Source organism: Agrobacterium sp. 22-221-1 (assembly GCF_053522445.1).
In genome coordinates, this window is the sequence record NZ_JBNWCL010000005.1 from 170,689 (window position 1) to 218,662 (window position 47,974).

A 47,974-nucleotide genomic window follows, 5' to 3' on the forward strand; every position below is an offset into this window, starting at 1 on the left:
CGGCGCCGGTTTCTGGCGGCGGCTGAAGGATATCATCCTGCCGCTGGTCGGACCTGCGGCGGGGGCATCGGTCATCCTTGTTTTCCTGATCGCCTGCAACGAGCTGACGGTTTCGGCGCTGCTGTGGTCCGCCGGCACCCAGACGCTCGGTGTGCTCATTTACAATCTCGATGACAGCGGCAGCTTCGATCTTGCCTCGGCACTTTCGGTGCTTGTCGTCATCATGGTGATTTTCCTCATGGCTCTGCTGGAAATTCTGGGGCGCTATCTGCCGAAAGGAGTGGTCCCTTGGCGAAACTGATCCTCAACCGCCTGTCGAAAAGTTTCGGTGCCGATTCGAAACCAGCCGTCGACGATGTTTCGCTCACCGTGCGTGACGGCGGTTTTCTCGCTCTGCTCGGGCCTTCCGGCTGCGGCAAGACGACGGTTCTGCGCATGATCGCCGGTTTCGAACAGCCGACCGACGGTTCCATCCTGCTCGGCGAGCGGGTGCTGGCCGATGCCGGCAGCATGGTGCCGCCGGAGCGGCGCAATATGGCGATGGTGTTCCAGTCCTATGCACTGTGGCCGCATATGTCGGTTGCCGACAATGCCGGTTATCCCTTGAAGGTGCGCGGCATTTCGGGTGAGAAATATCGCGACAAGGTGCGCCAGGCGCTGGCCGCCGTCCGCCTCGAGAGCTTCGCCGATCGCCGTCCCGCTGAATTGTCCGGTGGCCAGCGGCAGCGCGTGGCGCTCGCCCGCTGCCTCGTTACCGAGCCTGACGTGGTGCTGCTCGACGAGCCGCTCGCCAATCTCGACCGGCATTTGCGGCAGGAGATGGAGGAGACGTTCCGCGAGTTCCACATCCGCTCGGGCGCGACGATGATCTATGTCACCCACGATCAGGCGGAAGCCATGGCGCTGGCAACCGATGTCGCCGTGATGTCGCAGGGCAAGCTGTTGCAGGTCGCGCCACCGGCGGCGCTTTATGCGCGGCCCGAAGGCAGGCTGGTCGGCTCGCTGGTGGGGCAGGGGGCGATCCTGACCTTGCCGGTGCCGGAAGGGATTTCGCGGGAGCTCGACTGGACGGGGCTTCGGGCAGGGATGGAGAGCGGCAGGCGATTGCCGCAGGCGGATGTTCTCGTGCGGCCGCAGGATGTGGTGCGGGATGCGGAGGGCATCGCCTGCACCGTCACCTCGGTTCTTTATGAGGGCGAGCGTTATGCCCTGCGTCTCGACCTGCCGGATGGGCAGGCGCTGAGGGCCTATTCGCGCGAAGCGGTGGCAGTCGGAGACCGTCTGCCGGTGGCCATTCGCGCGGCGTGGCGGCTTTAGTGCGATAAGTGTACTTCCCTCATCCCTGTGCTTGTCACAGGGATCCAGCCGACGCGCGTCTGCGCGGCGAAAAGAGTCCTTTTAGCCCAAGGACTTGGGCTGACTGGATTCCTGTGACAAGCACAGGAATGAGGGAGGATGAAGGACGTGGCCCTAGCTACTGGCGAGGCGGCGCGACACCAGCTAAGCTTTCCCCGCAGCAATAGGATTGATTCATGTCGCTTCGGCTTGCCACCTTCAATATCGAAAATCTCCTCACCCGTTTCGATTTCACCGGCTTTCGCAACCAGACGCGGCGCGACAGGGCGATCCAGCTTTTCGATATCAGGGACGAGGCGACCTATCAGGCGCTGGAAAGCGCGCGGATGGTGTCTTCCACCGACGATACGCGCCAGCTTTCGGCGCTGGCCATCGCCGATGCGGATGCCGATATTCTCTGCCTGCAGGAAGTGGACAACATGGCCGCGCTGCAGGCCTTCGAATATGGCTATCTCTATCGCATGGTCGGCAATGGCTACCTGCAGAAATATCTGGTCGAGGGCAATGACAGTCGCGGCATCGATGTCGCCGTCGTCATGCGCGAGGAGACGCGGGACGGCGACAGGATCGAGGTGGTCGATATCAAGAGCCATGCGGCGCTGACCTATCGCAATCTCGATCTCTTCAATCCCGCGCTTGCCGCCACAAACCAGATCGACGACAAGATTTTCAAACGCGATTGCCTGGAAATCGATTTGAGGATCGGCGGCAAGCCGCTGACGCTTTACGTCACGCATTTCAAATCCATGACCAATGCCCGCGATGCGGTCGACGCCCGCATCGCCACCATGCCGATCCGCGAGGCGGAGGCCATGGCTGTGCGCCGTATCATTGAAAACCGCTGGGGTGTGGGCAATACCCGCAACAAGAATTTCGCGATCTGCGGCGATCTGAATGATTATCAGGAGCGTGTCGCAATTTCCGGCGACAGGCGCAGCGGCTACAGCTTCACGCCCGTCGAAGAGGAGCGCAGCGCGCTCGATATCCTCTCGGCCGATGGTTTCGTGGTCAATCCGATGATGCGCCGTGACGTCATGGATCGCTGGACGCTTTACCACTCACGCGGGCCGCAGGAACAGCATCTGTGCCAGCTCGACTATATCTGGCTGTCCCCGCGTCTGGCGGAGACGAACGCCACGCATGTTCCCGAAATCATTCGCAATGGACAGCCTTTCCGGACGATATTCCCGCCGGGGCAGGAGGTCGAACGTTATCCCCGCACCGGCTGGGATCGTCCGAAGGCTTCCGATCATTGCCCCGTGGTCATGACGCTGGATTTGATCTAGTCGAGGCGAAGTCCGCCGCCGGCGATGTTCTTAGCCGTTCGCGACCTTTGGGAAATAGGTTGCCCAGACCCGGTTGCGGCCCGCACGCTTGGCTTCGTAAAGCCGGTCGTCGGCGATGGCGATCAACTCGTCCCAGCTCTTGATCGCGCGCGCTTCCTGCCAGACCACGCCGAAACTTGCCGTCAGCGACAGGCTGCTTTGCTCGTCGATGGTCTGGGCTTCGATCAGGCGGCGAAGGCGGTCGGCCGTGGCCGTCGCCGTGGCGTGGCTGACATCCTGCAACACAACGACGAATTCCTCCCCGCCATATCGGGCAAGAATGTCGTCCTTGCGCAATGCGCTGCGCAACAGGCCCGCGGTCTTCTGAAGCGCGATGTCACCCATGGCATGGCCGTAACGGTCATTGATCGATTTGAAATGGTCGATATCGACAATCATCACGCCGAGCGACTGACATTGCTCCTCGCCCGTCAATATGGAGCGAACCGCCTTTTCGAGTGCGCGGCGGTTGAAGACGCCCGTCAGCGCATCGGTTTCGGAAAGGGTGCGGAGCTGTTCGGCCAGCGCACGCTGCTGGTTCTCCATTTCGCCCTTCTGGCGAAGCTGTTCGCGCAGGAAATCCAGTTCCTCGAACATCTTCTTCACTTCCGGAGCAACCCTGTCCTCATGATTGCTCTCGGAAAGATCGCCGCCGGCGATGGCGGCGATCTGCGCCTGGACGGATTGCATGGGCCGGAACAGTGCGGTTTTGTAAACGGATGTCAACCGCAACAGAACCAGAACCGCGATGCCGGCGAGAAAGAGCGAGGTTCCGCCATAGATCAGGGCCTCCTGCTTTTTCTTTTCGATCCGCGCGCGCGTTTCGGACAGAATAAGATCGCGCAGGGTGTCGGACGACCGCATGCCGTCGATATAGTTCCTGGAGAATTCAAGCGCGCTTGGCTGGGCGGATGGCACGGCCATTACGATCGTGTTCTGCGCGTAACGCAAAGCCTGGCCAAAATAATAGGTTTCGAGATCGCGCAATGCCTCGTCCAGTTGCGGCGTCGAGAGATAAGCGGCGGTATAATTGATCAGCGATGCCCTTAGTGACAGCAGGCTCTGCATTTCGGTATCGAATTTGGTGCGATAACCGAGCTTTTCCTGCCTGTTCGCCTTGAGACTCATGATCACATAGGAACCGAGGCGGCCGATCCGGTCCCGCATCACGCCCGCCGTGCCCGTCAGTGCGATGTCAATCGCCACGTCAGGCGTCACCTTGATGATGGCGCGTGCGGCCCTGCCGCGCAGCAGATTGACGCTGTCCGCCGCCTTGAACATCGATGAAATCGCGTTGGACATTGCGCCGTGGTTGCGCGCATCGGGAGGGAGCGCGGCAACCTGATCGACCAGCTCTCGCGATTGCTCGAGCTTCTGGCGGGTTTCAGCAAGTGACTTCGCCAGTTCAGGCTGTGTCCTGATATCGTCGGCGAAGGATTTCTCCAGCTCTGACAGCTTGTTGTCCGTTGCCTTGCGCGCGGCGGCAAGCCCTTCGGCCAGCCTGGCATCCGGCACGGATGCGCCCATCAGATTATTGGCGGGGCCTCGTTCGGCCGACACCAGCCATGCGGACTGGAGAGCGGTTTCAAAGCGGGTGAGCTGCGCGGCATTGGTGCGATAACGCAGAAAATTGTAGACGCTGGGCAGCGCGGCAAGGGTTGCCAGCAGGATGGAGCTTACGGCGATGATGATCGTGCCCGTCAGCTGGATTTTCTGTATGCTCGCGCGCATATGATGCGTTGTTCTCACTGGAATGGTTATGTTTCATCGCCATTCTAGTGGTGCTGCGTAAACACTTCGCTTATTTTCCGGGCCTTTTGCTACAATTGCGATCATGCGGACAGCCCGGCCGGCCACGGTGTGGAAAAGCGGTCTGTGGATGCCGCGGCGTTAGTTTTTGCTTTACACCAAGTCAGAATCTGATAGTTGGCAAGGCACTGGCTTGCCCTTGTAGCTCAGTTGGTAGAGCACCTGATTTGTAATCAGGGGGTCGCGGGTTCGAACCCTGCCGGGGGCACCAGTAAAATCAATCGCTTAATCTTGAAATCTATTCGGTTGAATGCACCGGGTGGCGCTTTGCGTCTGCCGCTGCCGATGGTTGAGCCCTGATAAAATTGGAATTCCCTGCTTCGGCCTGCCAGCCCGGGAGACTCTCGCGTCGGGAAGCCGGTTTAGCCGACTAGAAGGCGAGATCGGGAAGGGCGGGGCATCCGTCAGAGTTGTAAAGCCCGAAGGTTTAAGCATATTGTTCGGCGGATAAGTTGAGCAACAGCGGGCGCTTTCAATGGATGCATATGGTCATTTGCGGATATTGGTAAGCCTCATCCTCGGCCTGGCCATTACCAGGGTGTTGTCCGGTCTTTCCAGAAGGCTGCAGGAGCCGCAGAAAACCGACCGCATGCACGCGCAGATCGTCTGGTCGATTGTCCTGCTTCTTGGAGCTGTGCATTTCTGGTGGTGGGAGTTTGCCCTGCGGCTCATCCACAACTGGAATTTCTGGATCTACATTTTCGTTCTGGTCTATACGTCGCTGTTCTTTTTGATGTCGACGCTGCTTTATCCCGATCACATTCAGGAACTGTCCGAACGGGAAAGTTTTTTCGTGCGCAGGCGACATGCGTTCTTTGCCCTGTTTGCGGCCTCGTTCGTCTTCGATCTGGTGGACACCTACATCAAGGGCAGGGAACACTTCGAACAGCTCGGGCCATGGTACCTGGCAAGGATAGTCGGCGGTCTGCTTATCGCGATTGTGGCGATGAGAACCGATAGCAGCCGCAAAATTATGTGGCTCGGTGTTATCTGGCTCTTCTTTAACGCGCTCTGGATAACGGCGATCTACAGCGACCTGTTCTAGCTCCTCAGCGGCAAAATAACCGGATCGCGAGCCGAGGCTGCGAGTGGAACGCGCAAGCGCACAATGCGGGGTGGCGGTTTCGATGAGGCCTACGGCTTTATGTGATAGAGCTTGTGCACGATTGACCAGTTGCCGTCGCGTTCCAGCAGGGAGAGATATTCGTAAAAATCCATACCGTCGAAACGGGTCGTCAGCTTCACCGAGGCGCTGTCGCCTTCCTTGTCGATGCCCATGATTTCAAAAGCGGGATCGTGATCGGGGAGGCCGCGTTCGCTTTTGCGCATCTGGTCGACAAAGTCCTCCAGGGACAGCCATTCGATCTCGCCTTCGAAGGTTCCGACGATGCTGGCGCGCGGGTCGAAAACGTCACGCATCAGGCTCTCATCCGCATAGGCCATGGCATGGACATAGTCCGTGACGGTCTGGGTAATCGTTTGCGGCATCGGATCATCCTCCCTTCTAATCCAAAGGCCAAGCTTACACCCGTTGACGTCTTTCCACCATAACCCCCTGAAAACGCGCCGGTTACGCTTCTCCCCTTGGTGTTTTCCGGCCGGTTGCGGCAGGCGCGGTGCGGAACCGTGCGACATGTTTTGCCGCCGCTTTCCACAATTTTGTCCCGCCTGTCATTATAGTCGCCTTGGGTCCGACAAATTTCGGCATCAAGGGCTTTTTCGCCCGCTCCGATGCGGCGCGCCGCGAGGCTTTGTGTGGGCTTTGCCGGTTTAACCGCCGGGGCGGGGTGCCGCGCCGGGCGGAATTGGCCTATGATCCGCCCGCGTGCCAGACGGGAGCGGTGTTGGGCATGCGGGTAACAGTTTGCGTTTGAAGGTGTTTTTGTGATTGATCCCTATGTTTTGCTTGGCGTGGAGCGCGATGCCGACGAGGCGGCGATCAAGTCGGCCTACCGTAAGGTGGCCAAGGCCGCGCATCCCGATAGCGGCGGCGATGCCGAGCAATTCGCGCGCCTGCAGACGGCCTATGAGCTGCTGAAGGATCCGGTGCGCCGTAAGGTATTCGACGATACCGGCTACGATCCGCAGCTTGCCGACGCCAAGGACCTCAAGGGCCTGCTGATGCTGGAAACGCTGGTGAATGAATTCATTCTGGACGAGCGCGAACCCGGTAGTTTCGACCCCGTGGCCGCCATGCGCCGCAAGCTGACCGACGATATTCTGAAAAGCCGTTTCCATATTCTCGAGCTGGAACGGCACCGCACCCGGGTTCGCAAACATATGGACCGTCTCGGCCGCAAGCCGGAAACCGATGTGCTGAGTTCCATGCTGCGCGCCCGCAGCCAGTCCATCGCCGAAGCCATCCGTAATGCCGAAGCCCAGATCGAGGCGATCGAACAGGCCTATACGATGCTCGAAGGTTATTCCTACGAGCTCGAAAGCGTGACCTTGGCCGAGCCTTTGCTGAAAGGCGAGGCGGCGGAATAGGCGGCCGTTCAGGGGCCGTTGACGAGGGCGAGGATGAGCTGATGCACCCGCCCGCCGGGGGAAAGCTCGTCCCGGTCGAAATCGCGGCCGCGCTGGCGCTGCTCGTTGGAAAGCTCACCCAGACGCTGTTGCAGAACGGCGCGCACCTTCTGGCATTTGGCATCGTTCTCCGCCCTTAGCCCTATGCTGAAGGCTTCGATCTTTTTCACCATGTCGAGAATATGGTCACCATGGACGCGTTCATGGGTTTCCACGCCGGAAATGAAGGTCCTCCAGCTGGCGGCGACGGCGGACGGCAGATTGGCCGGCGCTTTCGGCCAGGTGTAGATGATGGTTAGATTGGGCCTTGCGGTGGCCAGCACGCAGGCGCCATCCGGCTGCGGACGGTAATCCCGCCGCCATGTCAGCTTGAAGGTGGTGTGGGCAATGGCCTGCACGCCGGCGGTCGGGCCGCGTTCGCCAATCGATTGATAAAGCGCACCGCCCGTATTGCCGCTGATGGCATAGGTTTTTATCTGCTCGGCCGGTTTCCAGTCGGCCGCCTGCGCTGACAGCGGCAGGGCGCCGAGCGCGATGGCGGTGCTGATGGCAAAGGAAAAGAGGCTATTGGCGGGCACACAGCGATCCTTGGTGATTTGCGCGCCGAAGATAGGCGAGAGGCGCGCCGTCAGGCAAGGGCCCTCCGGCGGGGAGCGTCGGGTTTTCCGATAGGTCGCCACATATGAAAACCCCCGCGACAGGGCGCGGGGGGACAAGCTTGCGGACTGCAGGGGTAATCAGTCGTCCAGCTTGTCGTAATCGAGCTTCGGGGCGTTCTGAAGCGCTTCCTTGGTGGTGTCGACATAGGCCTTCCAGGTGCCGTTGTCGTTGTGGACCGCGACGGAAGCCGGGTCGAGCACCACATAGCTCTTGTCGATGCCGAGGAAGCCGCCGACGCTGGCCACAAGGCCGATCACCGACTTGCCGTCGCCGATGACGACATCCTCGATTTCGCCGATGTTTTCGTTCTGCGCGTTATAGATGTCCATGCCATCGAGCTGGGAGGCGGTGAGATCGGTCTTCTGGACATTAACGAACTTCAGCGGGCCGCTGGCCTTGGTGCCCATGGTAATGCCGGGGCCGGACAAAGTGGCGTCCGCGCCGGCAGCAGGAGCAGTAGTGGCCGTCTGGGCAAAAGCCACGGAAGAGGAGAGCGCTGCTGCCGCAGCGAGAGCGATGACCTTGATTTTCATGATGTTTCTTCCCTTTGTATGCTGAACGTTGCGTTCGGGGAGGAAACGACGGGAGGCGGATTTGGTTCCTCATGGGAGGACAGGAAAATTTCGTCTATGCTGAAAAAAGGAACAGGCGTGCGTCGAAATCGGGAGGATGCCATGGCGAAAAACACGGTGGGGAAAGATGCGAAGGAGACCGCACCATCGGACTTCATCGACCGGAAGATCGCGGAGCTCTGCGACTGGCGCGGTGAGACGCTCGCGCATATTCGCGCGGTGATCAGGAAGGCCGATCCGGAGGTGGTTGAAGAGGTGAAATGGCGCGGCGTGCCGGTCTGGTCTCATGCGGGCATCCTCTGCACCGGCGAGACCTACAAAAGCGCGGTGAAGATGACATTTGCGAAGGGCGCCTCGCTGGAGGACCCGGCGGGGCTGTTCAATTCGAGCCTTGAGGGCAATATGCGGCGGGCGATTGATTTTCACGAGGGGGATGTGGTGGATGAAGAGGCGCTGGCGGCGCTGATCCGGGCGGCGGTGGCGTTGAATGTGACGGGAAAGAGCGGGAAAAAGCGGGCCGGAAAATAATAGGATCTATCCGGTGACGAGAAAGAGGCTCCACGCCTCAATCCTTGGCTTTGTCGGCAGCCTTGTCCCATTCCCTATCGATGAACTTCAGCGCGTCGATAATCGAGACCTTCCACACTGACCAGACGTGATCGCCATCGGTCACCCGCAGCTCGGATTTGCACTTGTCGGCTTGCAGCGTCTCATGCAGGGCGATGGCGCCGCGCCAGAGGAAGAAGCCGTCATCGTCGCCGACGGTCAGGTAGGTGGCGGGCAAATCCTGGCTTTCGGCGACATGCTGTGCCACGAGGGTGAAGACGTTCTTTTCGTTGAAGAGCCTCGCATCGAAAGGTGTGGCGAAGGCGCCGGAGAAATGGTCGCCGGTTGAAGGAAGCACGATGCCGCTGGTGACGGTGGTGCGGTCGACCCGGTGGAAAAAGGCGCTGTCCTGAATGAGCTTGAGTTCGGCAGGCGTCTTGTCGAGATCGGAGGCGGGGACATTCTGCCAGATGGCGCCCGACAGGCTAGCGACGGCGCCATAGAGGTCTTCATGGCCATAGGCGAGATGCAGGGCGCCGAAACCACCCATGGAGAGGCCGGCGATGGCGCGGCCTTCCCGATCTTTCCGCACCGGCAGCGTTTTTTCGATCTGGTGGCGCAGATCGCCGGTCAGGGCGGTTTCGTAATCGCCTGGGCCGCCGACAGCGGCGGAATCCACATACCAGCTGTTTTTCACACCGGGCATGACGACAACCAGCGGGCGGATGGCGCCGGCAGCGATGAGCGTATCGAGCGTCTTTTCGATATTGCCGAGATCGCGCCAGCTGTTCTGGTCGCCATCATGGCCGTGCAGGAGGTAAAGCACCGGCCAGCCGTTTTCCGGCGGCGCGCCGTCCGGGCGATAGATGTTGACGGGGAGCGGCGCGTTCAGGGCGGGACTATGGAAGGTCGCATCCTCGATCTGTCCGGCAAAGGCCGGGGTGCAGGTGACGAGAAGGCAGAACGTCGCCAGATTTTTTCGATACATGCGGTCGCTCCCTGCTGCCATTTCCAGAACATATCAACGTGCGCGCGCACTGGGCGTTCCGGAACCCATAATGTTGCGGCAATGTCGCCCGCGCAAGTTTGCGCGCGATGCAACGGCTTCGGAAAACCCGATCCGGCGGCCCTTCCGCATCGCTGCAGTTTTTCAGGTTTTGATCATGATAAAATTGACTTTATCGCATTTCACACGATTGCTTATTTTGCTCCTGCTTCTTTCCGGCTGCATGACAGTGCCGATTTCCAGCATTCCCAAGCTCATGCGGCTCGATTTTCTGACAATGAATTTCGAGCATGTGCGGGTGGGGCTGCAGCTTCCTTCCTATCTTTCGTTGCGCTCCGGCGATGCCGTGATGATCGCCCGGAGCCGGACAGATGGGTTGGAAGGCGAGACCGCCTATACCTATACGCTGGTAGAGGATACGAATGCCGCCGCCCTTGCAGGGTTCCGGCCGGAAAAACGGGCGGGAACAGCCGCGACCGTGTGGCGGATTAAGCCTGAGGATGTTGCCGGGCTCGCGGAACTACAGGAGCGGGTGCGCCGTTCCCGCATTCAGGGACCGCGTATCAGGGGTAGTACGGAGATCAAGATATTGAAGGCCTGCCTCACGGGCGCGTTTCCCGCCGGTCCGATCTATTCCTCGACCTATATCAAGCCCGCGGAAAACGAAGATTATATTCCCGCGTCGATAGATAACGATCTGGTCAAGCTATTCGGACCGACCGAGATCAGGTCGCTAATCAGGCAATGCGAGAACTGACGGCGATTGCCGAGTGTCTGGATGCCTTGTCCCGTTTCAGGTTTCCATACGGCCTCCCGAAACTTCTCATATGGAGCAGCGGGTACATTAACCCGCTGTCCCCGTCAGGTCGACCTCGTGCCTTCGCGCATCACCGCCCCGGCCGGCCCGTCTTGCCCTTGGTTCGGCTCTTGCGTTTCTGCTCGCCGGCATCCTCATAGGAACCCGCGCCGATCTTGCCGCGCACCAGCGGTCGGGGATCGTCCGTCGCGCGCTCCGGCTGGCCTTCCAGCAACGGTGAGAACCGTTTGCCGGGCTCGGTCTCGGGCTTGTCGGGCACCGCGCCGCGCACGGGTTTTTCGGTCCTACCCACCGTCATCTCGTCCAGCGTGTTCCTGCGGAACAGCGGTTTTCCCGCATCCGAGCCGGGGCCCATTTCATCCAGCGAGGGTTTGGCGAAGAGGGATTTGCCGCTTTCGTTCGCTGCGGCGCCCGCCTCCGTCCTGCCGGATGTCTCACCCTCCGGCGGGGAGATCGACAAGTGGCTGCGTCTGTTGTTTTTTCCGCCGCCTTCGATAGCGCGGGCCTCCTCCTTGGCCATCGGGTCGTCCATGGTGGCCAGTTCGGCGGCCTTGAGGCGTTTGATTTCGTCGCGCAGACGGGCGGCCTTTTCGAAGTCGAGATCGGCGGCGGCATCGCGCATGGATTTTTCCAGCGCGTTGAGATGGGCCTGCAGATTGTTGCCGACGAGGTGGCCGCCATCGGCGAAGCCCTTGCCGGAAACGCCAGAAATATCGGCCCTTACGTGATCGCGCTCATAAACAGAATCAAGAATATCGGAAATCTTCGCCTTGACCGATTCCGGCGTGATGCCGTGTTCGGCATTATAGGCCATCTGCTTTTCGCGGCGGCGGGAGGTTTCCTCCATCGCTCGCTTCATCGAGCCGGTGATGTTGTCGGCATAAAGGATGACCTTGCCGTCGACGTTACGGGCGGCGCGGCCGATGGTCTGGATCAGCGAGGTTTCTGAGCGCAGGAAACCTTCCTTGTCGGCATCGAGGATTGCGACGAAACCGCATTCGGGGATATCGAGGCCTTCGCGCAGAAGGTTGATACCGACAAGCACGTCGAAAGCGCCGAGGCGCAGGTCGCGGATGATCTCGATGCGCTCCAGCGTGTCGATATCCGAGTGCATGTAGCGCACGCGGACGCCCTGTTCATGCAGATATTCGGTCAGGTCCTCGGCCATGCGTTTGGTCAGCACGGTGCAGAGCGTGCGATAGCCCTTGGCGGCGGTTTCGCGGATTTCGCCGAGGACATCGTCCACCTGGCTGCGGGCGGAGCGCACTTCGACCGGCGGATCGATGAGGCCGGTCGGGCGGATGACCTGTTCGGCGAAGACGCCGCCGGACTGTTCCATCTCCCATGAGCCGGGGGTTGCCGAAACCGCCACGGTGAGCGGGCGCATCGCGTCCCATTCCTCGAAGCGCAGCGGCCGGTTGTCCATGCAGGAGGGCAGGCGGAAGCCGTATTCGGCCAGCGTCGCCTTGCGCCTGAAGTCGCCGCGATACATGCCGCCGATCTGGCTGACCGAGACGTGGCTTTCGTCGATGAAGAGCAGGGCATTATCAGGGATATATTCGAACAGGGTCGGCGGCGGTTCGCCGGGATTGCGGCCGGTGAGATAACGCGAATAGTTCTCGATGCCGGCACAGGAGCCGGTCGCCTCCAGCATTTCCACATCATAGCGGGTGCGCTGTTCCAACCGCTGGGCTTCCAGCAGGCGTCCGGCCTTTTCCAGCTCGGCGAGGCGGCCCTTCAATTCTTCCTTGATCGACTTGATCGCACCGTTCAGCGTCGGGCGCGGGGTGACATAGTGCGAATTGGCGTAAATCTTGACGGATTGCAGGTCGCCGGTCTTCTGGCCGCTCAACGGGTCGAATTCGGTGATGGAATCGATCTCGTCGCCGAACATCGAGATGCGCCAGGCGGCATCCTCAAGGTGGGCCGGGAAGATTTCGATGGTATCGCCGCGCACGCGGAACGAGCCGCGCTGGAAATCCATGTCGCGGCGTTTGTATTGCTGGGCCACGAGGTCGGCCAGAAGCTGGCGCTGGTCCAGCCGGTCGCCCACCTGCATCTGGAAGGTCATGGCCGTATAGGTCTCGACCGAACCGATACCGTAGATGCAGGAAACCGAGGCGACGATGATGCAGTCGTCGCGTTCCAGCAACGAGCGGGTGGCGGAGTGGCGCATCCGGTCGATCTGTTCGTTGATCGAGGATTCCTTCTCGATGAAGGTGTCGGAGCGCGGCACATAGGCTTCCGGCTGATAATAATCGTAGTAGGAGACGAAATATTCCACCGCATTGTCGGGGAAGAAGTTTTTGAACTCCGAATAGAGCTGCGCGGCCAGCGTCTTGTTAGGGGCGAGGATGACGGCCGGGCGCTGCGTCGCCTCGATCACCTTGGCCATGGTGAAGGTCTTGCCCGAGCCGGTGACGCCGAGCAGCACCTGGCTGCGTTCGCCGGAATTGATGCCTTCCACGAGGTCGTTGATGGCCGTCGGCTGGTCGCCGGCGGGCTGATAGTCCGAGGCCATGCGGATGGCGACGCCGCCTTCCGATTTCGGCGGGCGGGCCGGGCGGTGCGGCGTCCAAAGCTTGCCGTCCTTGAACAGCGGATTGCCGCTCTCGATCAGCTTCGACAGCGCGTCCACCGTGGCGGTGACGGCGCCCGGCGCGAGGTTGGCGGCATCCTCCAGCGATACGTCCATGCCGGCAACCGGATTGAGACCGGCGGCGGCGCGGGTTTTCGGATCGCTCGATGCGCCGATGGAAACGCCGCGTGCGGTCTTGGAGGCCGTGGTGTTCTTGGCCGTCTTCGGGGGGGCTTTCTGGGCCTCCTTGCGCGCCTCGATCTCGATCTTCTTGCGGTGCTTGCCTGCCTTCGAGGCGATTTCGCGCTGGGTTTCCACGGAGGAGGCCTCCGCTTCCGCCTCGAGCTGCTTCACCCAATCGGCGACGCTGCCGCTGAGCGGCGCGCCTTCAAAGGACGATTGCGGAGCTTCCTCGAAGCCCGAGGGCGAGGAGGTGGAGTTTTTCGGTGATCTGGCCATGGGCGAAATATGGAGGGAGTCACGCATAAAGGGAAGGGGATGCGGTGAAAAAATGAGTACAAAAAGGAAACGAAGCGTGCGGAACAAAATTCGGCCGGATGCGTTGCGTAGCGGCTGAAGACAGCTTTGTTCAAATCCGTAGGAAATCGATTCCGGTTTTCGGGCGGATGCGCTAGAGCAAATCCATACGGGTGGAATGAGGGTTCCCTTCTGACTGCCTCCTCCTGCCGCATTTCATGACATCCCTCCCTTTTTTCCAGGACCCATCATGCCGTTCTCAATCAGCCCTGCCCATATCTGGCCTGTCCTGATGCTTGTCGCCTCCAATGTTTTCATGACCTTCGCCTGGTACGGCCACCTCAAGCACAAGGGCAGCGCGCTCTTCCTGGCGATTGTCGCCAGCTGGGGCATCGCCTTCTTCGAATATGTGCTTGCCGTTCCCGCGAACCGCATCGGTTCTGAGGTCTATTCCACCGCGCAGCTCAAGACCATTCAGGAAGTCATCACGCTCGCGGTCTTCGCGCTGTTTTCGATCTTCTGGCTGAAGGAAAGCATTACCATCAATCACGTGATCGGTTTTGCGTTGATCGCTTTCGGTGCTTCCTTCATTTTCAGGTCCTGAAGACAAACGAAAAAGAGACCGGCGCCTTGCCGGCCCGGAGCCAATCGCAACGGATATGAGGTGATGTATCGATGAAAATACGGCCTGCGAAAGTTGACGATGCAACGGGAATGGCGGCGGTTCAGAACGAGATATTCTCGGCCGGCCTCCGAAAAGCGCCGACGGATGTCACGGCGGTGCTGGAGAATTACATCCAGCACGCCGACCGTATCGAATGCTCGGTCGCCGAGGACGACGACGGGCGTATTTTGGGCTTCCAGTCGCTGCGTTATGCGCGGACGGACAATCCCTATGGCGTGGCGGAAGGTTGGGGCATCATCGGCACCCATGTCAGCCCGCAGGCGGCGCGAAGAGGTGTGGGATCCGCCCTCTTCGCGGCAACGCGCAGCGCGGCGGAGGCGCGGGGCATTCAGAATATCGATGCCAGCATCGGTGCGGACAACATCCTCGGGCAAAGCTATTACGATGCCATGGGATTTACGACCTATCGCCAGCCGGAAGGGCTGGTCTGCAAGGTTTACCGGCTGGGTTAGACGCGGCCTGCTTCCGGTCAACCGCGACTGTCGTTTTCGGAATATTGCAGGCGGGCCTTGCAGATGCGAACGTGGTTCTCATCAGCCCATTGCACCAGCAATTGCATCGGCACCAGAAACGAGCGGCCGAGATTGGTCAGCTCATATTCCACGCGCGGCGGTACCTCGGCATAAAGCGTGCGGCGGATGAAGCCATCCTCTTCCAGCCGTTTCAGCGTGCGAGACAACATCTGCTTGGAAATATCGTCGATCCTGCGGTTCAGCTCGTTGAAGCGCAGTACGCCGCCCTGCAGGGCTTCCAGAACCAAAAGGCTCCATTGATCGCCGATGCGGTCCAGCACGTCGCGGATGGGGCAGGGCTGGTCGAAGGCAAAAACCTCTTTCGTCTGCGTATCCGCCATGTCCTTACCCCTTGCCCTTTTACCCTTGCAGGTCATCGCCATGTGACCAGATCAGCCGCCGCTGACTTCTTGCGGCTATGGCTGCGATACCATAGCTCTTCTTCGCGGTCTATAATTTAGACCGGTAACGATAGTGACAAGAGGAAAGAAGCCATGGCTAAAATCGCGCTCATCGGCGCTTCCGGCAATGCCGGGTCCCGTATTCTGAAGGAACTTTCCGACCGGGGACATCAGGTGACGGCAATCGCCCGCAATCCCGAAAAGATCGCCAGCCTGCCGAATGTGGTGGCAAAGAAGGGCGATGTTTTCGATCAGGCAGGACTTTCGGAACTGCTGAAGGGTCACGATGCCGTGATCAGCTCGGTGCATTTCACCGCCAGCGATCCGGCAACGCTGATCGAGGCCGTGCGCGCTTCCGGCGTTCAGCGCTATCTCGTTGTCGGCGGCGCCGGCAGCCTTGAAATCGCGCCGGGCCAGCGTGTGGTCGACCTGCCGGATTTCCCGGCCGCCTACAAGGCCGAAGCGACCAAGGGCGCGGAGTTTCTGGATATTCTGAAGCAGGAAAAGCAGCTCGACTGGACCTTCCTGTCGCCATCCGCCGAATTCGTGCCGGGCGAAAGAACGGGCAAATTCCGCGTCGGCAAGGATAATCTCCTCAGCAACGATGAGGGCAGCCGCATTTCCTTCGAAGATTATGCCATCGCGCTTGTCGATGAAATCGAGAAGCCGCAGCATTCCCGCCAGCGTTTCACCGTCGGTTATTGAGAGGTATCACCCATGAATTTCGTAACACGCCGTCTTGCCATCGCCGCTTTCGCCCTCGTGCCCGCCTTGATGGCGGCACCCGTTCTGGCGCAAACCGCAGCGCGGGACTTCGCTCAGGAAGAAGCGAACCGCAAACTGGTGATCGAGTTCTACGATACGGTCTTCAACAAGCATGATGTGGCGAAGGGCGCCGCCGTCCTTGTCGACAGCTACAAGCAGCACAACCCGATGGTGCCGGACGGCAAGGCGCCGTTCGTTAATTATTTTACCGGCTTCTTCAAGGAGAATCCGCAGTCGAAAGCGCGGATCGTGCGCAGCGCCACGGATGGCGATCTGGTCTATCTGCATATCCATTCGACGGAAAATGAAGGCGATCGCGGTAGGGCCATCGTCGATATCTTCCGTGTCACCGACGGCAAGATCACCGAGCACTGGGACGTGATCCAGGAGGTGCCGGAAAAGGCGGCGAACAATAATACGATGTTCTGAGGGCCGTCGCCGTCGCATTACCGATAGCAGGGAAACAGCCGGGATTTTCGCCCGGCTGTTTTCATTTTCATCTCGCGCGTTGTTTCTGGCGCGACTGTACGATCAGATCCAGCACCAGCATGGCCAGCAGGCTCGCACCCACCAGCGGGAAAATGATGCCGCCGATGGCGAGTATGGCGAGCAGACCGTGCAGGACGCGTTTTTCCTGCGGCAGGGGCGGCACGCCGAGCGACCCTTTCGGACGGCGTTTCCACCACATGATGCCGGCAGACACGGCAAGCAGCACAATGCCGATACAGGCTGCCAGAAGCACGATCTGGTTGGCAAGGCCATATTGCTGGCCCAGATGCACGTTGATGCCCCATTCCAGCGCCTTGCCGAGCGGGCCGTAATCGGCGTAGCTCATATCGATCAGCGGTTTGCCGCTATATTGATCGAGATGGACGACACGTTGCTGCGCCAGATCGTCTGGATAGACGGAGCCGCTATAAACGCCCGTCGGTTTTCCCGGCAGGGCGACAGCGTAACCGGCGGCAAGGCCGAGCGCGTCGAAACGTGTTATCGCCTCGTCGATCCCGATTGGCTGGCCTTCGGCGGAATGGGTGGATTCCGGGATTTTCGCCTGCTCCAGCGACCAGCTCGTCTTCGCCACGTGATCGAGATGTTCGCCCGACATCGGAACATCGGTGCGAATGCCCGCCGGATATCCGAAGTTACTGCCATTCGCCCATTCATTGACCTTCGCACCCCACACGCCCGACCAGGGCATGCCGGTGACCGCAAGGAAAACGATGAAAAAGCCGACGAAAATGCCGGTGACGGCATGGGTATCGCGCCAGAACACCCGCTTTTTCGGTGTGCCGCGCACGGTGACGACACCGCCGGTCTGTTTTCGCGGCCACCAGAGATAGATGCCGGTGGCGACAAGAAGGATGGACCAGCCGGCGGCGATCTCGATCAGATAGCGGGCATAGGTACCGAAATATTTCAGGCTGTGGAGATAGCGGATCGTCCACATGACGGTGCCGCGATCCGGCAGGGAGCCCGCAACCTCAGCAGTGTAGGGATTGACGTAGACGGCCCGCTTTCCATCCGCCGTATTGACGGTGATTTCCGTCGATGCGCCCGGATCGGCGGGGGTGGTATATTTGACGGCTGTGCCGGGAACGGCCACAAGCGCTGCACTCACGATCTCGGAAGGCAGCGCTTTCGGCGCATTTTGCACCACTTCGATCCGCTTCATATCCGAATGGATGAGATTATCGAACTCGTCCCGGAAGAGATAAAGCGCACCGGTGACGGCGAGCGATATCATGAAGGGCAGGACGAGCAGACCGGCGTAGAAATGCCAACGCCATACGGCGCGATAAAGATTTGCGGACGAGGAATGCGCAGGCGCACGCTCGCCCTCGAAAGAGGTCGTAACGGACATGAATGTCTCCGCAAGAGAATTGATTTTCCGGCAGGCCGGACAGTGTTCTAGCGTTGCGGAGCGGAGGGAGGTGCGCGTGGGCGCGATTCCAGATTGGGCGGCGATGGCGGCAACGCCGCGTCGACGTTCGGGAAGGCGACTTCGATCGCGGGGAGAATATTGTCCGCGCGCTCGATGGGAATAACCGGAAGAGCGGCGGCCGTGGCCGAGGCCAGACGGCAGAGCGTGCCGCAACAATCGTCGGCTATCTTGTCGGCCGGGTTCTGCTTGCTGGAGCCGCCTTCCGGCATATGGCTGGAACAGATGATCTCATCCGTCGCCAGCGCGGCCATCGCCATGTTGCCGCTGGTCAGGCCGTTGGCGAGGCCCTGCAAAAGGAAAAGCAGAACCGCCAGCATGGCGATGGGGCCAGCCGAACTTCTGTCCTGCATGATCCTACGAATGAATCCCATGCAATCTGAATGTCATATTTGCGGCGAAATGTCACCGCGACACAATGACGGGAAGGGAGGGGCAACAAGCGCGCGCACCCTGATCCGGCTGCATGTTATATTGTCGAATTACTTTCGATTTTAATTGGACTCACAAGTGAGAATCCGTGTATTTCACTTGTGATCTGTATTTTTTATTTGATAATAAAGAATATTATTATGTAATTTTGTTCGATTAAGAAAGTAAATTTCAGAATTAATTCATATGTGCATTCACTCATGCAGTGATGGTGATCAGGGATTTCTTCAATTCGGTGCGCCTCGCGAGGCAATAAATGGCGGTCGCAGGGTATCTTTCATGAAAATAGCCGTCGTGCAGTTCGATAGCCGTCCACTCGATACGCTTGGGTTTCTTGCGTCATTGATCGTCCGCAATTCGCACTATGCAAGACAGCACGGTTATGAGCACTTTTTCGTCAACCAATTGAGGATGGACATTCCGCCATTTTGGGCGAAGCCCCATGTCGTGATGTTTTATCTGAGATCCGGCTACGATATCGTATTGTGGTTGGATACCGATGCGGTCGTCCACGATCTTGCGATGCCGGTCACCCGGTTTTTCGCTGGCGATGAAGTTTTCATCTACGCATCCGACAATCCTGTCTGGCGCAGTCCCTTCAATGCAGGCGTATTCATGTGCAAGGGGATCATTGCGCTGGACCTTATGGTTGAATGGGCGGCACTGTATCAGCCCGACCAATGGGAAAAGCACGAGAACGGCTGGCGGTGCAGGGATGCGCGGTGGGCGGGAGCAGCCTATGAGCAGGGCAGTTTCGCGATCAACATCCTGCCGAAATACGGCCAGTCTGGTCTCTTCAAGCAACTGCCGTGGCAGGTGCTGCAAAGCCCGTTTCCGCTCGACAATTCATTCACCCTGCATTTTGCGGAGCGGTTCAAAGCCAATATCGGCGTCTATTGCGCCGCGTTCCCACAATCTCGGCTTTTCCGCGAAGAATGATCCGGCAATGCGGGTGGGCTGACGTGGCTTGCCGGATATACCCTAAATGGAGAGCGGCGCTGGAGCCCAGCGCCGCAGCGCGCTTATTCCGCTGCCGGAATGGGCGTGGGTTGTCCGTTTTCGTCCATCGCCACCATGATGAAGGTTCCGGCGGTGACTTTTTCCAGCTTGTCATAACGCGACCGCTGCGCCCAGGCTTCTACCGTCAGCGTGATGGAGGTGCGGCCAACGCGGGCGATATCGGTATAGATGGACAGCGTGTCGCCGATCTTCACCGGCAGTTCGAAGGCCATTTCCTTGACCGCCGCGGTGACCACGCGACAGCGGGAACGCTCCGCTGCACGGATACCGCTCGCCAAGTCCATCTGCGACATGACCCAGCCGCCGAAAATATCGCCGGCCGGATTGGCGTCGGCCGGCATGGCGAGCGTTCTGAGCGTCAGCTCACCGGTCGGTTTGATGGTCTGGTCGGTCATGTTGAGATTTGCTCCGTGCGAATGACAAAGGCGCAGCATGCGTTGCGCTTTGCGATTTCGCAAGGAAGGCGAAGCGTCAGGACGACGCTTTGCCCAGAAATTGCTGCGTTGCATAAAGGGCGATGGCTGCCGCATTCGAAACGTTGAGCGATTTGATCTCGCCGGGCATATCGAGACGGGCGAGCGCCGAGACGGTTTCGCGCGTTTTCTGGCGCAGGCCCTTGCCTTCGGCGCCCAGCACCAGCGCGATTTTATCACCGCTGAACGTCTGCTCGATGGGTGCGGGGCCTTCGGAATCCAGACCGACGGAGAAGAAGCCGAGCTTGTGCAGTTCGCCCAGCGCATCGGCCAGATTGGTGATCTGGATATAGGGAATGAGTTCCAGCGCGCCGGAAGCCGATTTCGCCAGCACGCCCGACTCCGTCGGGCTGTGGCGCATGGTGGTGATGACGGCGCCGGCGTTGAAGGCGACCGCGGAGCGCATGATGGCGCCGACATTGTGCGGATCGGTGACCTGATCGAGCACGAGGATGAGCGGGCTGTCCTTCAGCGCGCCGAGACGCTTGACCGGCAGCGGCCGGGTTTCCAGCATCACGCCCTGATGGATGGCCTCGGGGCCGAGCACACGGTCGATATCCTGCGGCGAAACCATCTCGACCGGGAAGGGCTGGGCATCGGCCTCGCCGATATCGAGACGCGCAAAGGCGTTCTGGGTGACGGAGAGCTTGACGATCTGCCGTTCGGGATTGGCGAGTGCCGCACGCACGGTATGCAGGCCGTAAAGATGCACCTGATCGGGCGCAAGCTGCGGCGGCTTCCAGTCGTCCGCGCCGCGGTTCTTGCGCTTCGGTTGCTGCGGGGTCGGAATTTCGCCGCGCTCGCGCTTGGCGTCGCGCACGGCGCGGCGCAGGTTGGCATAGTGCGTGTCGCGGGTGGATTTGTTCTTGGGATCGTCTTTGCTCATGGCGCCTTATATCTCCGCCGGGAGGCGCGCACCAGCCCCCGCGATAATCCACAGGGCCGTAAAGAGGTTTGAATTTTTTCCCGAAAATTCGTGAAAGGGCGTGTTGACAGAAACGAACGAGGCCGTCATATACGCGCCACAGACGACGCAACGGCGCTTCGCCGCAGCGAAATCTGAAGAGCTTGGTCGCTCGATCCTAGCAGAAAGCTGGAGGGATGCCCGAGTGGTTAAAGGGGACGGACTGTAAATCCGTTGGCTACGCCTACGTTGGTTCAAATCCAACTCCCTCCACCATTCTGCACGGATCGAAATCACCACCGCGGGTATAGCTCAATGGTAGAGCAGCAGCCTTCCAAGCTGAATACGCGGGTTCGATTCCCGCTACCCGCTCCAGTGTCTTTCCCAAAAAGATCATAATTACTGATTTTCAGTGTTTTGCCTCGCGCGCATAAAGCCGTGCAACGGTACGCAGTCATATCCAGCAATCTCTGCGGATAAAATCACAACATTTCGCCAAGGTCGCCGGAAACAACGCCGGTGCCCGGCATTGGAGACGGCTGGACCGGATGGCCGCAGCCGTTTTTATGGTTTCTTTATTTTTTAGACGGCGAAGGCCAATCGAAATCCTATGATGATCGGCACTAGGGTGGAGTATGTTCAGATGAAGCAACTCCGATGCAACACGATTGTCCAGATACCGCCAACCTCCAAAATCGCATCCTAAGTGGTTCGAAAGTTCGTGAAGAGCACATTTGGTGTTTCATGAAGGGCGCGCTGCCTGAGCTTTGTTCGCCGGATCATTCCGTCGGCAAGCGTTTTCGGGCTTTGCTCCAGGCCAACGCAATTTTCGATGCGCTATTGCTGGCGATATCCGCTCAAAACCCGCCTGTAAGTCTCGAGGCACTGCGCCGTACCAATCGAGGCTGGTTTTGTTCCACCTCCGTCATGCTGGGAGGATCGCTCAGAAAGTCGACCGCGCTCCATGAGGATTTGGAAGGCGCTCTGTTCCTGGCACTCCTCACGCTTTCGAAGAGACTGCACAATTCCCGGATCTCACAAAAAAGGAAGGGTCATTGATATGACAATGAAAAGGCTTTTGCCCGGCGGCGTGATGACGCCTCTCGTGACCCCATTCCTCAAAGGACAAGTGGACTACGCCGCCTTCGATCACCTCGTGGAATGGCAGATAGAAGAGGGCGTTGAAGGACTGGTGGTTAACTCGCTTATCGGCGAAGGACCAACCTTGTCGGCCGTGGAACGCCGGAGCCTGATAAGCCGCGCCGTGCACATTTCCAGAGGCCGTATTCCAATCATCGCTGCGACGGGCACTTGCAGCACGGAGACGACACGCCAGAGAACCTTGGAGGCTGAGCAACTTGGCGCGGATGTCGCGCTGATTGTGCAGCCTTACTACAACCGCCCGGGTCAGAAGGGGATCATCCAGCATTTTGGAGAGGTTGCGGCAGCAACGACTATACCGATTGTCATTCATAACGACCCATATCATGCGGGTGTCGAACTCAAGCCGGAGACGCTTCGTCTTCTCCTGCAGGTGCCCTCTGTGATTGGTGTTGTCGGCGAAACCTGGGATTCATCCTTGGAGATCATTGGCAAAGGCAGGAGCCTCGAAAACGCTGCTCGCCACTTCATGGAAGACGACAGCGTGTCCTTCGAAAGAATCGCAGGTTGCGATGGTTCGATATCGGCGGTGGCAAACATATGCCCGTCTGCCGTGGTCTTCATGCACCGCGCGATCAGGCGTGGCGATCTGGAACAGGCACGTCAGATGCATCGGAAGCTGCAATCGCTCATGAAGGCATTTGCGCATGAGAGCCAGTCTGCTGTCCTGAAGTCCGCCCTGTCGTGCCTTCGAGGTATCAACGACGGGGTTCGGCTGCCCTTGACCGGTGTTGCCGGTGAGACAGCCGAAGGCATTCTGCTCGCGCTGAGGTCAATGCGGGGAATTGCGACCAGCGCCAGGCAAACCAGCCTGATCTCCGAAGCAAGGGTTGCCCGTGCCGATGGATGGGCGGCGGACAATTCCAACGACCAGCGTTCCGCCCTTTCCCGCCAATAACTGATTTCCCATCACAACCTGCCAATCGCTTTTTTGGAGTCTTGGAAATGAGCCAGCCCCTTGGTCTTTATTATCGATTACAGTCGGAACTGCGCAGGAGAATGGCGTCAGATAAAGCCCATTCGCAGGTCCGGCCAGCCAGACGTAAAGCTTCCGCCGATGCCTCAATGTTTTTCCGCCTTCTGGCGGTCATAGGCGGACTGCTGCTGGCCGTGTCACTGATCATGCAGTCCGTTCAATAACTGACTGCCAGGTTCGACCAACCGACATTGGATTTCTGCAAGAGGACTCGATCATGCAACGAAAACTGAAAGTGTCTGAAACGAAGCGGCGAAACGGCTTTCGCTTCACCGTAGGTCAAAACCGGACAGGCTGCTGGCTCGTTTCCGACAAACTCGGTCTCGTGGGCGGGCTTTTCATCGACAAGGAAGCGGCGCTGCGTTTTGCGAGGATGGAAGGCAAGGCCAGCGCTGACGAGATTCGGTCCTTGACCGGGGAGGAGCGTCTGGAAGTTGGAGACGTCTTCTATCGCCGAAAAACAACGCACTGACCGAGGCCGCCTCAAGTCGGATCATATTAAAATCTGGGTTCTACGAAATGTCATCAAAAATACGGGTCCCGGCGCGGCGACGGTCGATAGCACGGTTTCTGTGTGAATGTATGGTCCTGGGCGTCATAACATCCGGATCGGTTTTTCTGGCCGTTGCGCCGGCAATCTACGCTACTTTGCGCTGAGTAAAGGTGAACATGAAAACCAGTCTATTTGCCTACGGCATCGATACGCTCGAGGTTCAGTGGGATACGCTAACGCCATGTAACGACTACAGGATCAAATTGGCGACCGTCTTCTGCAAAGAAAAGGAACGCTCTCTTCGGCGTTCCCGCCTTGCCGACCTTCAGGAATTTGAGGATTTTTATTGGGAGGCGCTCGATGCGGGACGTCGCGTCGGTTCGGAAGGTCGTTTTCTCGTCGAACCCCATATCGGATTTCTGCCGGCGGCGTGCTCCATGTCGGCCTATCTTGTCTGGAAAGACGACGTTCATGGAATCACGTTCTTCGTCTCGCCGGTGGAGATGCCGTGGCTGAATGGTGAAAGCCGAAATGGGGAATGAATGCAACCCGCCATCCATCGCCAGTCATGGTGCCGGTGATTTTCTTAGCAGTAACTTCGCTTCGGCTTTGTGTGGTGCCTGCCAGCCGGTGAATTGCCATAGGCGCGGGTCGAAATAGACAATACCGTCAATACGGAGAATGGCATTGCATACGCGCACCACCGGACGCCATATAGCTATTGTCAGTCGGGTGGTAGGATGTGTAACGCGCCGCGCACCATTTTATGTGGCTGATTTCTGCCTGAGACAAGACATATGCGTTTGAAGCGCCCTCTTCGGAGGTCCCCGCGGCAAAGGCCGATGCCGGGTAGGCGGGGTGCGCTTTTTCCTGCGACGGTTGTGCTGGCTGTATGAGGCTCAGCGCTTGGACCGGTACAACAAAAGCGGCAGACAATGCGACGCCAAGAGCGAGCGCGGAGATGGTCTTCGGCATCCTCAACATCGATAAATCCTCGTTATTCGTTCGAGATGATAACGAAAATTTAGGGAATTCGTTCCTTGACGGGGTTGACGTGCCGCGAACACATGATTCTTCGGGCAGGCGAACTGGCGTGAAGTTCAGACAGCGAGATTTGAAGATGCGGCCTCTGCTGCAAGAATGTCTTGTCGGCCCCCGCACTTTTTTCTGTCAATTCAACCTCCCGTCCTTTCGCACTGCTCGTTGACAAGCGGAAAATCCGGTCAGATAGTCGGCCGGCAATCATGCAAACGGGAGTCTTCAATGTTTAACAGGGTTGTCATTCTCTCATCCTTTGCGCTGCTGGCATCGGCGGCGTTTGTCTCCCCCGCAGCCGCACTCACCATGAAGGAGTGCAGCGTGAAATATCAGGCGGCGAAAGCCGACGGGTCGGCCAAGGACGTCAAGTGGAACGACTATCGCGCCAAGTTCTGCGGCAGCGAGGCGGCAGCTGAGGATGCGGCCGACGACAAGCAGGTCGCGGCCACCACCGAAAAAGAACCCGCAAAGGCGACGACAAAGGCCCCGAAGGGCGTCGCTTTCCCGAGTGCTGTCGATAAGAAATATTCAAGCGAGACGCCCGCAAAGGCCCGCCTGAAAACCTGTGTCGACTCCTATCACAAGAACAAGAATGACGGCACGCTCGGCGATCTGAAATGGATCCAGAAGGGCGGCGGCTACTGGAGCCTTTGCAACACGGCCCTGAAGAGCTGAGACAGGCAGGGGCGGATTACCTCCGGCACTGGCGCGTTATCCGACATGGTTTCGGATAACGCGTGAGTCGATTCGGCCGCGATCGTTTGCCCTTGCCCCCTTTTTTCCTTGCCGCCATTCGCCGGCAGATGCGGATATCGCTTCTTGTCCGCGATCAGGACCTGATCGCGGATGAGTCCGTTCCTTGATGGATGGAAACGCGCCGTATGGGGCAACCCTGTTTTCGGGCGGGTAAAATCTGCGAATGGCTTGCGATTCAGTCTCTTGATAGAAAGACTTGACCCTGCGGCTTGATCCGCATCAAGCAATTCAACGGCTGCGGCTGTCCGATGACGGCTCGCCGGCAATGTGGGCGGATGACCAGACGATTTCGAAACTATCTCACCGTGCTGGCCATATCGCTGCTGATGTGGACGGTGATCCTTGGCGTCGTTTATTGGCTGTTTCGATAGGTTTTATCACAGCTTGCCGGCCTGAATGAAAGTGCCGCAAGGCCTGTGCGACGATAAAACCGTCAGATGGCTGCAAGGCCGATATTCCCGAAAATTTGATATGGTGAGAGGCGGCCGCCCCATTTCGGCTTTGCTGGCGTGACCTTATGGTTCGGTGAAATCAGGAAAGGGTCATCATGAAAAAATCCGTCGCCGCGACATGCCTTGCAGCTTTCTCCATGTCGGTCGCTACCGGCGCCATGGCTGAAGAGCTGGTGATTCCGCTTCCGAATGACACGACGGTCGAAAAGGTCGAGACCGTCTATCAATGCGCCGCCGACAAGGTGGAGGCCGTCTATTTCAATGCCGGTGAGATCAGCCTCGTGCGGCTGGGACTGAAGGATGGCGTCACCGTTGCCGCAAATGTCATTTCCGGCTCGGGCGCGAAATATCAGGGCGGCATTTATGTCTGGTGGTCGAAGGGCGAGGAGGCGGATCTTTACGATCTGATGGCGGATCCGGAGATGAAAAAGCCGGTTCATTGCGTGGAAGCGAAGAAATCCTGATCGTCGGGAGCTTTGCCTCAAAGGAGCGGCGGCAGGGCGGTTTTTTGAAAACCTTGCCATGCCGCCGGTCAGCGCGGGAGTGCGCGCGCGGCGCGTTCAGCCAAGAACGAGCGACGCAAGAAGCGCCAGCAGGATAAGAGAGCTGGCGACAACGCCGAGCCTCACCCTGCGAAGGCGGCGGGTACGACCGCCGCTCCAGTCATAAGCCATTGGCAGCTTTACCTTTCTTTTTATTATTATGACTTATTGACTAGCTCCCTAGGCTTGCCCGTGGCTGACCTCAATTGTCAGAATCCATCGGCGAAAATTCACGATTTCCCTGTCCTCTCCCGATGTTGCAGCAAGCGCGGCGATTGATTCTTCCTGTCCTGCGACGGCATATCGGGTGAGGGGACCTGATGGGCGCAGGCCATGAAAAAGGCCCGGAAACTGGCGTTTCCGGGCCTTCTGGAGAAGTGTTTCTGCTAGCTGTTTCAGCTCAGATAGGGCTGGAGATAGGGCAGAACCTCGAGCGTGCCGTGATACAGCATGTTGAGGGCGACATAGATGATGACCATCAGGCCGAGATAGGAAATCCAGCGATAGCGGTGTAGCAGCTTGGCGACGAAGTTGGCGGCAAGGCCCATGAGCGCAATCGAAACGACGAGGCCGATGATGAGCACCGTCACATGTTCCTGTGCGGCGCCGGCGACGGCAAGGACGTTATCCAGCGACATGGAAACATCGGCGATGACGATCTGTGTCGCGGCCTGGAAGAAGGTCTTGTGCCCCTTGGTCAGGTCGGCCTCTTCGTCCGTCACCTCGTCTTCGATGGAGCCTGCGGCCTCACGCAGTTCGACCCACATCTTCCAGCACACCCAGGCGAGCAGCAGGCCGCCGAACAATTGCAGGCCGACAATGGCGAGAAGCTGCACGGTGACGGCGGCAAAGCCGATGCGCAGAACCGTGGCGGCGATGATGCCGACCAGGATCGCCTTGCGGCGAAGGTGAGCGGGCAGACCGGCGGCGGCAAGGCCGATGACGATGGCGTTGTCGCCCGCCAGCACGAGGTCGATTGCGATGACCTGTAAGAATGCCGTGAAACCGGCGGCTGTGAAGATTTCCATGGGATGGTCCTGAAACGGATAGAGAGGTCGCGAGGGAAGCGACGGATCGAGATATGGCTTGGGATGGCGCGCTCGCGCCGGATTCCAGTCGCCCGTCTCCCCCCGGCGATGAAATGTCCTTAAGCCATCATGCCGGTGCAGGTAAAGAAGTTGTGATAGAAATATCTTATTTAGTGATCGGCCATTCCGGAGGAGGGGTCGTCGGGCGGATGCCCGCTTCGCCCTCGCGAGGGTTTGAATGTCGCAAATCAGATACCATATACGGGCCTCAAGGCACGCTTAGGGCGCGCGCGAAGACGCTTTCACAATTAAGTCTTGCGCATTCGCTTACAAAGCCTTAAACGGCGACACCAAACCGGTACGCCGGGGAAACTACTTCACGTTCACAGGAAGCAATTCACATGGCAAAGAGCAAGTTTGAGCGCAATAAGCCGCACGTCAACATTGGCACGATCGGTCACGTTGACCATGGCAAGACGTCGCTGACGGCAGCGATCACGAAGTTCTTCGGCGAATTCAAGGCGTATGACCAGATCGACGCCGCGCCTGAAGAAAAGGCCCGTGGTATCACGATTTCGACGGCGCACGTTGAATACGAAACGCCTGCCCGTCACTACGCGCACGTCGACTGCCCCGGCCACGCCGACTACGTGAAGAACATGATCACCGGTGCTGCCCAGATGGACGGCGCGATCCTGGTTTGCTCGGCAGCCGACGGCCCGATGCCGCAGACCCGCGAGCACATCCTGCTTGCCCGTCAGGTTGGCGTTCCGGCGATCGTTGTGTTCCTCAACAAGGTCGACCAGGTTGACGACGCTGAGCTTCTCGAGCTCGTCGAGCTTGAAGTTCGCGAACTTCTGTCGTCCTACGACTTCCCGGGCGACGATATTCCGATCATCAAGGGTTCGGCACTTGCCGCTCTTGAAGACTCTGACAAGAAGATCGGTGAAGACGCGATCCGCGAGCTGATGGCTGCGGTTGACGCCTACATCCCGACGCCTGAGCGTCCGATCGACCAGCCGTTCCTGATGCCGATCGAAGACGTGTTCTCGATCTCTGGCCGTGGTACGGTTGTGACGGGTCGCGTTGAGCGCGGTATCGTCAAGGTCGGTGAAGAAGTCGAAATCGTCGGCATCCGTCCGACCTCGAAGACGACGGTTACCGGCGTTGAAATGTTCCGCAAGCTGCTCGACCAGGGCCAGGCCGGCGACAACATCGGTGCACTGGTTCGCGGTGTTAACCGTGACGGCGTCGAGCGTGGTCAGATCCTGTGCAAGCCGGGTTCTGTGAAGCCGCACAAGAAGTTCAAGGCCGAAGCCTACATCCTGACGAAGGAAGAAGGCGGCCGTCATACGCCGTTCTTCACGAACTACCGTCCGCAGTTCTACTTCCGCACGACGGACGTAACGGGCATCGTTACGCTTCCGGAAGGCACGGAAATGGTTATGCCTGGCGACAACGTTACCGTTGACGTCGAGCTGATTGTTCCGATCGCGATGGAAGAAAAGCTGCGCTTCGCTATCCGCGAAGGCGGCCGTACCGTCGGCGCCGGCATCGTTGCCTCGATCGTCGAGTAATCTTTTCCCGCAAGGGATTTGAGAAAACCCCGCTGGAAACAGCGGGGTTTTTTATTGCCTGAAAGGGTCAGAGTCCGTTTGAAAACGTCGGACGGGTCGATCCGGCGATGCTTTTTGCGCCTGGCTGCGTCGAAAATCTTGACGATATCATCGGATATCGCCTTCGATCTTCTTCTTGCCAGACACAAAAATCACCTGCCGGCTCTCCGCCGCCGAGTTTCCAAACGGACTCTCAGCAGTCGATGCGGACGATGTCGCCATCCTTGAGATGGAAGAATGCGTCCTGCGGCACATCAAGGCGCAATGCTTCCTCCTTTGGAAGGTTCGCATAGACGCCGCGCAACAGGCGGCTGGTGATGCCGTGGCAGATGACGATCGCATCGCGCGCCTGTCTCTGCTGAATGATCTCCAGGCTGCGGGCCACCCGGCTTGTCATTCTTTCGAACGTCTCACCGCCCGGCGCGTGGAAGAACCATTCGTATCGATCCAGCCCGTCGCGCATGCCGGGATATTCATAGTCGATCTCGTAATCCGTCATGCCGTCCCATACGCCCATGCCGATCTCCATCAGGCCGGGATCGAGGGTGATGCCGTCGATCATGCCGATTTCGCCTGCGACGATCTCGCAGGTCTGTCTCGCCCTGCCGAGCGGGCTGGAGAAAATATGGACTTCATCGGTTTCGATCAGCGCGGCGAGCCTGCGGCCCATGCGTATCGCCTGTTGTCGCCCCAGTTCCGTCAAAGGCGAATCGACCTGACCCTGCCAGCGGCGTACGGCGTTGAATTCGGTCTGGCCGTGACGGACGAGATAGATGCTCATGGGCGTTCCTGTGAAATGCGGGGAAGATCAGCGAATTGAACGATGTATCCCGTGGGCGGGGTGTGCCGGGGTATTTTGCCAGACAATGTGAAAAAACAAAAAACACACTTGCCATTCTTTTCCCTGCACCTTAAAGGAGCGCATACCGAATTGGCCAAGCGATTTCGCGGCCGGTTCAGGTGATCAAGGGGTATAGCTCAGTTGGTAGAGCGGCGGTCTCCAAAACCGCAGGTCGGGGGTTCGAGCCCCTCTGCCCCTGCCACTTTCCATTCGCAAGCGCGGGTCCTCGCTGCATGGCAGATGGGTGCCGGATTTCCGGCGAATTTCGCGGAATGTCGATTTCCTCTTGTTAAAAAGGGAATCGGTGTTTATGTAGGGTCAAAACAGACACGCGGTGCGTGGGGCTGATCAGTATCGGCTTTACGCGCCGTAATTGCGTGGGCAGTCAATGGCATCCAAAACCAATCCGTTTACGTTTCTGCAGCAGGTTCGCGCCGAAGCGTCAAAAATCACTTGGCCGTCGCGCCGCGAGACCATGATTTCGACGGCTATGGTGCTGGTGATGGTCATTTTTGCGGCTCTGTTCTTCTTTGCTGCGGATCAGCTCATCGGCTGGCTGCTCAGCCTGGTGCTGAACGTAGGCCGGTAACGGCACGGTCAAAGGCCCGGTGGAAGGATCGAACGGAGAATAAAAATGGCAGCGCGCTGGTATATCGTTCACGCATATTCGAATTTCGAAAAGAAGGTCGCCGAGTCGATCGAGGAAAAGGCCCGTCAGAAGGGTCTGGATCATCTTTTCGAGAAAATCCTCGTGCCGACCGAAAAGGTGGTCGAGGTGCGTCGCGGCCGCAAGGTCGATAGCGAGCGCAAGTTTTTTCCAGGTTACGTGCTGGTGCGCGCCAACCTGACGGATGAGGCCTATCACCTCATCAAGAACACGCCGAAGGTTACCGGTTTCCTCGGTTCGGACAGCAAGCCTGTTCCGATTCCCGATTATGAAGCCGAGCGTATCCTCGGTCAGGTTCAGGAAGGTGTCGAGCGTCCGAAGTCTTCGGTTTCGTTCGAGATCGGCGAGCAGGTTCGCGTTTCCGACGGTCCGTTCGCGTCGTTCAACGGCGTGGTTCAGGATGTCGATGAAGAGCGTTCGCGCCTGAAGGTGGAAGTGTCGATTTTCGGCCGCGCTACGCCGGTCGAGCTGGAATACAATCAGGTCGAGAAGGTCTGATTGACGGGGCGAAGCCCCAAGCGCGTGGAAGGCTAACTGGCTCTTTAAGCCGGGGCAGGGCGCCGCACCACGCAACCGCAGCCGCCGGAGCAATCCGGCTTAAGAGAAGCCGGGTAACCGGTTTGAATTGAAAGGCAGAGAGATATGGCTAAGAAAGTTGCAGGCCAGCTCAAGTTGCAGGTAAAGGCCGGGGCGGCCAATCCGTCCCCGCCGATTGGTCCGGCACTTGGTCAGCGTGGCATTAACATCATGGAATTCTGCAAGGCGTTCAATGCCGCCACGCAGGAAATGGAAAAGGGTATGCCGATCCCGGTCGTCATCACCTATTACCAGGACAAGTCCTTCACCTTCGTCATGAAGCAGCCGCCGATGACCTACTGGCTGAAGAAGGAAGCAAAGATCACCTCCGGTTCCAAGACGCCTGGCAAGGGCGCCAAGGTCGGCTCCATCACCAAGGCTCAGGTCAAGACGATCGCTGAAGCCAAGATGAAGGATCTGAACGCAGCCGACATCGAAGGCGCAATGGCAATGGTTGAGGGCTCTGCCCGCGCCATGGGTCTGGAAGTGGTAGGTTGATCATGGCCAAGGTAGCAAAGCGCATTCAGAAGATCCGCGAAGGCGTGGATCCTAACAAGCTTTACGTTCTCACCGACGCCATTTCGATGGTCAAGGAACGTGCTGTCGCCAAGTTCGACGAAACCGTTGAAGTTTCGATGAACCTCGGCGTTGACCCGCGCCATGCGGACCAGATGGTTCGTGGCGTCGTCAACCTGCCGAACGGCACCGGCCGTGACGTTCGCGTCGCCGTTTTCGCCCGTGGCGCCAAGGCTGATGAAGCCACGGCTGCTGGCGCTGACGTTGTCGGTGCAGAAGAACTGGTTGAAATCGTTCAGGGCGGCAAGATCGACTTCGATCGTTGCATCGCGACCCCGGACATGATGCCGCTCGTCGGCCGTCTCGGCAAGGTACTCGGCCCGCGTGGCATGATGCCGAACCCGAAGGTCGGTACGGTGACGATGGATGTTGCCGGCGCCGTCAAGGCGTCCAAGGGCGGCGCTGTCGAGTTCCGCGTCGAAAAGGCCGGTATCGTACACGCTGGCGTTGGCAAGGCTTCGTTCGACGCCAAGGCTCTTGAAGAAAACATCAAGGCTTTCGCCGATGCCGTCATCAAGGCAAAGCCGACGGGTGCCAAGGGCAACTACGTCAAGCGCGTCGCGATTTCCTCGACCATGGGTCCGGGCGTCAAGATCGACCCTTCGTCGGTTACGGCTTAATCAATTCTCGCGCTTCCCAAGGGAAGTGTGAATACAAGAATTTCCGGCTCCCAGGAGCCGGAGATTTCCGGGGAAACCCGGAACTCCTGTCCGAGATTGCGGGTGGCTATGTCTTTCGGGACTTGGCCTTAATCATTCAACCTGCATGAGACGGGTGAGGCTGGATTTGAGGCATCGAAACAATGCCTGACTGTCCGGTTCGAACCTGGTGTGCCTGTGCCTGAAGCCGTTTGCGGCGACAGAGCGGGGGACAGGATCCTCGAGCGTCGCTCGGGATCTTTGTAAAAAGGTCCCTTGGGGCAAAGGCAAACCCGGCGGGTTCACATGTTGTGTTCCCGTCTACTGGAGACAGACAGTGGAAAGAGCGGAAAAACGCGAATTCGTCACGGAGCTGAACGAAGTCTTCAAGGCTTCCGGTTCGGTTGTCGTGGCCCACTATGCTGGTGTCACCGTTGCGCAGATGAACGACTTCCGTTCGAAGATGCGCGCTGCCGGAGGCACCGTCAAGGTCGCGAAGAACCGCCTGGCCAAGATCGCTCTTCAGGGCACGGAGTCGGAAGGGATGACAGATCTCTTCAAGGGCCAGACGCTGATTGCATACAGCGTCGACCCGATGATCGCTCCGAAAGTCGTCATGGATTTCGCCAAGACCAACGACAAGGTCGTTGTTCTCGGTGGCGCCATGGGTGCAACCACGCTCAACGCCGAAGCAGTCAAGTCGCTTGCGACCCTGCCTTCGCTGGACGAGCTGCGCGCAAAGCTGCTGGGCCTTCTCAATGCCCCGGCAACCCGCGTCGCTACGGTTGTCGCCGCACCTGCAAGCCAGCTGGCACGGGTGTTCTCGGCTTACGCCAAGAAGGACGAAGCCGCTTAAGGCGGTTTTTCGCTGTAAATATTCAAACTGGTTCGAACTGAACAAAAGGAACTATCAAAATGGCTGATCTCGCAAAGATCGTAGACGACCTCTCCTCGCTGACCGTTCTGGAAGCTGCAGAACTGTCCAAGCTTCTCGAAGAAAAGTGGGGCGTTTCCGCTGCTGCTCCGGTAGCTGTTGCTGCTGTTGCTGGCGGTGCAGGCGCTGCTGCTGCTGCTGAAGAAGAAAAGACTGAATTCGACGTGATCCTGGTTGACGCTGGCGCCAACAAGATCAACGTCATCAAGGAAGTCCGCGCTATCACGGGCCTCGGCCTGAAGGAAGCCAAGGACCTCGTTGAAGGCGCTCCGAAGGCTGTCAAGGAAGCTGTTTCCAAGGCTGAAGCTGCTGATCTCAAGAAGAAGCTTGAAGAAGCCGGCGCTAAGGTCGACGTTAAGTAATCTTGCGATTACTGGCGGGAAGGGGCTTCATGCCCCTTTCCGTCGTCATCGTTTTTAAAACTCATTACCCAAAAGCCGCGTGAAAATGGCTTTTGGGTAATGGGTTCTTCAAGAGAATGGTTCCGAACCGGCTCATCTAGGCAATCCGGCCTGATCGATCCGGGATGTGGAACGAGATTGATGACACCCATTGCTTGACGGGATCGACTGGCCATCGGTTCCCGTCCGTTGCAGGCCCGGATGCAATTTTAAAGGAGCGACGATGGCTCAGACCCTTTCGTTTAACGGTCGCAGGCGCGTACGCAAGTTTTTCGGCAAAATTCCAGAAGTAGCGGAAATGCCGAACCTCATCGAGGTTCAGAAGGCTTCGTACGACCAGTTTCTCATGGTTGACGAGCCCAAGGGTGGCCGTCCCGACGAGGGATTGAATGCCGTATTCAAGTCCGTATTCCCGATCACCGATTTTTCCGGCGCCTCCATGCTTGAATTCGTGTCCTACGAATTCGAAGCGCCGAAGTTCGACGTCGAGGAATGCCGTCAGCGCGATCTGACCTATGCTGCGCCGCTCAAGGTGACGCTGCGCCTCATCGTGTTCGATATCGATGAAGATACCGGCGCGAAGTCCATCAAGGACATCAAGGAACAGTCCGTCTACATGGGCGACATGCCGCTCATGACCAATAACGGTACGTTCATCGTCAACGGCACCGAGCGCGTCATCGTTTCGCAGATGCACCGTTCGCCGGGCGTGTTCTTCGATCACGACAAGGGCAAGAGCCATTCTTCCGGCAAGCTGCTCTTCGCTGCCCGCGTCATCCCGTATCGCGGTTCCTGGCTCGACATCGAGTTCGACGCCAAGGACATCGTTTATGCGCGTATCGACCGTCGCCGCAAGATCCCCGTGACCTCGCTGCTGATGGCGCTTGGCATGGATGGCGAAGACATTCTGTCGACCTTCTATACCAAGGCTTCCTATGAGCGCGACGGTGACGGCTGGCGCATTCCGTTCCAGCCCGAGACGCTGAAGAACGCCAAGGTCATCACCGACATGATCGACGCCGATACCGGCGAAGTCGTGGTCGAAGGTGGCAAGAAGCTGACCCCGCGCCTGATCCGTCAGCTGACGGAGAAGGGCCTGAAGGCACTGAAGGCGACCGACGAAGACCTCTACGGCAACTATCTGGCCGAAGACATCGTCAACTACGAGACGGGTGAAATCTATCTCGAAGCCGGCGACGAAATCGACGAGAAGACCCTCGGCCTCATCCTGCAGTCCGGCTTCGACGAGATTCCGGTCCTCAACATCGATCACGTCAATGTTGGCGCCTATATCCGCAACACGCTGTCTGCGGACAAGAACGAGAACCGTCAGGAAGCCCTGTTCGACATCTACCGCGTCATGCGTCCTGGTGAGCCGCCGACCATGGAATCGGCGGAAGCGATGTTCAACTCGCTGTTCTTCGATGCGGAACGTTACGATCTGTCGGCCGTTGGCCGCGTCAAGATGAACATGCGCCTCGACCTCGATGCGGAAGACACCGTGCGCACGCTGCGCAAGGAAGACATCCTCGCCGTCGTCAAGATGCTGGTCGAACTGCGCGACGGCAAGGGCGAAATCGACGACATCGACAACCTCGGCAACCGCCGTGTCCGTTCTGTCGGCGAACTGATGGAAAACCAGTATCGTCTGGGCCTTCTGCGCATGGAACGTGCGATCAAGGAACGTATGTCCTCGATCGAAATCGACACCGTGATGCCGCAGGACCTGATCAACGCGAAGCCGGCAGCAGCCGCCGTTCGCGAATTCTTCGGTTCCTCGCAGCTGTCGCAGTTCATGGACCAGGTGAACCCGCTTTCGGAAATCACCCACAAGCGCCGTCTTTCGGCTCTTGGACCGGGCGGTCTGACCCGCGAGCGCGCCGGCTTCGAAGTCCGCGACGTTCACCCGACCCATTACGGCCGTATTTGCCCGATCGAAACGCCGGAAGGCCCGAACATCGGTCTGATCAACTCGCTTGCAACCTTCGCCCGCGTCAACAAGTACGGCTTCATCGAAAGCCCGTACCGCAAGATCGTCGACGGTAAGGTGACCAACGACGTGATCTACCTCTCCGCCATGGAAGAGGCCAAGTATTACGTCGCGCAGGCCAACGCGCCGCTCAATGAAGACGGTTCGTTCTCGGAAGAGTTCGTCGTCTGCCGTCACTCGGGCGAAGTTATGCTCGCACCGCGCGACAACATCAACCTGATGGACGTTTCGCCGAAGCAGCTCGTTTCGGTCGCAGCGGCTCTCATTCCGTTCCTGGAAAACGACGACGCCAACCGCGCTCTCATGGGCTCGAACATGCAGCGTCAGGCCGTTCCGCTTCTGCGCGCCGAGGCACCGTTCGTCGGTACCGGCATGGAGCCGATCGTCGCCCGTGACTCCGGCGCTGCCATCGCAGCCCGTCGTGGCGGTGTGGTCGATCAGGTGGATGCGACCCGTATCGTTATCCGCGCCACGGAAGACCTCGATGCCGGCAAGTCCGGTGTCGATATCTACCGTCTGCAGAAGTTCCAGCGTTCGAACCAGAACACCTGCGTCAACCAGCGTCCGCTGGTTTCCGTCGGCGACAACATCTCCAAGGGCGATATCATCGCGGACGGTCCGTCGACCGACCTTGGCGATCTGGCTCTCGGCCGCAACGCGCTCGTCGCGTTCATGCCCTGGAACGGCTACAACTACGAAGACTCGATCCTGATGTCGGAGCGTATCGTTTCCGACGACGTGTTCACCTCCATCCACATCGAAGAATTCGAAGTGATGGCGCGCGACACGAAGCTTGGTCCGGAAGAAATCACGCGCGACATTCCGAACGTTTCGGAAGAAGCGCTGAAGAACCTCGACGAAGCCGGTATCGTTTACATCGGTGCGGAAGTTCAGCCGGGCGACATCCTCGTCGGCAAGATCACGCCGAAGGGCGAAAGCCCGATGACGCCGGAAGAAAAGCTTCTGCGCGCCATCTTCGGTGAAAAGGCCTCCGACGTTCGCGACACCTCCATGCGCATGCCTCCGGGCACGTTCGGTACGGTCGTTGAAGTCCGCGTCTTCAACCGTCACGGTGTGGAGAAGGACGAGCGCGCGATGGCTATCGAGCGCGAAGAGATCGAGCGTCTGGCAAAGGACCGCGACGACGAGCAGGCGATCCTCGACCGCAACGTCTACGGCCGCCTGATCGACATGCTGCGTGGCCACGTTTCCATCGCCGGTCCGAAGGGCTTCAAGAAGGGCGTCGAGCTTTCCAACGCCGTCGTTTCCGAATATCCCCGCTCGCAGTGGTGGATGTTCGCGGTCGAAGACGAAAAGGCTCAGTCCGAGCTGGAAGCGCTTCGTGGCCAGTACGACGAATCCAAGTCGCGCCTTGAACAGCGCTTCATGGACAAGGTCGAAAAGGTCCAGCGCGGCGATGAAATGCCTCCGGGCGTCATGAAGATGGTCAAGGTCTTCGTTGCCGTTAAGCGCAAGATCCAGCCGGGCGACAAGATGGCCGGCCGTCACGGTAACAAGGGCGTCGTCTCGCGTATCGTTCCGGTCGAGGACATGCCGTTCCTCGAAGACGGCACGCATGTCGACATCTGCTTGAACCCGCTCGGCGTGCCTTCGCGCATGAACGTCGGCCAGATCCTCGAAACCCACCTCGCATGGGCATGCGCAGGCATGGGCAAGAAGATCGGCGAGATGCTCGAAGAGTATCGCAAGACGATGGACATCAGCGAGCTTCGCAGCGAGCTGACGGAAATCTACGCGTCTGAAGCCAATGACGAGGTTCAGCGTTTCGATGACGACTCGCTGGTGAAGCTTGCCGAAGAAGCCAAGCGCGGTGTTTCCATCGCGACCCCGGTTTTCGACGGTGCGCATGAGCCCGACGTCGCCGCGATGCTGAAGAAGGCAGGTCTGCATGAATCCGGTCAGTCCGTCCTTTACGACGGTCGTACCGGTGAGCCGTTCGACCGCAAGGTCACCGTCGGCTACATGTACATGATCAAGCTGAACCACCTTGTCGACGACAAGATCCACGCTCGCTCGATCGGTCCTTATTCGCTCGTTACCCAGCAGCCGCTGGGCGGCAAGGCGCAGTTCGGCGGACAGCGCTTCGGGGAAATGGAAGTCTGGGCTCTGGAAGCATACGGCGCGGCTTACACGCTGCAGGAAATGCTCACCGTCAAGTCGGACGACGTGGCGGGCCGCACCAAGGTCTACGAAGCGATCGTCCGTGGCGACGACACCTTCGAAGCCGGTATTCCGGAGAGCTTCAACGTTCTCGTCAAGGAAATGCGGTCGCTCGGTCTTTCGGTCGAACTGGAAAACTCGAAGATCGAGAACCAGCCCGAAGACCAGCTGCCCGACGCGGCGGAATAAGACGATAGAGGCGGGCGCCTTCAAGGGCGCCTGCCGGTTTCCCGGACGGTATTGGCCGGTTCGGGACACTTTCGCCGCATTATGCGGTTAATCCGTATTTAAAGCTCTGGACGGTGACCCGGGAAGAAGCCGGTCCAGATGCAAACAGGGGCAGCAGCTAGCCTCTCAAGGAGACAAGGCATGAACCAAGAGGTCATGAATCTTTTCAATCCTCAGGTGCCTGCGCAGCATTTCGATTCCATCCGGATTTCGATCGCTTCGCCGGAAAAAATCCTGTCGTGGTCCTACGGCGAGATCAAGAAGCCGGAAACCATCAACTACCGTACGTTCAAGCCGGAACGCGACGGTCTCTTCTGCGCGCGCATCTTCGGACCGATCAAGGACTATGAGTGCCTGTGCGGCAAGTACAAGCGCATGAAGTACAAGGGCATCATCTGCGAAAAGTGCGGCGTCGAAGTGACGCTGTCGCGCGTTCGCCGTGAGCGCATGGGCCATATCGAGCTCGCAGCGCCGGTTGCTCATATCTGGTTCCTGAAGTCGCTTCCCTCGCGTATCTCGACCCTGCTCGACATGACGCTGAAGGATGTCGAGCGCGTTCTCTATTTCGAGAACTACATCGTCACGGAACCGGGCCTCACTTCGCTGAAGCAGAACCAGCTTCTGTCCGAAGAAGAGTACATGATCGCCGTTGACGAGTTTGGCGAAGACCAGTTCACCGCCATGATCGGCGCTGAAGCCATCTATGAGATGCTGGCTTCGATGAACCTCGAAAAGATCGCTGGCGACCTGCGCGTCGAGCTTGCTGAAACGACTTCTGACCTGAAGCAGAAGAAGCTGATGAAGCGCCTGAAGATCGTCGAGAACTTCATGGAAAGCGGCAACCGTCCGGAATGGATGATCATGAAGGTCGTTCCGGTCATTCCGCCGGACCTGCGTCCGCTGGTTCCGCTGGATGGCGGCCGTTTCGCGACGTCCGACCTCAACGATCTCTATCGCCGCGTCATCAACCGTAACAACCGTCTGAAGCGCCTGATCGAGCTTCGTGCGCCGGGTATCATCATCCGCAACGAAAAGCGTATGCTGCAGGAATCCGTCGATGCGCTGTTCGATAACGGCCGTCGCGGTCGCGTCATCACGGGCGCCAACAAGCGTCCGCTGAAGTCGCTCTCCGACATGCTCAAGGGCAAGCAGGGCCGCTTCCGCCAGAACCTTCTCGGCAAGCGCGTCGACTATTCCGGCCGTTCGGTCATCGTGACCGGTCCGGAACTGAAGCTGCACCAGTGCGGCCTGCCGAAGAAGATGGCGCTCGAACTGTTCAAGCCGTTCATCTATGCCCGCCTCGACGCCAAGGGTTATTCCTCGACCGTCAAGCAGGCCAAGAAGCTGGTTGAAAAGGAAAAGCCGGAAGTCTGGGATATCCTCGACGAGGTCATCCGCGAGCATCCGGTTCTCCTGAACCGCGCACCGACGCTGCACCGTCTGGGTATCCAGGCTTTCGAACCCATGCTGGTCGAAGGCAAGGCCATCCAGCTGCACCCGCTCGTCTGCACGGCCTTCAACGCCGACTTCGACGGTGACCAGATGGCTGTCCACGTTCCGCTTTCGCTGGAAGCTCAGCTCGAAGCGCGCGTGCTGATGATGTCGACCAACAACATCCTGCATCCGGCAAACGGCCACCCGATCATCGTTCCTTCGCAGGACATGGTTCTCGGCCTGTATTACCTGTCGATCATGAACCAGAACGAGCCGGGCGAAGGCATGGCCTTCTCGGATATCGGCGAGCTTCATCACGCGCTTGAAAACAAGGTCGTGACGCTGCATGCCAAGATCCGCGGCCGCTTCAAGACCGTGGATGCCGATGGCAAGCCGGTTTCGAAGATCCATGAGACGACCCCCGGCCGTATGCTCATCGGCGAACTTCTGCCGAAGAACGTCAACGTGCCTTTCGACGTCTGCAACCAGGAAATGACCAAGAAGAACATCTCCAAGATGATCGACACGGTCTACCGTCATTGCGGCCAGAAAGACACGGTCATCTTCTGCGACCGCATCATGCAGCTCGGCTTTGCCCATGCCTGCCGCGCCGGCATTTCGTTCGGCAAGGACGACATGGTCATTCCGGACAGCAAGGTGAAGATCGTCGGCGACACCGAAGCTCTCGTGAAGGAATACGAACAGCAGTATAACGATGGTCTCATCACCCAGGGCGAAAAGTACAACAAGGTTGTCGACGCCTGGGGCAAGGCTACCGAAAAGGTCGCCGAAGAGATGATGGCACGCATCAAGGCTGTCGAGTTCGATCCGGAAACGGGCCGCCAGAAGCCGATGAACTCCATCTACATGATGTCGCACTCGGGTGCTCGTGGTTCTCCGAACCAGATGCGTCAGCTGGGCGGCATGCGCGGCCTGATGGCGAAGCCGTCGGGTGAAATCATCGAGACGCCGATCATCTCGAACTTCAAGGAAGGCCTGACCGTTAACGAGTACTTCAACTCGACCCACGGTGCCCGTAAGGGTCTTGCAGACACCGCTCTGAAGACGGCGAACTCGGGTTACCTGACCCGTCGTCTCGTCGACGTCGCGCAGGATTGCATCGTCAACTCCAGGGATTGCGGCACCGACAAGGGCCTCACCATGACCGCCATCGTCGATGCCGGTCAGGTCGTTGCCTCGCTCGGCGCACGTATCCTCGGCCGTACGGCCCTGGACGACATCGATCATCCGGTTTCCGGCGAAAACATCGTCAAGGCCGGTACGCTGATCGACGAAGCCGACGTGGCTGCCATCGAGAAGGCCGGTATCCAGTCCGTCCGCATCCGTTCGGCTCTGACCTGCGAAGTGCAGATCGGCGTCTGCGGCGTCTGCTACGGTCGTGACCTTGCACGCGGTACGCCTGTCAACATGGGCGAAGCCGTCGGCGTCATCGCCGCACAGTCCATCGGTGAACCGGGCACGCAGCTTACCATGCGTACCTTCCACCTTGGCGGTACGGCGAACGTGGTCGACCAGTCGTTCCTCGAAGCCTCTTACGAGGGCACGATTGCGATCAAGAACCGCAACATCCTGCGCAACTCCGAAGGCGCACTTATCGCGATGGGCCGTAACATGGCCGTCACCATTCTCGATGAGCGTGGCCAGGAGCGGTCTTCGCAGCGCGTTGCCTATGGTTCGAAGATCTTCGTTGACGACGGCGACAAGGTTAAGCGCGGTCAGCGTCTTGCAGAGTGGGACCCCTACACCCGTCCGATGATGACGGAAGTGGAAGGTACCGTTCACTTCGAGGACCTCGTCGACGGCCTCTCCGTTCTGGAAGCCACCGACGAATCCACCGGCATCACCAAGCGTCAGGTTATCGACTGGCGTTCGACGCCGCGCGGTTCGGACCTCAAGCCCGCAATCGTCATCAAGGACGCTTCCGGTGCGGTTGCGAAGCTTGCCCGTGGTGGCGAAGCCCGCTTCCAGCTCTCGGTCGACGCCATCCTGTCGGTCGAGCCGGGTGCGAAGGTCTCCCAGGGTGACGTGCTTGCACGTTCGCCGCTGGAAAGCGCCAAGACGAAGGACATCACCGGCGGTCTGCCGCGCGTTGCCGAACTGTTCGAAGCCCGTCGTCCGAAGGACCACGCCATCATCGCAGAGATCGATGGTACGATCCGTCTCGGCCGCGACTACAAGAACAAGCGTCGCGTGATGATCGAGCCTGCGGAAGACGGCGTCGAGCCGGTCGAATACCTGATCCCGAAGGGCAAGCCCTTCCATCTTCAGGAAGGCGACTATATCGAAAAGGGTGAATACATCCTCGACGGTAACCCGGCACCGCACGACATTCTGGCGATCAAGGGCGTGGAGGCTCTGGCTTCCTACCTCGTGAACGAAATCCAGGAAGTCTACCGTCTGCAGGGCGTTGTGATCAACGACAAGCACATCGAGGTGATCGTTCGCCAGATGCTGCAGAAGGTCGAGATCACCGATGCGGGCGACAGCCAGTACATCGTCGGCGACAATGTCGACCGTATCGAGCTGGACGACATGAACGACCGTCTGATCGAAGAGGGCAAGAAGCCGGCTTACGGCGATCCTGTCCTGCTCGGCATCACCAAGGCTTCGCTGCAGACGCCGTCCTTCATCTCGGCCGCATCCTTCCAGGAAACCACCAAGGTTCTCACGGAAGCTGCGATTGCCGGCAAGACGGACACGCTGCAGGGCCTCAAGGAAAACGTCATCGTCGGCCGCCTCATCCCGGCCGGTACTGGCGGCACCATGACGCAGATCCGCCGCATCGCCACCTCGCGCGACGACCTCATTCTCGAGGAACGCCGCAAGGGCACCGGTGCAGGTTCTGCGAACCAGATGCTGCAGGACATGACGGACCAGGCTCCGGCCGCCGAATAAGGCGGAGAAGGGCAGGGGCTTTGCGAAGCCCCGCCAAAGTTCAGAACAAAACGCCCGGAGCAATCCGGGCGTTTTTGTTTATGTGGAACAGGGACCTGTGGCTTTTGCGGTTGGTCGGCGTCTCCAGCCACGTGCGGCGGGCTCAGCCCTGTTCGCGGATGTTATAACGGGTGAGGACGGAAAGCCGGCGAACGAGATCGGTCTGGCCGGTGCTGCCGGTCTTCGCATAGATCGACTTGGCGTTGCTGCGCACCGTTTCGTGGGAAATCTGCAATTGCTTCGCCACGGCGGGAAGCGAAAGCCCCTTCATGATTTCCAGCGTCACACGGGCCTCGCCCCTGGTGAGGTCGTAGAGCCCCTTTAGCAGTGAGGTCGCATCGGCGACGGTGCCCATGGGTTGCGATATCAGCACGATGGCGCAGCCTTTCGGGGACAGATCCAGTGCGTTCCTGCGCAACGGTATGACGTGGAGGATGCAGGACCGATCTTCGCCGGTCGGCAGCGGGAACGAACCGATATTATGCCCGGCAAGCGCCTTATAGAGCAGCCGGTTCACTCTTTCGTCGGCAATCACGATCCTGTCGTGGGCGCGGGTGGAAATACATTTCCTGAGGGAGAGAAACATGTCGTTTGCAGACAGCACACGTCCGCTCGCCTGAAGCACCGCCGCCGGCGCCCCGATGGCGTTCAGTCCCAGCGTCATGGCGTCGGCTTTCTGCCGTTGCAGCCGGGTTGCCAGCGTGAGGCTGCGGGCAATATGCGGTCTCAGCCGGTCGAGCGCCGCCATGGTTTCCGGCCCTATGACGCCGCTATCGAGCTTGCGTTCGAAAAGCACCGTCATTGCCGGATGGTCGGGCGGCGCAACCTGGGTGGCCGCGCCATATCCCAGTCCGCGCGGTATCAGGAAATCGCGCACGATCGGCAGGCCGGCCCATTCATCATGGGTGAAGACATCGAAATCCTGCACGAAGGAAAATTGCCCCTCACGGATTGCGCGGGTCAGGCGGTCGTTTCGGCGGTTCCAGCCGCCATCCATGAAGGCCTGCATCAGTTCCTGGAAATTGGGCGTGTAAAGCCAGGCTTCTTCTTCACCCTTGCCCCAGGTAAGGGCGCCACCCCAGAAATCCAGCCGGTGGCCGATGGCGGCAATGACCTGTGCCCAACGATCGGGGAAAAGCGCTGCCTCATAAATGTCATCGATAATGTCTGCCGACAATATAGTATTCAACCCGTCACTGGAATCTTGTGTCGGGACTATTTAAACCTCATATTCCGGTATTGTTCAACGTATAATCAAATAATACTATTGTATTCAAAGTATATAATCTATGAGTGACTTAATATATTGACCAATTTGCCAAAGGGATCGCGCAGAAACAGCCGGCGCACGCCCCAGGCCTCGGTAACCGGGCCATAGTCGATCGGCAAGCCCGCTTTCAGGATTCTTTCGTGGATCTCTTCGAAATTATCGACCTCGATGGAAAGGTCCGGCACTGCCGTGCCGGAGCCGCCTTCGCTTGCGAAGCTGACCTGCGTCCTGGCTTCGAGCGGACTGGCATAGGTCAGGATCCAGCCGTGGTCCATGGCGACGGTCATGCCGAGAATATCGCCATAGAACGCCTGAGCCCGCGCGGGGTCCGGCGTTGCGATGTTGGCGACGACACGTCTTACCGCCACGGACCTGCGCCTCAGGCGAAGCGGATGATGGCGACTTCGCCTTCGAGCGCGCCCTGATAGGCGGAGGCGTGCGGCTCTTCATCCGGCACGTCGGTCAGCATGCCGATCTGGTCGAGATCGGCTTCGATGAAACCTTCCTCGGAAAGCGCGTTTAGCGTTTCGCGCACGGCGGTATCGTCGTCCGGCGCCCGCAGGATGACGTGGATGTCGATGCCCTCGGAATTGTCGGTCTCATAGGCCTTGCCGATGACGATGAAGACCATCGGCTCGTCGCGTCCGTTGTCGTTGTCGGGGAGGGTGCTCATGACGCGGTTCCTTGATCTGTCGTTGCTGTGATGCGGGCCGAGGGAATCGGTCCCGCCCATGGCGGAGCCGCTCCGGCCCGCCATGGGGAATCAATAGACGGATTTTATGAAAAGCCAAAGCGTGGAGGTCAAAATCGCTGCCTTCTGTGCCGACTTATGTTAAAGCGGGTTGGAAATGGCCCGGACGTGGGCTTTGCGGCCATGGGTGGCGGCGCAAAATGTGGATTCACCCTTGACGAAAGCTGGCTAAAACAGTAGTACGCCCGCCATCGGAGCCTCTGTGGGTGCTGGCCGTTCGGTAACCTTTTTCCCGAACATCATCTCAAACGGGTCTCCATTGCACGTAGAAGACACGAATGTTGCACGCAAGACGCCTCATCCGGTGTCCTCTGCTCTTGGTGGTCCATCCGTGAAAACGGATCGGGCCACGTTTTGCGCATGAGGATATATGCGTGCATCGTCGCCGGCAACGGCATAGCCGCCACCCGTGAGGGTGGCTAAAGTAGTTTTTGCAAGGGATGGTTATATGCCTACCGTAAACCAGCTGATCCGCAAGCCTCGCCAGGCACAGGTAAAGCGCAACAAGGTTCCTGCTCTTCAGGAAAACCCGCAGAAGCGTGGTGTTTGCACCCGCGTTTACACGACGACCCCGAAGAAGCCGAACTCGGCTCTGCGTAAGGTTGCCAAGATCCGCCTCACCAACGGCTTCGAAGTCATCGGCTACATTCCGGGCGAAGGTCACAACCTTCAGGAACACTCCGTGGTCATGATCCGCGGCGGCCGCGTAAAGGACTTGCCGGGCGTGCGTTACCACATCATCCGCGGTGTTCTCGATACCCAGGGCGTCAAGAACCGCAAGCAGCGCCGCTCCAAGTACGGTGCGAAGCGTCCGAAGTAATTCGGGTTTAAACAAATTCCGGCGCTGCGCGAGGTTCTCCGCGTGGTTTAGCGTCAATAACATTGAGAGACAAAGAATATGTCCCGTCGCCATAGTGCAGAAAAGCGTGAGATCAACCCGGACCCGAAGTTCGGCGATCTGGTCGTCACCAAGTTCATGAACGCCATCATGCTTCACGGCAAGAAGTCGGTCGCAGAAAGCATCGTTTACGGCGCATTCGACGTCGTTCAGGGCAAGACGAAGCAGGAGCCGCTCGGCGTGTTCCACTCCGCCCTCGACAACGTTGCTCCGCACGTTGAAGTGCGTTCGCGCCGCGTTGGTGGTGCCACGTATCAGGTTCCCGTCGACGTTCGCCCCGAGCGCCGTCAGGCCCTCGCTATCCGCTGGCTGATCACGGCCGCCCGCAAGCGCAACGAAACGACCATGGTCGATCGCCTTTCCGGCGAACTCATGGACGCTGCGAACAATCGCGGTTCCGCTGTCAAGAAGCGCGAAGACACGCACAAGATGGCCGACGCCAACCGCGCATTCTCGCATTACCGCTGGTAATCTTAACCGGTCGCATATCGAAAGGCAGTCCATTATGGCTCGCGAATATAAAATCGAAGACTACCGCAATTTCGGTATCATGGCGCATATCGACGCCGGCAAGACGACGACCACCGAGCGTATCCTTTATTACACCGGTAAGTCGCACAAGATCGGCGAAGTTCACGATGGCGCTGCCACGATGGACTGGATGGAGCAGGAGCAGGAGCGTGGTATCACCATCACCTCCGCTGCCACCACGACCTTCTGGAAGGGTCGCGACGGCAAGATGCGCCGCTTCAACATCATCGACACCCCCGGCCACGTCGACTTCACCATTGAAGTCGAGCGTTCGCTGCGCGTTCTCGACGGCGCCATCGCGCTGCTCGACGCCAACGCCGGTGTTGAGCCGCAGACGGAAACCGTCTGGCGCCAGGCCGAGAAGTATCATGTTCCGCGCATGATCTTCTGCAACAAGATGGACAAGACCGGTGCTGACTTCTACCGCTCGGTAGAAATGATCAAGACCCGTCTCGGCGCCATCGCCGTTGTCATGCAGCTGCCGATCGGCGCTGAGACCGAGTTCAAGGGCGTTATCGACCTGATCGAGATGAACGCACTCATCTGGCGCGACGAATCGCTCGGCGCTCAGTGGGACGTCGTCGAAATCCCGGAAGACATGAAGGCCAAGGCTGACGAATATCGCGAAAAGCTGATCGAGACCGTTGTCGAGATCGACGAAGAAGCGATGGAAGACTACCTGAACGGCATCATGCCCGACAACGACAAGATTCGTGCGCTCGTTCGCCGCGGCACCATCGACGTGAAGTTCCACCCGATGTTCTGCGGTACCGCGTTCAAGAACAAGGGCGTTCAGCCGCTTCTCGACGCCGTTGTCGACTACCTGCCTTCTCCGCTGGACATTCCGGCGATCAAGGGTATCGACTTCAAGACCGAAGCCGAAATCGAGCGTCATGCCGACGACAGCGAGCCGCTTTCCATGCTCGCGTTCAAGATCATGAACGACCCCTTCGTTGGTTCGCTGACCTTCGCACGTATCTACTCGGGCAAGCTCGAAAAGGGTACGTCTGTCATCAACACGGTCAAGGACAAGCGCGAGCGCGTCGGCCGTATGCTGCAGATGCACTCCAACAGCCGTGAAGACATCGAAGAAGCCTTTGCCGGCGACATCGTTGCTCTGGCTGGCCTCAAGGAAACCACCACTGGCGATACGCTCTGCGATCCGCTGAAGCCGGTTATCCTCGAGCGCATGGAATTCCCCGAGCCGGTCATCCAGATCGCGATCGAGCCGAAGACCAAGGGCGACCAGGAAAAGATGGGCCTCGCGCTCAACCGTCTGGCTGCTGAAGATCCTTCGTTCCGCGTCAAGACGGATGAAGAATCCGGTCAGACGATCATCGCGGGCATGGGCGAACTTCACCTCGACATTCTCGTTGACCGTATGCGTCGCGAGTTCAAGGTTGAAGCAACCGTCGGCGCTCCGCAGGTTGCCTACCGCGAAACCATCACGCGTCAGCACGAAGAAGACTACACGCACAAGAAGCAGTCCGGTGGTACCGGTCAGTTCGCTCGCGTGAAGATCATCTTCGAACCGAACCCCGAAGGCGAAGACTTCAAGTTCGAATCCAAGATCGTCGGCGGTGCTGTTCCGAAGGAATACATCCCGGGCGTTCAGAAGGGTATCGAAAGCGTTCTGTCTTCCGGTCCGCTGGCTGGCTTCCCGATGCTCGGCGTCAAGGCGACGCTGGTCGACGGTGCATTCCACGATGTCGACTCGTCGGTTCTCGCCTTCGAAATCGCATCGCGTGCCTGCTTCCGTGAAGCAGCGAAGAAGGCTGGCGCACAGCTTCTCGAGCCGATGATGAAGGTCGAAGTCGTAACGCCGGAAGACTATGTCGGTGACGTTATCGGCGACCTGAACTCCCGTCGTGGTCAGATCCAGGGCCAGGAAAGCCGTGGTATCGCCGTCGTCATCAACGCGCATGTTCCGCTCGCGAACATGTTCAAGTACGTCGACAACCTGCGCTCCATGTCGCAGGGCCGTGCACAGTACTCGATGACGTTCGACCACTATTCGCCGGTTCCGTCGAACGTGGCGCAGGAAATCCAGGCTAAGTACTCCGGTCAGAAGTGATCGGGGTACGCCCCACCGAATTTTGAAGATTATTCCCGTCAAGGGACAAGAATGGAGAGCCACTAATGGCAAAGAGCAAGTTTGAGCGCAATAAGCCGCACGTCAACATTGGCACGATCGGTCACGTTGACCATGGCAAGACGTCGCTGACGGCAGCGATCACG

At 58.8% G+C, this 47,974-nt stretch carries 49 protein-coding genes and 4 tRNA genes (1 of these 53 cut by a window edge); 36 read left to right on the forward strand and 17 right to left on the reverse strand.

The features are described 5' to 3' along the window. The 3 genes from ACQZ5N_RS09865 to ACQZ5N_RS09875 form a co-directional block, all read left to right on the forward strand. Window positions 1-301: the 3' end of an ABC transporter permease gene (locus ACQZ5N_RS09865; RefSeq protein WP_448732797.1), read on the forward strand. 1,394 nt of this gene lie to the left of the window's left edge; 301 of the gene's 1,695 nt are visible here — the last part of the coding sequence; the start codon falls outside the window, past its left edge; it ends in the stop codon at window positions 299-301. Further along, a complete protein-coding gene (locus ACQZ5N_RS09870) occupies window positions 289-1,317 on the forward strand; it encodes an ABC transporter ATP-binding protein (protein WP_448732798.1) in 1,029 nt (342 codons plus the stop codon). Before ACQZ5N_RS09865 ends, ACQZ5N_RS09870 begins: the two co-directional genes overlap by 13 nt. Before the next feature lie 215 nt (window positions 1,318-1,532). Further along, window positions 1,533-2,642: an endonuclease/exonuclease/phosphatase family protein gene (locus tag ACQZ5N_RS09875; protein ID WP_003522405.1), complete on the forward strand. Its 1,110-nt coding sequence runs from the start codon at window positions 1,533-1,535 to the stop codon at window positions 2,640-2,642. 30 nt (window positions 2,643-2,672) lie between these two features. Here ACQZ5N_RS09875 and ACQZ5N_RS09880 read toward each other — a convergent pair whose 3' ends face one another. After that, the gene (locus ACQZ5N_RS09880) at window positions 2,673-4,412 is read right to left on the reverse strand and encodes a GGDEF domain-containing protein (protein ID WP_448732799.1); all 1,740 of its coding nucleotides are present in this window, start codon (window positions 4,410-4,412) and stop codon (window positions 2,673-2,675) included. Between the two features lie 213 nt (window positions 4,413-4,625). Here ACQZ5N_RS09880 and ACQZ5N_RS09885 point away from each other — a divergent pair. Both ACQZ5N_RS09885 and ACQZ5N_RS09890 read left to right on the forward strand, forming a co-directional pair. After that, window positions 4,626-4,701: transfer RNA gene (locus tag ACQZ5N_RS09885), tRNA-Thr, on the forward strand. A gap of 264 nt (window positions 4,702-4,965) precedes the next feature. Next, window positions 4,966-5,535, forward strand: coding sequence for a hypothetical protein (locus ACQZ5N_RS09890; RefSeq protein ID WP_003522434.1), 570 nt, complete (start codon window positions 4,966-4,968; stop codon window positions 5,533-5,535). Between the two features lie 89 nt (window positions 5,536-5,624). Here the strand turns inward: ACQZ5N_RS09890 and ACQZ5N_RS09895 are convergent, their stop codons facing one another. Then, complete coding sequence (locus tag ACQZ5N_RS09895) at window positions 5,625-5,978, reverse strand: nuclear transport factor 2 family protein (protein ID WP_003522435.1); 354 nt, start codon at window positions 5,976-5,978, stop codon at window positions 5,625-5,627. A 396-nt stretch (window positions 5,979-6,374) separates the two neighbouring features. On the opposite strand from ACQZ5N_RS09895, the gene ACQZ5N_RS09900 reads away from it, so the two are divergent. Then, window positions 6,375-6,977 carry a J domain-containing protein gene (locus ACQZ5N_RS09900; RefSeq protein ID WP_003522436.1) on the forward strand — a complete coding sequence of 201 codons (603 nt, stop codon included), beginning with the start codon at window positions 6,375-6,377 and terminating at the stop codon, window positions 6,975-6,977. An 8-nt stretch (window positions 6,978-6,985) separates the two neighbouring features. On the opposite strand, the gene ACQZ5N_RS09905 is transcribed toward ACQZ5N_RS09900, so the two are convergent. After that, the gene (locus ACQZ5N_RS09905; protein WP_448732800.1) at window positions 6,986-7,594 is read right to left on the reverse strand and encodes a DUF922 domain-containing Zn-dependent protease; all 609 of its coding nucleotides are present in this window, start codon (window positions 7,592-7,594) and stop codon (window positions 6,986-6,988) included. Window positions 7,595-7,753: 159 nt separating this feature from the next. Continuing rightward, a complete protein-coding gene (locus tag ACQZ5N_RS09910) occupies window positions 7,754-8,209 on the reverse strand; it encodes a PRC-barrel domain-containing protein (RefSeq protein ID WP_003522438.1) in 456 nt (151 codons plus the stop codon). A gap of 141 nt (window positions 8,210-8,350) precedes the next feature. Here ACQZ5N_RS09910 and ACQZ5N_RS09915 point away from each other — a divergent pair, with 141 nt between their 5' ends. Continuing rightward, window positions 8,351-8,776: a DUF1801 domain-containing protein gene (locus ACQZ5N_RS09915; RefSeq protein WP_448732868.1), complete on the forward strand. Its 426-nt coding sequence runs from the start codon at window positions 8,351-8,353 to the stop codon at window positions 8,774-8,776. A 37-nt stretch (window positions 8,777-8,813) separates the two neighbouring features. Here ACQZ5N_RS09915 and ACQZ5N_RS09920 read toward each other — a convergent pair whose 3' ends face one another. Beyond that, window positions 8,814-9,782 (reverse strand): alpha/beta hydrolase, encoded by a 969-nt coding sequence (locus ACQZ5N_RS09920; RefSeq protein WP_448732801.1) that lies wholly within the window; start codon window positions 9,780-9,782, stop codon window positions 8,814-8,816. 208 nt (window positions 9,783-9,990) lie between these two features. Between ACQZ5N_RS09920 and ACQZ5N_RS09925 the strand changes: the two genes are divergently transcribed. Next, window positions 9,991-10,557 (forward strand): hypothetical protein, encoded by a 567-nt coding sequence (locus ACQZ5N_RS09925; protein ID WP_448732802.1) that lies wholly within the window; start codon window positions 9,991-9,993, stop codon window positions 10,555-10,557. 130 nt (window positions 10,558-10,687) lie between these two features. Here ACQZ5N_RS09925 and uvrB read toward each other — a convergent pair whose 3' ends face one another. Further along, window positions 10,688-13,654 carry an excinuclease ABC subunit UvrB gene (gene uvrB, locus ACQZ5N_RS09930; RefSeq protein WP_035263396.1) on the reverse strand — a complete coding sequence of 989 codons (2,967 nt, stop codon included), beginning with the start codon at window positions 13,652-13,654 and terminating at the stop codon, window positions 10,688-10,690. Window positions 13,655-13,922: 268 nt separating this feature from the next. Here uvrB and ACQZ5N_RS09935 point away from each other — a divergent pair, with 268 nt between their 5' ends. Further along, the gene (locus ACQZ5N_RS09935) at window positions 13,923-14,276 is read left to right on the forward strand and encodes a DMT family protein (protein ID WP_059759571.1); all 354 of its coding nucleotides are present in this window, start codon (window positions 13,923-13,925) and stop codon (window positions 14,274-14,276) included. Between the two features lie 110 nt (window positions 14,277-14,386). Then, a complete protein-coding gene (locus ACQZ5N_RS09940; RefSeq protein ID WP_448732869.1) occupies window positions 14,387-14,809 on the forward strand; it encodes an N-acetyltransferase family protein in 423 nt (140 codons plus the stop codon). A gap of 17 nt (window positions 14,810-14,826) precedes the next feature. On the opposite strand, the gene ACQZ5N_RS09945 is transcribed toward ACQZ5N_RS09940, so the two are convergent. Then, complete coding sequence (locus ACQZ5N_RS09945; protein ID WP_059759567.1) at window positions 14,827-15,210, reverse strand: winged helix-turn-helix transcriptional regulator; 384 nt, start codon at window positions 15,208-15,210, stop codon at window positions 14,827-14,829. Window positions 15,211-15,363: 153 nt separating this feature from the next. Here ACQZ5N_RS09945 and ACQZ5N_RS09950 point away from each other — a divergent pair, with 153 nt between their 5' ends. Next, window positions 15,364-15,975, forward strand: coding sequence for an NAD(P)-dependent oxidoreductase (locus tag ACQZ5N_RS09950; RefSeq protein WP_448732803.1), 612 nt, complete (start codon window positions 15,364-15,366; stop codon window positions 15,973-15,975). 12 nt (window positions 15,976-15,987) lie between these two features. Beyond that, on the forward strand, window positions 15,988-16,464 hold the full coding sequence (locus ACQZ5N_RS09955; RefSeq protein WP_448732804.1) for a nuclear transport factor 2 family protein: 477 nt from the start codon (window positions 15,988-15,990) through the stop codon (window positions 16,462-16,464). 67 nt (window positions 16,465-16,531) lie between these two features. Here ACQZ5N_RS09955 and ACQZ5N_RS09960 read toward each other — a convergent pair whose 3' ends face one another. Then, the gene (locus ACQZ5N_RS09960; protein ID WP_448732805.1) at window positions 16,532-17,896 is read right to left on the reverse strand and encodes a PepSY-associated TM helix domain-containing protein; all 1,365 of its coding nucleotides are present in this window, start codon (window positions 17,894-17,896) and stop codon (window positions 16,532-16,534) included. Window positions 17,897-17,943: 47 nt separating this feature from the next. Next, window positions 17,944-18,348 (reverse strand): DUF2946 family protein, encoded by a 405-nt coding sequence (locus ACQZ5N_RS09965; protein WP_448732806.1) that lies wholly within the window; start codon window positions 18,346-18,348, stop codon window positions 17,944-17,946. A 337-nt stretch (window positions 18,349-18,685) separates the two neighbouring features. On the opposite strand from ACQZ5N_RS09965, the gene ACQZ5N_RS09970 reads away from it, so the two are divergent. Next, a complete protein-coding gene (locus tag ACQZ5N_RS09970; protein ID WP_448732807.1) occupies window positions 18,686-19,345 on the forward strand; it encodes a hypothetical protein in 660 nt (219 codons plus the stop codon). A gap of 83 nt (window positions 19,346-19,428) precedes the next feature. On the opposite strand, the gene ACQZ5N_RS09975 is transcribed toward ACQZ5N_RS09970, so the two are convergent. Then, window positions 19,429-19,821, reverse strand: a complete 393-nt coding sequence (locus tag ACQZ5N_RS09975) for an acyl-CoA thioesterase (protein ID WP_077981754.1) — start codon at window positions 19,819-19,821, stop codon at window positions 19,429-19,431. Between the two features lie 76 nt (window positions 19,822-19,897). Further along, window positions 19,898-20,785 carry a TrmH family RNA methyltransferase gene (locus ACQZ5N_RS09980; protein ID WP_077981755.1) on the reverse strand — a complete coding sequence of 296 codons (888 nt, stop codon included), beginning with the start codon at window positions 20,783-20,785 and terminating at the stop codon, window positions 19,898-19,900. A 209-nt stretch (window positions 20,786-20,994) separates the two neighbouring features. Here ACQZ5N_RS09980 and ACQZ5N_RS09985 point away from each other — a divergent pair. The 7 genes from ACQZ5N_RS09985 to ACQZ5N_RS10015 all read left to right on the forward strand — a co-directional run bounded on the left by ACQZ5N_RS09985 (window position 20,995) and on the right by ACQZ5N_RS10015 (window position 23,975). Further along, a tRNA-Tyr gene (locus ACQZ5N_RS09985) sits at window positions 20,995-21,079 on the forward strand. Window positions 21,080-21,104: 25 nt separating this feature from the next. Beyond that, window positions 21,105-21,178 (forward strand) — tRNA-Gly (locus ACQZ5N_RS09990). 282 nt (window positions 21,179-21,460) lie between these two features. Then, window positions 21,461-21,862 (forward strand): hypothetical protein, encoded by a 402-nt coding sequence (locus ACQZ5N_RS09995; RefSeq protein ID WP_448732808.1) that lies wholly within the window; start codon window positions 21,461-21,463, stop codon window positions 21,860-21,862. A 7-nt stretch (window positions 21,863-21,869) separates the two neighbouring features. Then, complete coding sequence (locus tag ACQZ5N_RS10000) at window positions 21,870-22,862, forward strand: dihydrodipicolinate synthase family protein (protein WP_448732809.1); 993 nt, start codon at window positions 21,870-21,872, stop codon at window positions 22,860-22,862. 47 nt (window positions 22,863-22,909) lie between these two features. Further along, window positions 22,910-23,104 (forward strand): hypothetical protein, encoded by a 195-nt coding sequence (locus tag ACQZ5N_RS10005; RefSeq protein WP_448732810.1) that lies wholly within the window; start codon window positions 22,910-22,912, stop codon window positions 23,102-23,104. 53 nt (window positions 23,105-23,157) lie between these two features. Further along, a complete protein-coding gene (locus ACQZ5N_RS10010; protein WP_448732811.1) occupies window positions 23,158-23,412 on the forward strand; it encodes a hypothetical protein in 255 nt (84 codons plus the stop codon). 191 nt (window positions 23,413-23,603) lie between these two features. Beyond that, the gene (locus ACQZ5N_RS10015; protein WP_448732812.1) at window positions 23,604-23,975 is read left to right on the forward strand and encodes a hypothetical protein; all 372 of its coding nucleotides are present in this window, start codon (window positions 23,604-23,606) and stop codon (window positions 23,973-23,975) included. A gap of 127 nt (window positions 23,976-24,102) precedes the next feature. Here ACQZ5N_RS10015 and ACQZ5N_RS10020 read toward each other — a convergent pair whose 3' ends face one another. Beyond that, entirely contained in the window at window positions 24,103-24,417 is a 315-nt protein-coding gene (locus ACQZ5N_RS10020) for a BA14K family protein (RefSeq protein WP_448732813.1), read from the reverse strand. 279 nt (window positions 24,418-24,696) lie between these two features. Here ACQZ5N_RS10020 and ACQZ5N_RS10025 point away from each other — a divergent pair, with 279 nt between their 5' ends. Next, window positions 24,697-25,146, forward strand: a complete 450-nt coding sequence (locus ACQZ5N_RS10025) for a hypothetical protein (protein ID WP_035263391.1) — start codon at window positions 24,697-24,699, stop codon at window positions 25,144-25,146. Between the two features lie 628 nt (window positions 25,147-25,774). After that, window positions 25,775-26,143: an MliC family protein gene (locus ACQZ5N_RS10030; protein WP_448732814.1), complete on the forward strand. Its 369-nt coding sequence runs from the start codon at window positions 25,775-25,777 to the stop codon at window positions 26,141-26,143. A gap of 473 nt (window positions 26,144-26,616) precedes the next feature. Here ACQZ5N_RS10030 and ACQZ5N_RS10035 read toward each other — a convergent pair whose 3' ends face one another. Further along, window positions 26,617-27,249: a TerC family protein gene (locus ACQZ5N_RS10035; protein WP_035263395.1), complete on the reverse strand. Its 633-nt coding sequence runs from the start codon at window positions 27,247-27,249 to the stop codon at window positions 26,617-26,619. A gap of 401 nt (window positions 27,250-27,650) precedes the next feature. Here ACQZ5N_RS10035 and tuf point away from each other — a divergent pair, with 401 nt between their 5' ends. Next, window positions 27,651-28,826, forward strand: coding sequence for an elongation factor Tu (gene tuf / locus ACQZ5N_RS10040; RefSeq protein WP_003525183.1), 1,176 nt, complete (start codon window positions 27,651-27,653; stop codon window positions 28,824-28,826). 232 nt (window positions 28,827-29,058) lie between these two features. Here tuf and ACQZ5N_RS10045 read toward each other — a convergent pair whose 3' ends face one another. Then, window positions 29,059-29,646 (reverse strand): histidine phosphatase family protein, encoded by a 588-nt coding sequence (locus ACQZ5N_RS10045; protein ID WP_448732815.1) that lies wholly within the window; start codon window positions 29,644-29,646, stop codon window positions 29,059-29,061. Between the two features lie 186 nt (window positions 29,647-29,832). Here ACQZ5N_RS10045 and ACQZ5N_RS10050 point away from each other — a divergent pair. The 9 genes from ACQZ5N_RS10050 (at window position 29,833) to rpoC (ending at window position 42,247) form a co-directional block, all read left to right on the forward strand. Continuing rightward, a tRNA-Trp gene (locus ACQZ5N_RS10050) sits at window positions 29,833-29,908 on the forward strand. Between the two features lie 186 nt (window positions 29,909-30,094). After that, window positions 30,095-30,295: a preprotein translocase subunit SecE gene (gene secE, locus ACQZ5N_RS10055; RefSeq protein WP_003523719.1), complete on the forward strand. Its 201-nt coding sequence runs from the start codon at window positions 30,095-30,097 to the stop codon at window positions 30,293-30,295. A 45-nt stretch (window positions 30,296-30,340) separates the two neighbouring features. Further along, window positions 30,341-30,871, forward strand: coding sequence for a transcription termination/antitermination protein NusG (gene nusG / locus ACQZ5N_RS10060; protein WP_003523721.1), 531 nt, complete (start codon window positions 30,341-30,343; stop codon window positions 30,869-30,871). Window positions 30,872-31,015: 144 nt separating this feature from the next. Next, window positions 31,016-31,447: a 50S ribosomal protein L11 gene (gene rplK / locus ACQZ5N_RS10065; RefSeq protein WP_003523723.1), complete on the forward strand. Its 432-nt coding sequence runs from the start codon at window positions 31,016-31,018 to the stop codon at window positions 31,445-31,447. A gap of 2 nt (window positions 31,448-31,449) precedes the next feature. Next, window positions 31,450-32,145: a 50S ribosomal protein L1 gene (gene rplA / locus ACQZ5N_RS10070; protein ID WP_003523724.1), complete on the forward strand. Its 696-nt coding sequence runs from the start codon at window positions 31,450-31,452 to the stop codon at window positions 32,143-32,145. 355 nt (window positions 32,146-32,500) lie between these two features. Then, the gene (gene rplJ, locus ACQZ5N_RS10075; protein WP_003523725.1) at window positions 32,501-33,019 is read left to right on the forward strand and encodes a 50S ribosomal protein L10; all 519 of its coding nucleotides are present in this window, start codon (window positions 32,501-32,503) and stop codon (window positions 33,017-33,019) included. 59 nt (window positions 33,020-33,078) lie between these two features. Next, complete coding sequence (gene rplL, locus ACQZ5N_RS10080; RefSeq protein WP_003523726.1) at window positions 33,079-33,459, forward strand: 50S ribosomal protein L7/L12; 381 nt, start codon at window positions 33,079-33,081, stop codon at window positions 33,457-33,459. Between the two features lie 262 nt (window positions 33,460-33,721). Further along, window positions 33,722-37,858 carry a DNA-directed RNA polymerase subunit beta gene (rpoB, locus tag ACQZ5N_RS10085; RefSeq protein ID WP_003523727.1) on the forward strand — a complete coding sequence of 1,379 codons (4,137 nt, stop codon included), beginning with the start codon at window positions 33,722-33,724 and terminating at the stop codon, window positions 37,856-37,858. Between the two features lie 180 nt (window positions 37,859-38,038). Next, on the forward strand, window positions 38,039-42,247 hold the full coding sequence (gene rpoC / locus ACQZ5N_RS10090; protein ID WP_059762645.1) for a DNA-directed RNA polymerase subunit beta': 4,209 nt from the start codon (window positions 38,039-38,041) through the stop codon (window positions 42,245-42,247). Between the two features lie 142 nt (window positions 42,248-42,389). Here the strand turns inward: rpoC and ACQZ5N_RS10095 are convergent, their stop codons facing one another. The 3 genes from ACQZ5N_RS10095 to ACQZ5N_RS10105 all read right to left on the reverse strand — a co-directional run bounded on the left by ACQZ5N_RS10095 (window position 42,390) and on the right by ACQZ5N_RS10105 (window position 44,229). Beyond that, window positions 42,390-43,475, reverse strand: a complete 1,086-nt coding sequence (locus ACQZ5N_RS10095; RefSeq protein WP_448732816.1) for a helix-turn-helix transcriptional regulator — start codon at window positions 43,473-43,475, stop codon at window positions 42,390-42,392. A gap of 98 nt (window positions 43,476-43,573) precedes the next feature. After that, on the reverse strand, window positions 43,574-43,924 hold the full coding sequence (locus tag ACQZ5N_RS10100) for a VOC family protein (protein ID WP_448732817.1): 351 nt from the start codon (window positions 43,922-43,924) through the stop codon (window positions 43,574-43,576). An 11-nt stretch (window positions 43,925-43,935) separates the two neighbouring features. Next, the gene (locus tag ACQZ5N_RS10105) at window positions 43,936-44,229 is read right to left on the reverse strand and encodes a hypothetical protein (RefSeq protein ID WP_035262574.1); all 294 of its coding nucleotides are present in this window, start codon (window positions 44,227-44,229) and stop codon (window positions 43,936-43,938) included. Between the two features lie 526 nt (window positions 44,230-44,755). On the opposite strand from ACQZ5N_RS10105, the gene rpsL reads away from it, so the two are divergent. From rpsL to ACQZ5N_RS10125, 4 genes are all read left to right on the forward strand, one after another. Next, window positions 44,756-45,127: a 30S ribosomal protein S12 gene (gene rpsL / locus ACQZ5N_RS10110; protein ID WP_003507760.1), complete on the forward strand. Its 372-nt coding sequence runs from the start codon at window positions 44,756-44,758 to the stop codon at window positions 45,125-45,127. A 78-nt stretch (window positions 45,128-45,205) separates the two neighbouring features. Beyond that, window positions 45,206-45,676, forward strand: coding sequence for a 30S ribosomal protein S7 (gene rpsG, locus ACQZ5N_RS10115; protein ID WP_003507761.1), 471 nt, complete (start codon window positions 45,206-45,208; stop codon window positions 45,674-45,676). A 34-nt stretch (window positions 45,677-45,710) separates the two neighbouring features. Further along, window positions 45,711-47,810, forward strand: coding sequence for an elongation factor G (gene fusA, locus ACQZ5N_RS10120; protein WP_003523732.1), 2,100 nt, complete (start codon window positions 45,711-45,713; stop codon window positions 47,808-47,810). Between the two features lie 65 nt (window positions 47,811-47,875). Then, window positions 47,876-47,974, forward strand: a 99-nt coding sequence (locus ACQZ5N_RS10125; RefSeq protein ID WP_141681087.1) for a GTP-binding protein, incomplete at its 3' end; no start/stop codon positions are given.

Excerpts from the sequence above, each read along its gene's own strand:
- tuf (WP_003525183.1), top strand. The coding sequence starts at position 27,651 with ATGGCAAAGAGCAAGTTTGAGCGCAATAAGCCGCACGTCAACATTGGC.
- nusG (WP_003523721.1), top strand. The coding sequence starts at position 30,341 with ATGGCAGCGCGCTGGTATATCGTTCACGCATATTCGAATTTCGAAAAG.
- ACQZ5N_RS09895 (WP_003522435.1), bottom strand. The coding sequence starts at position 5,978 with ATGCCGCAAACGATTACCCAGACCGTCACGGACTATGTCCATGCCATG.
- ACQZ5N_RS09935 (WP_059759571.1), top strand. The coding sequence starts at position 13,923 with ATGCCGTTCTCAATCAGCCCTGCCCATATCTGGCCTGTCCTGATGCTT.
- ACQZ5N_RS09920 (WP_448732801.1), bottom strand. The coding sequence starts at position 9,782 with ATGTATCGAAAAAATCTGGCGACGTTCTGCCTTCTCGTCACCTGCACC.
- ACQZ5N_RS10030 (WP_448732814.1), top strand. The coding sequence starts at position 25,775 with ATGAAAAAATCCGTCGCCGCGACATGCCTTGCAGCTTTCTCCATGTCG.
- ACQZ5N_RS09880 (WP_448732799.1), bottom strand. The coding sequence starts at position 4,412 with ATGCGCGCGAGCATACAGAAAATCCAGCTGACGGGCACGATCATCATC.
- rpsG (WP_003507761.1), top strand. The coding sequence starts at position 45,206 with ATGTCCCGTCGCCATAGTGCAGAAAAGCGTGAGATCAACCCGGACCCG.
- ACQZ5N_RS09965 (WP_448732806.1), bottom strand. The coding sequence starts at position 18,348 with ATGGGATTCATTCGTAGGATCATGCAGGACAGAAGTTCGGCTGGCCCC.
- rplK (WP_003523723.1), top strand. The coding sequence starts at position 31,016 with ATGGCTAAGAAAGTTGCAGGCCAGCTCAAGTTGCAGGTAAAGGCCGGG.
- ACQZ5N_RS09875 (WP_003522405.1), top strand. The coding sequence starts at position 1,533 with ATGTCGCTTCGGCTTGCCACCTTCAATATCGAAAATCTCCTCACCCGT.
- ACQZ5N_RS09970 (WP_448732807.1), top strand. The coding sequence starts at position 18,686 with ATGAAAATAGCCGTCGTGCAGTTCGATAGCCGTCCACTCGATACGCTT.
- secE (WP_003523719.1), top strand. The coding sequence starts at position 30,095 with ATGGCATCCAAAACCAATCCGTTTACGTTTCTGCAGCAGGTTCGCGCC.
- ACQZ5N_RS09975 (WP_077981754.1), bottom strand. The coding sequence starts at position 19,821 with ATGACCGACCAGACCATCAAACCGACCGGTGAGCTGACGCTCAGAACG.
- ACQZ5N_RS09910 (WP_003522438.1), bottom strand. The coding sequence starts at position 8,209 with ATGAAAATCAAGGTCATCGCTCTCGCTGCGGCAGCAGCGCTCTCCTCT.
- rpoC (WP_059762645.1), top strand. The coding sequence starts at position 38,039 with ATGAACCAAGAGGTCATGAATCTTTTCAATCCTCAGGTGCCTGCGCAG.
- rplA (WP_003523724.1), top strand. The coding sequence starts at position 31,450 with ATGGCCAAGGTAGCAAAGCGCATTCAGAAGATCCGCGAAGGCGTGGAT.
- ACQZ5N_RS10045 (WP_448732815.1), bottom strand. The coding sequence starts at position 29,646 with ATGAGCATCTATCTCGTCCGTCACGGCCAGACCGAATTCAACGCCGTA.
- ACQZ5N_RS09980 (WP_077981755.1), bottom strand. The coding sequence starts at position 20,785 with ATGAGCAAAGACGATCCCAAGAACAAATCCACCCGCGACACGCACTAT.
- ACQZ5N_RS09955 (WP_448732804.1), top strand. The coding sequence starts at position 15,988 with ATGAATTTCGTAACACGCCGTCTTGCCATCGCCGCTTTCGCCCTCGTG.
- uvrB (WP_035263396.1), bottom strand. The coding sequence starts at position 13,654 with ATGGCCAGATCACCGAAAAACTCCACCTCCTCGCCCTCGGGCTTCGAG.
- ACQZ5N_RS09995 (WP_448732808.1), top strand. The coding sequence starts at position 21,461 with ATGCAACACGATTGTCCAGATACCGCCAACCTCCAAAATCGCATCCTA.
- ACQZ5N_RS10005 (WP_448732810.1), top strand. The coding sequence starts at position 22,910 with ATGAGCCAGCCCCTTGGTCTTTATTATCGATTACAGTCGGAACTGCGC.
- ACQZ5N_RS09950 (WP_448732803.1), top strand. The coding sequence starts at position 15,364 with ATGGCTAAAATCGCGCTCATCGGCGCTTCCGGCAATGCCGGGTCCCGT.
- ACQZ5N_RS10020 (WP_448732813.1), bottom strand. The coding sequence starts at position 24,417 with ATGTTGAGGATGCCGAAGACCATCTCCGCGCTCGCTCTTGGCGTCGCA.
- ACQZ5N_RS09960 (WP_448732805.1), bottom strand. The coding sequence starts at position 17,896 with ATGTCCGTTACGACCTCTTTCGAGGGCGAGCGTGCGCCTGCGCATTCC.
- ACQZ5N_RS09915 (WP_448732868.1), top strand. The coding sequence starts at position 8,351 with ATGGCGAAAAACACGGTGGGGAAAGATGCGAAGGAGACCGCACCATCG.
- ACQZ5N_RS10105 (WP_035262574.1), bottom strand. The coding sequence starts at position 44,229 with ATGAGCACCCTCCCCGACAACGACAACGGACGCGACGAGCCGATGGTC.
- rplL (WP_003523726.1), top strand. The coding sequence starts at position 33,079 with ATGGCTGATCTCGCAAAGATCGTAGACGACCTCTCCTCGCTGACCGTT.
- ACQZ5N_RS10025 (WP_035263391.1), top strand. The coding sequence starts at position 24,697 with ATGTTTAACAGGGTTGTCATTCTCTCATCCTTTGCGCTGCTGGCATCG.
- ACQZ5N_RS10010 (WP_448732811.1), top strand. The coding sequence starts at position 23,158 with ATGCAACGAAAACTGAAAGTGTCTGAAACGAAGCGGCGAAACGGCTTT.
- ACQZ5N_RS10035 (WP_035263395.1), bottom strand. The coding sequence starts at position 27,249 with ATGGAAATCTTCACAGCCGCCGGTTTCACGGCATTCTTACAGGTCATC.
- fusA (WP_003523732.1), top strand. The coding sequence starts at position 45,711 with ATGGCTCGCGAATATAAAATCGAAGACTACCGCAATTTCGGTATCATG.
- ACQZ5N_RS09940 (WP_448732869.1), top strand. The coding sequence starts at position 14,387 with ATGGCGGCGGTTCAGAACGAGATATTCTCGGCCGGCCTCCGAAAAGCG.
- ACQZ5N_RS10000 (WP_448732809.1), top strand. The coding sequence starts at position 21,870 with ATGAAAAGGCTTTTGCCCGGCGGCGTGATGACGCCTCTCGTGACCCCA.
- rpsL (WP_003507760.1), top strand. The coding sequence starts at position 44,756 with ATGCCTACCGTAAACCAGCTGATCCGCAAGCCTCGCCAGGCACAGGTA.
- ACQZ5N_RS09945 (WP_059759567.1), bottom strand. The coding sequence starts at position 15,210 with ATGGCGGATACGCAGACGAAAGAGGTTTTTGCCTTCGACCAGCCCTGC.
- ACQZ5N_RS09890 (WP_003522434.1), top strand. The coding sequence starts at position 4,966 with ATGGATGCATATGGTCATTTGCGGATATTGGTAAGCCTCATCCTCGGC.
- rpoB (WP_003523727.1), top strand. The coding sequence starts at position 33,722 with ATGGCTCAGACCCTTTCGTTTAACGGTCGCAGGCGCGTACGCAAGTTT.